General features: G+C 66.4%; 55 protein-coding genes (1 of these 55 cut by a window edge). 37 read left to right on the top strand and 18 right to left on the bottom strand.

All coding sequences use genetic code 11. The features are described from left to right. Window positions 1–306: the 5' portion of a TonB-dependent receptor gene (locus BRX37_RS10840; protein WP_486056633.1), read on the bottom strand. 1,902 nt of this gene lie to the left of the window's left edge; 306 of the gene's 2,208 nt are visible here — the first part of the coding sequence; it begins with the start codon at window positions 304–306; its stop codon lies off the left edge, out of view. A 265-nt stretch (window positions 307–571) separates the two neighbouring features. Between BRX37_RS10840 and BRX37_RS10835 the strand changes: the two genes are divergently transcribed. Together BRX37_RS10835 and BRX37_RS10830 are read left to right on the top strand one after the other, a co-directional pair. Continuing rightward, complete coding sequence (locus BRX37_RS10835; protein ID WP_125986904.1) at window positions 572–1,252, top strand: PadR family transcriptional regulator; 681 nt, start codon at window positions 572–574, stop codon at window positions 1,250–1,252. Window positions 1,253–1,256: 4 nt separating this feature from the next. Further along, entirely contained in the window at window positions 1,257–1,535 is a 279-nt protein-coding gene (locus tag BRX37_RS10830) for a DUF2218 domain-containing protein (protein WP_125986902.1), read from the top strand. Window positions 1,536–1,759: 224 nt separating this feature from the next. Here BRX37_RS10830 and BRX37_RS10825 read toward each other — a convergent pair whose 3' ends face one another. Continuing rightward, window positions 1,760–2,251: an EF-hand domain-containing protein gene (locus tag BRX37_RS10825; protein ID WP_125986900.1), complete on the bottom strand. Its 492-nt coding sequence runs from the start codon at window positions 2,249–2,251 to the stop codon at window positions 1,760–1,762. A 17-nt stretch (window positions 2,252–2,268) separates the two neighbouring features. Beyond that, a complete protein-coding gene (locus BRX37_RS10820; protein WP_125986898.1) occupies window positions 2,269–3,075 on the bottom strand; it encodes a DUF4198 domain-containing protein in 807 nt (268 codons plus the stop codon). A gap of 132 nt (window positions 3,076–3,207) precedes the next feature. Between BRX37_RS10820 and BRX37_RS10815 the strand changes: the two genes are divergently transcribed. Beyond that, a complete protein-coding gene (locus BRX37_RS10815; RefSeq protein ID WP_318276667.1) occupies window positions 3,208–5,301 on the top strand; it encodes a TonB-dependent receptor domain-containing protein in 2,094 nt (697 codons plus the stop codon). A gap of 4 nt (window positions 5,302–5,305) precedes the next feature. Next, window positions 5,306–6,073, top strand: coding sequence for an energy transducer TonB (locus tag BRX37_RS10810; protein WP_072894521.1), 768 nt, complete (start codon window positions 5,306–5,308; stop codon window positions 6,071–6,073). Between the two features lie 240 nt (window positions 6,074–6,313). On the opposite strand, the gene BRX37_RS10805 is transcribed toward BRX37_RS10810, so the two are convergent. Continuing rightward, window positions 6,314–8,152, bottom strand: a complete 1,839-nt coding sequence (locus BRX37_RS10805; protein ID WP_125986894.1) for a DUF885 domain-containing protein — start codon at window positions 8,150–8,152, stop codon at window positions 6,314–6,316. Between the two features lie 188 nt (window positions 8,153–8,340). Between BRX37_RS10805 and BRX37_RS10800 the strand changes: the two genes are divergently transcribed. From BRX37_RS10800 to qhpE, 9 genes are all read left to right on the top strand, one after another. Then, complete coding sequence (locus BRX37_RS10800; protein WP_048938979.1) at window positions 8,341–8,808, top strand: (2Fe-2S)-binding protein; 468 nt, start codon at window positions 8,341–8,343, stop codon at window positions 8,806–8,808. Beyond that, complete coding sequence (locus BRX37_RS10795) at window positions 8,805–10,988, top strand: xanthine dehydrogenase family protein molybdopterin-binding subunit (protein WP_125986892.1); 2,184 nt, start codon at window positions 8,805–8,807, stop codon at window positions 10,986–10,988. The genes BRX37_RS10800 and BRX37_RS10795 overlap by 4 nt, the downstream gene beginning before the upstream one ends. A 175-nt stretch (window positions 10,989–11,163) precedes the next feature. Continuing rightward, the gene (peaA, locus tag BRX37_RS10790) at window positions 11,164–12,888 is read left to right on the top strand and encodes a quinohemoprotein amine dehydrogenase subunit alpha (RefSeq protein ID WP_125986890.1); all 1,725 of its coding nucleotides are present in this window, start codon (window positions 11,164–11,166) and stop codon (window positions 12,886–12,888) included. Beyond that, window positions 12,885–14,333 (top strand): quinohemoprotein amine dehydrogenase maturation protein, encoded by a 1,449-nt coding sequence (gene peaB / locus BRX37_RS10785; protein ID WP_125986888.1) that lies wholly within the window; start codon window positions 12,885–12,887, stop codon window positions 14,331–14,333. Before peaA ends, peaB begins: the two co-directional genes overlap by 4 nt. Continuing rightward, on the top strand, window positions 14,330–14,710 hold the full coding sequence (gene qhpC, locus BRX37_RS10780) for a quinohemoprotein amine dehydrogenase subunit gamma (RefSeq protein WP_017501471.1): 381 nt from the start codon (window positions 14,330–14,332) through the stop codon (window positions 14,708–14,710). Before peaB ends, qhpC begins: the two co-directional genes overlap by 4 nt. Window positions 14,711–14,718: 8 nt before the next feature. Next, window positions 14,719–15,810: a YncE family protein gene (locus tag BRX37_RS10775; protein ID WP_125986886.1), complete on the top strand. Its 1,092-nt coding sequence runs from the start codon at window positions 14,719–14,721 to the stop codon at window positions 15,808–15,810. After that, window positions 15,807–16,826, top strand: a complete 1,020-nt coding sequence (locus BRX37_RS10770) for a hypothetical protein (protein WP_318276666.1) — start codon at window positions 15,807–15,809, stop codon at window positions 16,824–16,826. The genes BRX37_RS10775 and BRX37_RS10770 overlap by 4 nt, the downstream gene beginning before the upstream one ends. Next, window positions 16,823–18,517 carry an ABC transporter ATP-binding protein gene (locus tag BRX37_RS10765; protein WP_125986884.1) on the top strand — a complete coding sequence of 565 codons (1,695 nt, stop codon included), beginning with the start codon at window positions 16,823–16,825 and terminating at the stop codon, window positions 18,515–18,517. Before BRX37_RS10770 ends, BRX37_RS10765 begins: the two co-directional genes overlap by 4 nt. After that, window positions 18,510–19,184 carry a subtilisin-like serine protease QhpE gene (gene qhpE / locus BRX37_RS10760; protein ID WP_318276665.1) on the top strand — a complete coding sequence of 225 codons (675 nt, stop codon included), beginning with the start codon at window positions 18,510–18,512 and terminating at the stop codon, window positions 19,182–19,184. Before BRX37_RS10765 ends, qhpE begins: the two co-directional genes overlap by 8 nt. Here qhpE and BRX37_RS10755 read toward each other — a convergent pair whose 3' ends face one another. From BRX37_RS10755 to BRX37_RS10735, 5 genes are all read right to left on the bottom strand, one after another. Beyond that, on the bottom strand, window positions 19,185–19,937 hold the full coding sequence (locus BRX37_RS10755) for a FadR/GntR family transcriptional regulator (protein ID WP_004210963.1): 753 nt from the start codon (window positions 19,935–19,937) through the stop codon (window positions 19,185–19,187). Window positions 19,938–19,953: 16 nt separating this feature from the next. Further along, window positions 19,954–20,877, bottom strand: a complete 924-nt coding sequence (locus BRX37_RS10750; RefSeq protein ID WP_125986882.1) for a Gfo/Idh/MocA family protein — start codon at window positions 20,875–20,877, stop codon at window positions 19,954–19,956. Further along, window positions 20,874–21,854 (bottom strand): AraD1 family protein, encoded by a 981-nt coding sequence (araD1, locus tag BRX37_RS10745; protein WP_125986880.1) that lies wholly within the window; start codon window positions 21,852–21,854, stop codon window positions 20,874–20,876. The genes BRX37_RS10750 and araD1 overlap by 4 nt, the downstream gene beginning before the upstream one ends. Beyond that, on the bottom strand, window positions 21,851–23,428 hold the full coding sequence (locus BRX37_RS10740; protein ID WP_125986878.1) for an aldehyde dehydrogenase (NADP(+)): 1,578 nt from the start codon (window positions 23,426–23,428) through the stop codon (window positions 21,851–21,853). The genes araD1 and BRX37_RS10740 overlap by 4 nt, the downstream gene beginning before the upstream one ends. A gap of 154 nt (window positions 23,429–23,582) precedes the next feature. Beyond that, complete coding sequence (locus BRX37_RS10735) at window positions 23,583–25,385, bottom strand: IlvD/Edd family dehydratase (protein ID WP_125986876.1); 1,803 nt, start codon at window positions 25,383–25,385, stop codon at window positions 23,583–23,585. A gap of 135 nt (window positions 25,386–25,520) precedes the next feature. Here BRX37_RS10735 and BRX37_RS10730 point away from each other — a divergent pair, with 135 nt between their 5' ends. Beyond that, entirely contained in the window at window positions 25,521–26,423 is a 903-nt protein-coding gene (locus BRX37_RS10730; protein ID WP_125986874.1) for a 2-dehydro-3-deoxygalactonokinase, read from the top strand. Window positions 26,424–26,426: 3 nt separating this feature from the next. After that, window positions 26,427–27,059, top strand: a complete 633-nt coding sequence (locus BRX37_RS10725; protein WP_125986872.1) for a 2-dehydro-3-deoxy-6-phosphogalactonate aldolase — start codon at window positions 26,427–26,429, stop codon at window positions 27,057–27,059. Window positions 27,060–27,064: 5 nt separating this feature from the next. On the opposite strand, the gene BRX37_RS10720 is transcribed toward BRX37_RS10725, so the two are convergent. Continuing rightward, the gene (locus BRX37_RS10720; RefSeq protein ID WP_125986870.1) at window positions 27,065–29,104 is read right to left on the bottom strand and encodes a hybrid sensor histidine kinase/response regulator; all 2,040 of its coding nucleotides are present in this window, start codon (window positions 29,102–29,104) and stop codon (window positions 27,065–27,067) included. Window positions 29,105–29,238: 134 nt separating this feature from the next. Here BRX37_RS10720 and BRX37_RS10715 point away from each other — a divergent pair, with 134 nt between their 5' ends. From BRX37_RS10715 to BRX37_RS10685, 7 genes are all read left to right on the top strand, one after another. After that, window positions 29,239–30,282, top strand: a complete 1,044-nt coding sequence (locus BRX37_RS10715; protein WP_125986868.1) for a COX15/CtaA family protein — start codon at window positions 29,239–29,241, stop codon at window positions 30,280–30,282. Continuing rightward, window positions 30,279–30,608: a divalent-cation tolerance protein CutA gene (cutA, locus tag BRX37_RS10710; protein ID WP_125986866.1), complete on the top strand. Its 330-nt coding sequence runs from the start codon at window positions 30,279–30,281 to the stop codon at window positions 30,606–30,608. The genes BRX37_RS10715 and cutA overlap by 4 nt, the downstream gene beginning before the upstream one ends. Next, window positions 30,605–31,396, top strand: coding sequence for a hypothetical protein (locus tag BRX37_RS10705; RefSeq protein WP_125986864.1), 792 nt, complete (start codon window positions 30,605–30,607; stop codon window positions 31,394–31,396). The genes cutA and BRX37_RS10705 overlap by 4 nt, the downstream gene beginning before the upstream one ends. Window positions 31,397–31,526: 130 nt before the next feature. After that, on the top strand, window positions 31,527–32,006 hold the full coding sequence (gene rplM / locus BRX37_RS10700; protein ID WP_004210974.1) for a 50S ribosomal protein L13: 480 nt from the start codon (window positions 31,527–31,529) through the stop codon (window positions 32,004–32,006). Beyond that, window positions 32,006–32,542 carry a 30S ribosomal protein S9 gene (rpsI, locus tag BRX37_RS10695; protein WP_004210975.1) on the top strand — a complete coding sequence of 179 codons (537 nt, stop codon included), beginning with the start codon at window positions 32,006–32,008 and terminating at the stop codon, window positions 32,540–32,542. Before rplM ends, rpsI begins: the two co-directional genes overlap by 1 nt. A 184-nt stretch (window positions 32,543–32,726) precedes the next feature. Further along, the gene (locus BRX37_RS10690; protein WP_125986862.1) at window positions 32,727–35,492 is read left to right on the top strand and encodes a DUF3857 domain-containing protein; all 2,766 of its coding nucleotides are present in this window, start codon (window positions 32,727–32,729) and stop codon (window positions 35,490–35,492) included. Window positions 35,493–35,579: 87 nt separating this feature from the next. Next, window positions 35,580–35,762, top strand: coding sequence for a CsbD family protein (locus BRX37_RS10685; RefSeq protein WP_004210977.1), 183 nt, complete (start codon window positions 35,580–35,582; stop codon window positions 35,760–35,762). A 159-nt stretch (window positions 35,763–35,921) separates the two neighbouring features. Here BRX37_RS10685 and BRX37_RS10680 read toward each other — a convergent pair whose 3' ends face one another. Then, window positions 35,922–37,289 carry an alanine/glycine:cation symporter family protein gene (locus BRX37_RS10680; protein ID WP_004210978.1) on the bottom strand — a complete coding sequence of 456 codons (1,368 nt, stop codon included), beginning with the start codon at window positions 37,287–37,289 and terminating at the stop codon, window positions 35,922–35,924. A gap of 93 nt (window positions 37,290–37,382) precedes the next feature. Here BRX37_RS10680 and glmM point away from each other — a divergent pair, with 93 nt between their 5' ends. From glmM to BRX37_RS10655, 5 genes are all read left to right on the top strand, one after another. Further along, window positions 37,383–38,723 (top strand): phosphoglucosamine mutase, encoded by a 1,341-nt coding sequence (glmM, locus tag BRX37_RS10675; protein WP_069337719.1) that lies wholly within the window; start codon window positions 37,383–37,385, stop codon window positions 38,721–38,723. Window positions 38,724–38,849: 126 nt separating this feature from the next. Next, window positions 38,850–39,074, top strand: a complete 225-nt coding sequence (locus BRX37_RS10670; protein WP_010337632.1) for a DUF1272 domain-containing protein — start codon at window positions 38,850–38,852, stop codon at window positions 39,072–39,074. After that, a complete protein-coding gene (gene thiD, locus BRX37_RS10665; RefSeq protein WP_125986860.1) occupies window positions 39,071–39,832 on the top strand; it encodes a bifunctional hydroxymethylpyrimidine kinase/phosphomethylpyrimidine kinase in 762 nt (253 codons plus the stop codon). Before BRX37_RS10670 ends, thiD begins: the two co-directional genes overlap by 4 nt. Continuing rightward, the gene (locus BRX37_RS10660) at window positions 39,825–40,424 is read left to right on the top strand and encodes a ribonuclease HII (RefSeq protein ID WP_125986858.1); all 600 of its coding nucleotides are present in this window, start codon (window positions 39,825–39,827) and stop codon (window positions 40,422–40,424) included. Before thiD ends, BRX37_RS10660 begins: the two co-directional genes overlap by 8 nt. Before the next feature lie 79 nt (window positions 40,425–40,503). Next, entirely contained in the window at window positions 40,504–41,142 is a 639-nt protein-coding gene (locus tag BRX37_RS10655; protein WP_125986856.1) for a L,D-transpeptidase family protein, read from the top strand. Between the two features lie 4 nt (window positions 41,143–41,146). Here the strand turns inward: BRX37_RS10655 and BRX37_RS10650 are convergent, their stop codons facing one another. Beyond that, on the bottom strand, window positions 41,147–42,568 hold the full coding sequence (locus tag BRX37_RS10650) for an APC family permease (protein ID WP_125986854.1): 1,422 nt from the start codon (window positions 42,566–42,568) through the stop codon (window positions 41,147–41,149). 210 nt (window positions 42,569–42,778) lie between these two features. On the opposite strand from BRX37_RS10650, the gene BRX37_RS10645 reads away from it, so the two are divergent. Then, window positions 42,779–43,309 (top strand): hypothetical protein, encoded by a 531-nt coding sequence (locus BRX37_RS10645; RefSeq protein WP_318276664.1) that lies wholly within the window; start codon window positions 42,779–42,781, stop codon window positions 43,307–43,309. Here the strand turns inward: BRX37_RS10645 and BRX37_RS10640 are convergent. The 4 genes from BRX37_RS10640 to BRX37_RS10625 form a co-directional block, all read right to left on the bottom strand. Further along, a complete protein-coding gene (locus BRX37_RS10640) occupies window positions 43,306–44,220 on the bottom strand; it encodes an LLM class F420-dependent oxidoreductase (RefSeq protein WP_125986850.1) in 915 nt (304 codons plus the stop codon). The two genes, BRX37_RS10645 and BRX37_RS10640, sit on opposite strands and share 4 nt — an antisense overlap. Beyond that, window positions 44,217–45,083: an SDR family NAD(P)-dependent oxidoreductase gene (locus tag BRX37_RS10635; protein ID WP_125986848.1), complete on the bottom strand. Its 867-nt coding sequence runs from the start codon at window positions 45,081–45,083 to the stop codon at window positions 44,217–44,219. The genes BRX37_RS10640 and BRX37_RS10635 overlap by 4 nt, the downstream gene beginning before the upstream one ends. Before the next feature lie 95 nt (window positions 45,084–45,178). Next, the gene (locus BRX37_RS10630; RefSeq protein ID WP_125986846.1) at window positions 45,179–45,970 is read right to left on the bottom strand and encodes a 3-hydroxybutyrate dehydrogenase; all 792 of its coding nucleotides are present in this window, start codon (window positions 45,968–45,970) and stop codon (window positions 45,179–45,181) included. Beyond that, window positions 45,967–47,145, bottom strand: a complete 1,179-nt coding sequence (locus BRX37_RS10625) for a patatin-like phospholipase family protein (RefSeq protein WP_048939007.1) — start codon at window positions 47,143–47,145, stop codon at window positions 45,967–45,969. Before BRX37_RS10625 ends, BRX37_RS10630 begins: the two co-directional genes overlap by 4 nt. Window positions 47,146–47,297: 152 nt before the next feature. Here BRX37_RS10625 and ypfJ point away from each other — a divergent pair, with 152 nt between their 5' ends. Further along, window positions 47,298–48,191, top strand: coding sequence for a KPN_02809 family neutral zinc metallopeptidase (ypfJ, locus tag BRX37_RS10620; RefSeq protein WP_004210998.1), 894 nt, complete (start codon window positions 47,298–47,300; stop codon window positions 48,189–48,191). 6 nt (window positions 48,192–48,197) lie between these two features. Here ypfJ and BRX37_RS10615 read toward each other — a convergent pair whose 3' ends face one another. After that, window positions 48,198–48,509, bottom strand: coding sequence for a hypothetical protein (locus BRX37_RS10615; protein ID WP_234831841.1), 312 nt, complete (start codon window positions 48,507–48,509; stop codon window positions 48,198–48,200). Window positions 48,510–48,593: 84 nt separating this feature from the next. After that, complete coding sequence (locus BRX37_RS10610; RefSeq protein ID WP_037491094.1) at window positions 48,594–48,785, bottom strand: hypothetical protein; 192 nt, start codon at window positions 48,783–48,785, stop codon at window positions 48,594–48,596. An 86-nt stretch (window positions 48,786–48,871) separates the two neighbouring features. Here BRX37_RS10610 and BRX37_RS10605 point away from each other — a divergent pair, with 86 nt between their 5' ends. From BRX37_RS10605 to BRX37_RS10570, 8 genes are all read left to right on the top strand, one after another. After that, on the top strand, window positions 48,872–51,565 hold the full coding sequence (locus BRX37_RS10605; protein ID WP_125986844.1) for a bifunctional [glutamine synthetase] adenylyltransferase/[glutamine synthetase]-adenylyl-L-tyrosine phosphorylase: 2,694 nt from the start codon (window positions 48,872–48,874) through the stop codon (window positions 51,563–51,565). Next, window positions 51,558–52,019 carry a thioredoxin-dependent thiol peroxidase gene (gene bcp, locus BRX37_RS10600; RefSeq protein WP_125986842.1) on the top strand — a complete coding sequence of 154 codons (462 nt, stop codon included), beginning with the start codon at window positions 51,558–51,560 and terminating at the stop codon, window positions 52,017–52,019. The genes BRX37_RS10605 and bcp overlap by 8 nt, the downstream gene beginning before the upstream one ends. Then, window positions 52,016–52,825: a ferritin-like domain-containing protein gene (locus BRX37_RS10595; protein ID WP_125986840.1), complete on the top strand. Its 810-nt coding sequence runs from the start codon at window positions 52,016–52,018 to the stop codon at window positions 52,823–52,825. The genes bcp and BRX37_RS10595 overlap by 4 nt, the downstream gene beginning before the upstream one ends. Window positions 52,826–52,934: 109 nt before the next feature. Continuing rightward, entirely contained in the window at window positions 52,935–53,663 is a 729-nt protein-coding gene (locus BRX37_RS10590) for a M23 family metallopeptidase (protein WP_004211009.1), read from the top strand. An 82-nt stretch (window positions 53,664–53,745) separates the two neighbouring features. Next, window positions 53,746–54,072 (top strand): iron-sulfur cluster insertion protein ErpA, encoded by a 327-nt coding sequence (gene erpA, locus BRX37_RS10585; RefSeq protein WP_004211010.1) that lies wholly within the window; start codon window positions 53,746–53,748, stop codon window positions 54,070–54,072. 71 nt (window positions 54,073–54,143) lie between these two features. Next, on the top strand, window positions 54,144–54,920 hold the full coding sequence (gene xth, locus BRX37_RS10580; RefSeq protein WP_004211011.1) for an exodeoxyribonuclease III: 777 nt from the start codon (window positions 54,144–54,146) through the stop codon (window positions 54,918–54,920). Between the two features lie 67 nt (window positions 54,921–54,987). Next, a complete protein-coding gene (locus BRX37_RS10575; RefSeq protein ID WP_125986838.1) occupies window positions 54,988–55,503 on the top strand; it encodes a DUF2239 family protein in 516 nt (171 codons plus the stop codon). Between the two features lie 30 nt (window positions 55,504–55,533). Continuing rightward, window positions 55,534–55,845: a YdeI/OmpD-associated family protein gene (locus BRX37_RS10570; protein WP_125986836.1), complete on the top strand. Its 312-nt coding sequence runs from the start codon at window positions 55,534–55,536 to the stop codon at window positions 55,843–55,845. The last annotated feature ends 46 nt before the right edge of the window (window positions 55,846–55,891 follow it).

The following is a 55,891-nucleotide window of genomic DNA, read 5'->3' as shown; positions in this document are numbered from 1 at the left end:
CAGCTTGCCGCGAGTCGGCGAGAAGCTGGGGGTGAGGGTGGAGATGGCATCGGTGACCGAGCCGGAGATCGCGATCTGCTGGTCGAGCATCTGCTTGTCGATCAGGTCGATCGTCAGCGGCAGCGCATTGGGCGGCAGGATCGAGCGGGCCGCGGTGACGACGATCGATTCGGCGCCCTTGGTGTCAGCGTCGGCCTCGGCCTGCTGCGCCATGGCTGGCGATGCGAGGGCGATGGTCAGCGCCGCCAGCGCGATTGCAGAGTGACGAATTTCGATATGATGCAGCATCGCGATCCCCTGATCCATGTTGGGCAGGGCTGCTAACGACAATCGATCGCAAGAACAATCACATTCTGCATAATGCTTATACCCTGAGGTGATAAGCCCGATTTTCCGGCGTTTCGGGTGGGTGTCTCTATCATAAGATGCATAAAGATATATCTCATGTATTGACGTTGGTGATTTTTAAGATATATCACAATGCATCATGAAGCATTTTGAAAGAGAGAATATGCATTTTTCCCATTCCGATCGCGGCGCTGGGCGCCGGGGTTGCCGGCCGGGCCGGCACATGGATGACGCCATGGTCGATCGTGGTTTCGACCCGCGCGGCTTGGGCCATCGCGGTGAACGCGGCCATGGCCGCTTCTTCGGACCGGGCGGCTTTGGTCCCGAGGGCTTCGGGCGCGGTTTCGGCGGTGGTCGGGCCGGGGGCCGGGGCGGTCCGTTCGGTGAGGACGGCTTTGGTGACGGTCCCTTCGGCGGTGGCCGGGGCGGGCGTGGCGGCGGGCGCCGTCGGCTGTTCGGCAATGATGCGCTCAAGCTCATCCTGCTCAAGCTGATCGCCGATGCGCCGCGCCACGGCTATGACCTGATCCGCGAGATCGAGAGCCTGTCGGGGTCTGTCTATGCGCCCAGTCCGGGCGTCGTCTATCCGACCCTGACCCTGCTGGCCGACATGGACCTGATCGCCGAGCAGCCCGGCGAAGGCAGCCGCAAGCTGTTCGCCATCACCGACGCGGGCACCGCCCATTTGGCCGAGCATGAGGCCGGCGTTGCCGAGGTGATGGAGAAGCTGGCGCATCTGGCCCGCAAGGCCGAACGTAATGATGCCGCGCCGGTCCGCCGCGCGCTGCAGAATATGCGCGTGGCGATCCAGCATCGGCTTGAAAAGGAAGGCGCCGATTCCCAAACCATGTTCGATGTCGCGGCCCTGATCGACGAGGCCGCCAGCAAGATCGAAAGGCTCTGACCCCATGACGCTGACCGCCACCGTGCCGACCACCCATGGCAGCCGTTACCTGCAGCAGCTGTGCAAGCATTGGAGCCACAAGTTCGAGACCAGCTTCGACGCGGACAAGGGCGAGATCGCCTTTCCGATGGGGCCGATCCACATGAGCGCCGATGCCGAGCTGCTGACCGTGGTGCTGGAACCCAATGCCGACGCCGATGTCGAGAAGTTCAAGCAGGTCGTCGCCGACCATCTCGACCGCTTCGCCTTCCGCGAGGCGCCCTTGCCCTTCAACTGGGCCTGAAGGAGCGCTTTCCGGCTGCTCGACTATCTTCCGCCATCCTGACGAAAGTCAGAATCCCTTCGGCGCTATACCTGCAAGGAAGCGCTGAATGGATCCCGGATCAAGTCCGGGATGACGAAGGTGACTTGAGCGCGGGTGCGCATGCGAAAGGGGCCGGGTCTGCACGGCCCGGCCCCTTCCCTGGTAAGCTCCGTGAGGACCGGCAACCCCGGTCCTTCTTTGTATCAGCTATCGGTCTTGGCGCGCATGGCGGCCATGCGGGCGTTGGTCGCCTGCACGTCGGCGGCGGTGACGATACCGTCCTTGTCGGCGTCCTGCTCGGCAAAGGCACGCGCGCCCGATGCGTCATATTCGGCCTGGGCCATCTTGCCGTCCTTGTCCTTGTCGAGGACGTTGAAGCGGACATGGGCCTGGCGGATCTGGCGCTGGCGCTCCTCGGTCTTCTTCTCTTCGGTCAGGCTCGATTGGGCGAGCTGCTTTTCGAGGCGGGCGGCATATTCGCCGACATATTCCTCCTCCGACACCCAGCCATCGCCATTGGCATCGGTCGCCTTGAAACGGGTGACGCGCACGGCGTCGAATTCGGCGCGGGTGACCTGGCCGTCATGGTCGCTGTCATAGTCATGGACGAAGGCGCCGCCTTCATGCGGGGCGGCGAAGGCGGGCGTGCCGGCGGCGGCAACGACGGCGGCGATCAGGATGGAACGGGTGTTCATGGTGCGTCTCCGGAATATCAGGCGGCGTCGAACGCCAGCGTGTAGGTGTAGCTGCGATAGGGTGTTTCCGACCCGGCCGGGGCGGCGCCGCGATGGCGGACCAGGATCAGGTAGGTGCCGGCATCGTCCGGCTTCAGGCTGAAGCGGCCCTGTGCGTCGCTCTTGGTCTCGGTCGCGACCTTGCGGCCGTCATGCACGCCGGCGCTGCGGAACAGGGTGACCTGCGTCGCGGGCAGGGGCTTGCCGTCGAACAGCAGCACGAAGCTGGCATCGCTGCCCGACACGATGGCGTTGGGATGGGTGACCGGCTGGATTTCGAGGCCCGTGCCACTGGGCTTGAGCGCCGCCTGCGTCGTCTGGCCGCGGGTGACATAGGCGTCGGCCAGCGTCATGCTCTGCACCTCGACCTCCTGCGCGCCGGGCTTGGGATCGCCGCCCTCGCCGCGCATCACCCAGGCATCGCCGACGCGGAACATCTTGCCCTTGCGCCCGGCGCGCTGGCCGGTGGTGATGCGATAGGTGCCGTCGGTCTTCAGATCGGCCTCGAACACCGACAGGTCGCGAAGATAGGTGACCGGACCGGTCGTCGCCTGACTGCCGTCCGGCGCGACCAGGTGGAAGGGGGCGTCGCGCATCGCGACTTCGGGGACGAAGGCATCCTCGGCAAAGGCCGAGGTGACGGTGACATGGTCGGCCTTTCCGGCGTCGAACAGGGTCGGCAGCACATAGGGCATATGCGCCTGAGCGGCGGTGGCGCCGGCCAATAGCAGCACAGGCAAGGTGGCGGCGAACAGGGCGTTCACCGGGCGGCGATGGTTGGACAATGGGGTTCCCCTTGGTTTCGTTAGCTCTTCTATAATATATAGTGAGAATCACTTGCAATAGCATTTAATGCGATTAGAGAGCGGCCAACCCGGCGCCTGATGCGCCGCAACAATGATACGGGGGCATTTTTCATGACCAAGTCCAAGACCCTGCTGCTGCTGGGCACCGCACTGATCGCACTGCCGTTGCCGGCAATGGCCCAGGAGCAGAGCGACGACATTGCGGTGGCGAGCGATTCGCAGTTCGCGCTCGACCGGATGATCATCTCCGCCGGTGTCGAGAAGGTCGCGCTGGACACGCCGCAGGCGGTGACCGCGCTGGACCAGGAGGATATCGACCAGCTGCAGGCGACGACGATCGGCGACCTGCTGGAAGGCATGCCGGGCGTCAATGTGCAGGGCGGCGTCGGCCAGCTGGGCCAGGGCTTCAACATTCGCGGCATGGGCACGGCGATCGGCGACAGTGACAACCGCATCCTGATGACGGTCGATGGCGTCACCAAATTCTACGAACAATATCGCATGGGCGCCTTCTTCAGCGAGCCCGAACTGTACAAGCGGGTCGAGGTGCTGCGCGGGCCGGCATCCTCCACCCTCTATGGCGCGGGCGCGCTGGCGGGCGTGATCAACTTCACCACCAAGGATGCGTCGGACTTCCTGCGCGACGGCGACAAGCTGGCCGTGCGCCTGAAGGGCGCGACCGAAACCAATGCGCAGGGCCATACCCTGTCGGGCATCGTCGCGACCGAGCCGGTCGATGGCGTCGAGCTGCTGGGCAGCTATAATTATCGCCGCACCGACGATTACAAGAGCGGCAATGGCGACACCGTCGCTGCCTCCGCCACCGAATCCGACAGCTGGCTGGTCAAGGGCCGGGTCGCGATCGGCGGCAACAAGAAGCATGCGATCTGGGCGTCCTACCAGGACTGGATCAGCGACGCGCCGCAGGTCTATGACCAGATTTCGGCCGCCACCGGCAGCTCGCTGATGCGCCGCCGGGTTCACGACAAGACCGCCGTGCTGGGCTATGTGAACGATTTCGACGGCAGCAAATTCTTCAATGTCGAAGCGCAGGTCGCCTATTCGCTGTCCAAGGTCCATCAGACCGAGACGACCTTCCTGGGCGCGAACCTGGAATATTCCGATTTCTCCTATGAAAGCTGGCAGGCCAAGGTCCAGAATACCAGCGAGTTCGCCATGGGCGGCGACTGGACGACCTTCCTGATCCTGGGCGGCCAGTGGAGCACGCAGGAACGGCGCAACCCGCGCGTCAATTTCGACGGCACGGTGACGCCGGGCGCGGGCACCCATCCCGAAGGCGACATGGACCGTTATGGCCTGTTCGGTCAGCTGGAGATCGTCTGGTCCGACAAGCTGACCATCATGCCTGGCGTGCGCGTCGACTGGACCCGCCTGACGCCGGGCGACACGGTGGTCGGCGGCACCGTCCTGACCGACAAGGTAAAGGATAGCGGCGTGTCGCCCAAGCTCGCGGCGCTCTACAATATCACGCCCTGGTTCGGCCTGTTCGGGTCGGTCGCGCGCACCGTGCGCATGCCCAATATCGACGAAATCTTCACCCGCAGTGCGACCAGACCGAACAATCCGGACCTGAAGCCCGAGAAATCGGACAATTATGAAGCTGGCTTCACTCTGTCCTTCGACGATATGCTGGGCAAGAATGACCGTTTCCGCGCGAAGACCACCCTGTTCCAGAACGACGTCAAGGATCTGATCGTCAACGTCTCGGCCGCGGCGGGCACGCCCTATTTCCAGAATATCAACCGCTCGCGCTTCAAGGGCATCGAGCTGGAAGCCGAATATGGCATGGGCGGCTTCTATGCGCGCGGCAATGCCAGCTTCATCGATGGCAAGAACCGGCTGACCGGCGATTATCTCAACACCATCCCGGCGAACGACTATCGCCTGACGCTGGGTTATAATGATGTGGCGAGCGGCCTGTCGGGCGGCTGGACCGGCGAATTTGCCGAGCGGCAGGACAAGGTGACGCCGGGCAGCTTTGCCTCGGCCGGGTCGGGCCTGGCGACGCCGGGCTACAGCGTCCACAACCTGTTCTTCGCCTTCAAGCCGCAGGGTGGCGTGGCCAAGGGCTTCGAATTCCGCATCGCCATGGATAATATCTTCGACAAGCAATATCGCCGCCATCTGTCGTCGCTCGCCGCCGAGGGACAGAGCTTCCGCTTCACCGTAGCGAATACCTTCTGACGCCATGACGGGCGTGCGGCGTCCCTTTCGCGTCACGGGGCCGGCGGCGGCCTCGCTCGGGATCAACGCGCTGCTGATCGCGGCGCTGCTGAACCTGGGCATGGGCCGCGCGCCGAAGCGCGAGGAGGGGGCTGCACTGACCGTCATGTCGCTGGCGGCGCTGAAGGGCGTGGAGCAGGGGGCGGAGCAGGCCGAGGCGGCGGAGGCGACGGCGCAGCCCGAAGCCCCGGTGCCGACGCAGGCGCCGCCCCCCACGCCAGTCAGTCCGCCGCAGCCGGTGCCGCCGCCGATGGTGGCGATCCCTTCCGCATTGTCGCTGCCCGTCGCGGTGGCGCCGGCTGCTCCGTCCACGCCGGCGGCCGCAGCGGCGCCGTCGCCGCAGGCCGCGGCCAGGGCGGCGCCGGTCATGGCCGCCAGCGCCGGCGCGCCGCCGGCCCGGCGCGGCATTGCCGACGGACTGGACGCCAATGCCCCGGCCGGCAACAGCCGCGCCTATGCCGCGCGGGTCCGCTCCTGGCTCTATGCCCACAAAATTTATCCCCGCCGCGCCAAGATGCGGCATGAGGAAGGGGTGGTGAAGGTCCGCTTCGTGATCGACCGCGCCGGCATGCTGATCGAAGGGCGGGTGATCAGCAGTTCCGGCCGCGCCTCGCTCGACGAGGAGGCTGCCGCCATGCTGCACCGCGCCTCGCCCTATCCCAAGGCCCCATCCGACATATCCGGCGACCGCATCGAATTCACCGCGCCGGTGGAGTTCGTGCTGCCGGTGTAGCGGGGGATGGTCTGGGGATGGCCAGAAGCGGCTGTTTCCTACTCCCCTCCCTTCCAGGGAGGGGCCGGGGGTGGGTGCGCCGCGTAGCGGCAGTCTACGGTCGATAGGGCAGAAGCTCGCTGCGCTCGCAACCCACCCCAACCCCTCCCTAGAAGGGAGGGGCTATGCCTTGTTTCCACCCATCCAAGCCATTGAGCGCAGAGGGGCTGTGCATGCGCGCAACCGGGTGCGTAGGGCGGCTCAGCCCTTGGCCTTGGCGGCGGCGATATAGGCCTGGACCTGTTCGCCCAGCACGTCGAGCGGCAGGGCGCCATTGGCCAGCACCACTTCATGGAAGTCGCGAATGTCGAACTTCGCGCCTAGCGCCTGTTCGGCGTCCTTGCGCAACTGGGCGATACGGATCTGGCCGATCATGTAGCTGGTCGCCTGGCCCGGATTGTTGATGTAGCGATCGACTTCCTTGACGATGTCGCGTTCCGACAGGGGCGCATTGTCGCGGAAATACTGGATCGCCTGTTCGCGCGTCCAGCGCTTGGCATGCAGGCCGGTGTCGGTGACCAGGCGGATCGCGCGCCACATCTGCAGCGAGAGCATGCCGAATTCCGAATAGGGATCGCGATAGGCGCCCATTTCCTTGGCCAGGCGCTCGCTATAGAGGCCCCAGCCTTCGGTATAGGCGCCATAATAGCCGAAGCGGCGGAATTTGGGCAGGTCGGGCAGTTCCTGCGCGCGGGCGATCTGGAAATGATGGCCCGGCGCGCCTTCATGATGGGCGATCGCCGCGACCTGGGGCTTTTGCACCTGATTCATGTCGGCGAGGTTGACGTAGAAGATGCCGGGGCGCGATCCGTCCGGCGCGGGCTGGTTGTAGAAGGCGACCGAGGCGGTTTCCTGCCGCCAGGCCTCGACCGCGCGCACCTCCAGCTTCGCCTTGGGCAGGACGCGGAAGAAGCGCGGCGCGGCGTCCATGGTCTGGGCGATGGCGGCGCGGGCGTCCGCCAGATAGGCTTCGCGGCCGGCGGCATCATTGGGATATTTGAACTTGGGATCGGTGCGCAGCGCCTGGAAGAAATCGGTCAGCGATCCGGCAAAGCCGATCCGCGCCTTCACCGCCTCCATCTCCGCCCGGATCGCCTTCACCTGATCGAGGCCGATCTGGTGGATCTGGTCGGCGTTGAGGCTGGTGGTGGTGTAGAAGGCGAGGCGGGCGTTATAATAGGCCTCGCCGCCCGGCAGGCTCCAGGCGCCGTCATTGCCCTTGGCCTTGGGCTCGATCGCATCGAGCGCGGCGAACAGGGTCTGGAAGCCCTTGGCGAAGGGGCCGGTCAGCGCGGCCTGTGCGTCCGCGATCAGCTTGGCCTTCTCCGCCTCCGATGCCTTGAGCGCGCCGACCTTCTTCTTGAAATCGGCGAACAGGGTGGAGTCCGGCCCCTGATCGAAGGGGGCGCCGCTGATCACCTTCTTCGCGTCGGCGCGGGCGGGGGCGAACACCATTTTCGGCGGGACGATGCCCTGTGCCGCCTGGTCGCGCATCTTGGTCGCGACCTCGTTCATCACCCGCTCGCTGTCGCGCAGGCGGGCAATATAGGCCTGGGCATCGGCGACGCTGTCGACGCGATGTTCGTTGATCAGGAAGACCGGGATATTGCCCGCCGGGCTGCCATTGGTGGACACGGGTAAGGCATATTTGGCAAAGGGCGCCTGCTGCTTCGATGTCGCCACCTGCGCTTCGAACAGACGATAGCTGAGCCGCGCCGAGGGGCCGAGGCGTTCGGGCGAGAAGCGGCGATGCAGCTGCGCAAGCTGCTGTTCCTGCAGCGCCAGGCTGCGGGCGTCGGCCCGTTCGCTATAATCGTCCAGCTTGCCATAGTCGGTCTTGAGGCCAAGGCTGGTCATCGATTCCGGGCTGAGCGCCAGTTGCTGGTCGAACGCCTGGTCGAGGAAGGCGAGCAGTGCCTTGTCTTCCTGAGCGGTCGCCGATGCGGGCGCCGTGGTTGGGGACTTGGTTGGGGCTTGGGCCAGAATCGGGGCGGAGGCGCCGAGGGCAAGGAGCAGCGCGAGCGAGATACGGACGGTCATGGCAATTCCTGTCGCGAATGGGGATGGACAGGGAGAGACAGGCGCGCGGGCGCCAAGTCAAGCCGGGCCTTGCGAAAGCGATCGCTTTTCCGGGGCTTGGGTAGCTCTCCTCGAAGCCTCTGGACAGGCCGTGCCTTTCTGCCATCTACTTTGCACGCGACAATCAAAGGTTGAGCGGGGGTAGGGCGATGGCGATCAGTCTCAAGGTCAATGGACAGACACGATCGGTGGAGGCCGATCCGGCCAAGCCTTTGCTGTGGGCGCTGCGCGAGGATCTGGACATGGTCGGCACCAAGTTCGGTTGTGGCGCGGGGCTGTGCGGCGCCTGCACCGTGCATATCGACGGCAGCCCGGCGCGCGCCTGCCAGACGCCGATCGGCGAGGCGCAGGGCATGGCGATCACCACGATCGAGGCGGTGGCGCAGAGCGATGCGGGCAAGCGGATATCGGACGCCTGGGTCAAGCTGGACGTGCCGCAATGCGGCTATTGCCAGGCCGGGCAGATCATGAGCGCGAGCGCGCTGCTGGCGACCACGCCCGATCCCAGTGACGAGGATATTGACGCGGCGATGATGGGCAATCTTTGCCGCTGCTCCACCTATGTTCGCATCCGCGCCGCGATCAAGGATGCGGCCAGAGCGGGAGCGAAGGCATGAACGCGCCGATCCTGTCGCGCCGCCGCTTCCTGAGCGCCTCGCTGGTTGCGGGCGGTGGCTTGCTGTTCGACCTCAACATTCCGCTGGCCGGCGCGGCCGAGGGCGCGCCGCAGATATTGACCGCCTTCGTGCGCATCCTGCCCGACAATCGCGTCATCATCGGCGCGAAAAATGCCGAGATCGGGCAGGGCGCCAAGACCATGCTGCCGATGCTGATCGCCGAGGAACTGGACGTCGACTGGGCGCAGGTGACGATCGAGCAGACCCATGCCGACCAGAAGATATTCGGCGGGCAGACGGCCGGCGGCAGTCGCACGACGCCGCGCGAATGGCTGCCGACGCGCAAGGCCGGGGCGGCAGCGCGCGCGATGCTGGTCGCGGCGGCGGCGCAGCTATGGGGCGTGGCGCCCGCGACGCTGAAGACCGGCAGCGGCAAGGTGAGCGATCCGGCGTCGGGCAGGAGCATCAGCTATGCCGCGCTCGGCGCCGCTGCGGCGCAGCAGCCCGCGCCCGATCCGGCGACATTGACGCTGAAAGACCCCAAGGATTTCCGCATCATCGGCCAGTCGATCGGCGGCGTGGATACGCCCGCGATCGTGGCGGGCAAGCCATTGTTCGGGATCGATTTCAAGCTGCCCGGCATGCTCTATGCCGTGCTGGAAACCTGCCCGGCCTTTGGCGGTACGTTCAAATCGGGCAATCTGGACGAAGTGAAGGCGCTGCCCGGTGTGGCCCATGTGCTGACGATCAAGGGCGACGGCACGCCGGAATCCTTGTTCGACGGCGTTGCGATCCTGTCTACCAGCTGGTGGAGCGCCAACCAGGCGCGCGAGGCGCTGAAGATCGAATGGGATATGACCGCCGTCAGCGGCTTTTCGACTGAAGGCTATGCGACGCAGGCGGCGGAACGGCTGAAGGGCAAGGCCGATGGCGATATCGTCCGCGCGGGTGATGTGGATGCCGCCTTTGCCGGGGCGGCGAAGACGGTCAGTGCGCAATATGATTATCCCTTCCTGGCGCATGGCACGCTGGAGCCGCAGAACTGCACCGCTCTGTTCAAGGATGGCGCGATCGAGATCTGGGCGCCGACGCAGAATCCGGAAAGCGGGCGCGGGTTGGTGGCCAAGGCGCTGAACATGCCGCCGGAAAAGATCCGCATCAATTTCACCCGTATCGGCGGCGGTTTCGGCCGGCGGCTGATGAACGACTATATGGTGCAGGCGGCGGCGATCGCGGCGCAATTGCCGGGCGTGCCGGTGAAGCTGCTCTATAACCGGCAGCAGGATATGCAGCGCGACTTCTACCGCCCGGCTGGCTGGCACGGCTTCCGTGCGGCGCTGGACAAGGCGGGCAAGCTGACCGCCTTCCACGATCATTTCGTGACCTTCGGCAAGGATAGCAAGCCGGTGCGGTCGGCCGAGATGCCGGCGACCGAAATTCCCGCCGGCCTGATCGACACCGTGCTGCTGGAACAGAGTTTCCTTGCCACCAACATGCCGACCGGTTGGCTGCGCGCGCCCGGCTCCAACGCGCTGGCCTTCGTCACCCAGGCTTTCCTGGACGAAGTGGCGCAGGCGGCGGGCAAGGATCTGCCGACGCTGATGCTGGAATTGCTGGGCGAACCGCGCGAATTGCCGCGCGGTCCCAATGCGCCGCCCTTCGTCACCGGCCGCGCCAGGGGCGTGATCGAGAAGGTGGTGGCGATGAGCGGCTGGGCCGATCGCGGGAAATTGCCCAAGGGGCGGGGCAAGGGCTTCGCCTTTTACTATAGCCATATGGGCTATTTCGCCGAGGTGCTGGAGGTGGCGCTGGTCGATGGTATGCCCAAGGTCGCGACCGTGTGGGTCGCGGGCGACGTCGGCAGCCAGATCATCAACCCGATGAACGCGCTGCATCAGGCGCAGGGATCGGTGATCGAGGGGCTGGGGCAGGCGCTGGCCGGGCAGAAGATCACCCAGGTGGCCGGTGCGGTTGAACAGGCCAATTTCGACACCCATCCGTTGCAGCGCATCCCCGATACGCCGCAGATCATCGTCGAGTTCGTGAAGACCGATTATCCGCCGACCGGCATGGGCGAGCCGGCGCTGCCGCCGGTGATCCCGGCGCTGGTCAATGCGCTGCACGCGGCCACCGGCAAGCGCATCCGCACCCTGCCGATCGTGCCGGAAATGTTCGCCTAAACCCTGTTTTCCAACCCCTCTTTACTTGGCCTGAAAAATCTTGATGATCGTCAAGAATCTGATGGCGGATCGACATGGCGTCATCCGTCATGCCGGTCAGAGGGGCAAAAAAGCCCCCGCCTGAGATTGGGCCGCGTCCAGGGCAAAAGACCGGACGCCAAAGGGGGACATCAGGGTGAAGCAGCTTCCGGTGAAGTTCGGTCTGTTGGCGTTGTTCTCTGCGTCGGTCGTGCTCGCGCAGGCCGATGGCGGTCCCGACGGCGCGACGATGAAGGAGACGGAGGAGGGCATCCCCGTCACCGATCCGCTGGTCCAGGAAAAATGCGGCAGCTGTCACGCGCCCGATGCCAAGGGCAACCTGTCCCGCATCAGTTGGGTGCGCACCACGCCGGAAGGCTGGGCACAGGCAATCAAGCGGATGGTGCGGCTGAATGGCCTCCCCATTACTCCCGAGGAATCGCGCGCGGTCATCAAGTCGCTGTCCGCCTCGCACGGGCTGGCGCCGGAGGAGGCGCGGCCGGTCATGTATCTGCCCGAAAAGCGGATCGTCGACGAAGTGCTGCCGAACGAGACGATGCGCGGCGCCTGTGCCAGTTGCCATGCCTTTGCCCAGCCCTTGTCCTGGCGCCGGTCGAAGCTGGAATGGAAGACGCTGCAGGATCTGCACGTCGCCCTCTATTCGCAGGCCGACGCCCAATATCGCCGTCCGGCCGAGGATAGCGAGCAGGCCGCCGGCCGCGACCCCAAGGACAAGATGACGCGCGGCGAATATGCGCTGACTTACCTGCCCAAGGTGGCGGGGCTGCATACGCCCGAATGGGCCGCCTGGAGCTCGCGCCTGCGCGCGCCGCGGCTGGCGGGCGACTGGCTGGTTGTGGCGTCGGTGCCGGGGCAGGGCCGCTTCGTCGGCACGATGACGGTGGCGCCGGGCGCGGCGGCCGACGAGTTCAAGACCAGTGCGTCGCTCACCTCGCTCGCCAATGGCGCGACTATCAGCCGCAGCGGCACCGGTCTTGTCTATTCCGGCTATAGCTGGCGCGGCTCGTCCAGGGGCGGCGCGGCGCCGGGCAAGCCCGATGATCTGGGCAGTCCGGCGCGCGAGACGATGTGGTTCGCGCCCGATCAGCAGCGCGCCGAAGGGCGATGGTTCTGGGGCGAATATCAGGAATTCGGCTATGATGTGAAACTGGTCCGCGCGACCGCCGCGCCCGCGATTCTGGCGGTGACGCCGGGCGCGGTGAAGGCCGGGACGAAGGGCGTCGACGTCACCATCTGGGGGCATAATCTGCCGGCCTCGCTGACGGCGGCGGATGTCGATCTGGGCGCGGGCGTCACCGTCGCCAGGGTCGTGTCGGCGACGCCGGGCAAGGCGGTGCTGAGCGTCGATGTCGCGGCAAGCGCGCCCGCCGGCCAGCGCGATGTCGGCATTGGCGGCGCGGTGCTGGAAAAGGCGTTCCCGGTCTATCGCAAGGTCGATTATCTCAAGGTCACGCCGGAAACGAGCCTGGCCCGGCTTGGGGGCACCAAGTTCGCCAAGGGATACCAGCAGTTCGAGGCGATCGGTTACGACAACGGCCTGGATGGCAAGCCGAACACGAGCGACGATGTCGCCATCGGACCGGTCGACGCGACCTGGTCGATGCAGGAATTCATGTCGGTCTATTATGATGACGACATGAAATATGTGGGCGCGCTGAGCCCCACCGCCTTTTTCACGCCGGGGCTGGAAGGCCCCAATCCCGAACGCCGGTTCAGCCGCAACAATTATGGCGAGGTCTGGGTCGTCGCCACGGCAAAGGCGGAAAAGGACAAGTTCGGCAAGCCCCTGAGCGCGCGGTCCTATCTGGTCGTGACCGTGCCCATGTATCAGCGCTTCGACCAGCCGGAGGTGTCGCGATGACCGTCATGCAGGCCCCTGCCTATCGCCGCGCCGAATATCATGGCTTTGCCGCCGGCGGCAGCGACTTCGTCTATCTGGTGAGCGCCGGCGCGATCTTCGAGATCGATGCGCAGGTGCAGGCGGTGCTGGACCGGCTCGACGGCCAGGAACTGAGCCATGCCGCGCTGGTCCGCGAACTGGCGGGCGAAGACGGCGACCTGGCCGAAGCCGAGGTGCTGGTGCGCGAATTGCGCGCGGTGCAACTGATCCATCTGGGCGCGGCGCCGGTGTCGGTGCCCGAAGCGCCGCCGGCCGATTTTCCGCTCCAGGCGCTGGTGCTGAACATCACCAACCAGTGCAACCTTGCCTGCACCTATTGCTATGAGTTCGGCGCGGACAAGATCGCGACGCCGGCCGGCAAGCCCAAATATATGACGCTGGAGACGGCGAAGGCGTCGGTCGACCTGCTGATCGCGGAAGCGGCCCATCGCCCGTCGGTCCACATCACCTTCTTCGGCGGCGAAACCTTGATGAATTTCAAGCTTCTGCGCGATGTGGTGGATTATGCCAATGGCGCGACGGCGGCGGCAGGCAAGGGGATCACCTATAGCCTCACCACCAATGCGACCTTGCTGACGCCGGAAATCGTCACCTTCCTGTCGGACAACCGGGTCGGCGTCACCGTGTCGATGGACGGTCCGCCGGAGTTGCAGGACAAGCATCGCGTCTACAAGAATGGCAAGGGCAGCTATGCGGTGATCGAGCCGCGGCTGCGCACGCTGATCGCCCATCATCGCACCCGTGCCGTCACCGCGCGCGTCACCCTGACCGAAGGCGTGACCGATGTCGTGCGCATCTTCCGCCATCTGAAGGATGATCTGGGCTTTCACGAAGTCGGCTTTGCGCCCGTGACCACGGGGGAAACGCGGGCCTATTCGATCGATGCCGACGGCATGGACTACGTGCTGGCGCAGTTCAACCTGCTGGCGCGCGAATGGCTGGAATATGCGCTGCGAGGGGAAATGCATGGCTTCACCAATGTCAGCGAGACGATCAGCGAGCTGATTTCGGGCGTCAACAAATCGCATCCCTGCGGCGCGGGCATGGGGCTGATGGGGGTCAGCCCGTCGGGCGACCTGTCGCCCTGTCACCGCTTCACCGACGCGGACACCCATGTGATGGGCCATGTGTCGAGCGGCATCGACCGGGCCAAGCAGGGCGATTTCCTGAGCCGGGGCCATGTCGGCGCCAAATATGATTGCCAGAGCTGCTGGTCGCGGCCGCTCTGCGCCGGCGGCTGCCACCATGAAGCGTTCGTCCGCTATGGCGACACCGGTCACGCCAATCTCCATTATTGCGACTGGATCCGGCAATGGACCGACACCTGCCTGCATATCTATGGCGAGTTGGCGGTGAAGAACCCCGGCTTCCTCGGGCATTTCGCTGAACGAAAGGGGCTGTCATGAAGCATCTTCGTGCCATCAACAAAAAGGCGCGGCGGATCGACGACGCCGTGACGCAGATGGAGGCGGCGATCGAGGCCGCCGCTGCGTCGGGCGCCACGCCATCCGACATGGAGGAGGATGTCGTCGCCCTGCAACAGGCGCCGCGTCCGCATGTGCCGATGGGCTGTACCCTGTCCTTCTCGCCCGGCTGGGAAGTGGATGCGGGCGGCGGCACGGCGGGCCTGTGCCAGCCGGTCGAGCGCGACATCTATGATTGCTACGTCACCTGCTTCTGGCCGGTGCAGGTGCCCGACCATGTGAATTATTCGCCCGACTGGGCCAGCAACTGCGCCACCGCGACCAAGGACTGGCGCAATCTCGACCTGGTATTCCCATGAGGCGCGCGATGCAGAAAATCCGCTTTGTCCTGGCGGCGGGCCTCGCCGCGCTGGCGACCATCCCCACCCATGCCGCGACCCTGTTCATGGGCGCCTATCCCGATGTTCTGCTGGTCTTTGACGAAGGCAAGGGCGCGGTCACGCAGAAGATCAAGCTGGACACCGGCCTGCCGACCGCCATGAGCCTGTCGGACGATGGCAAGCGCATCTATGTGTCGACCATCACCACCAGCGGGATCGAGGTGATCGACGCCGCCAGCCGGCAGGTGGTGAGCAAGTTCAGCCTGAACGACGGCCCCAATCGCGTGCGCTTCTATGGCGGCGTGGCGGACCCGGCGGGCCGCTATTTCTACACGATCATCACCAGGATCGACAAGGAAATGGACCGCTACAAGGTCAGCAAGCCGCTCTACGGCGTCATTGACCTGAAGCTCGGCAAGCTGGTGCGCACCGCCGAGATCGAGAAGGATGATGAAAAGGCGATCGGCGGCTTTCGCGTCGCCTTCAAGGTGTCGGGCGACGGCAAATATCTCTATGCCTTTGGCGAGAAGGTGATCGTCATCGACACCGCGACGCTGAAGGCCACCGACCGCATCGACCTGGCCCGGCCCGAAGGGACGGGGCTGGAGAATGTCGGCTTTGGCGGATCGCTCGAAACGCTGCGCACGCCCGGCCAATATGTCTCGCTGTTCAACGCGGCCGATCCCTATATCCACAGCAAGATGTTCGGCCTGGCCCGGTTCGACCTCAATAGCCGCCAGTTCGACTTCACCCCGATCGGCCCGGCGCCGGCTGCCATGGCGGGCCTGGAAATCACGCCTGACGGCAAGCAGGCCTATACCGTCGTGACCAACGGCACGCTGGGATCGAAGCGGTGCGAATTCTGGCACATGGACCTTTCCACCAACGCGGTAGTGGACAAGGCGGAATTTCCCTGCCGCTCGCGCTTCCGCTTCGGCATGTCGATGGATGGGGCGAAGCTCTATATCTATGGCGCCAGCTTCGACATCGAGGTCTATGACGCGAAGACGCTGAAGCTGGAAGCGACCTGGGATCTTGGCAATGACGCGACTGGCGCCGGCATGGTGGCGGTGCCGTGACCCGTTCCGGCCGTCCCGACACTCCGATGGCCGTGGCCATCCGGGGCAGCGGGATGGCCGCCAATGCCTGCGCGCATCTGCTGAAAGGGGCGGGGCTCCGCGTCGGACAGGAGCCCGCCCATCGCCCGCCGGTGCCCAGCCTGTTGTTGAGCGAGGCGGCGCTGGCGTTGATGCGGGAGCTGTTCGCGCGGCCGGACCTGCTCGCGGACGCGCCGCGCGTGCGGCGCCGGCTGGTCGCCTGGGGCGGGGCGCCGGTGATGGTGCCGCATGAGGCGGTGCTGGCGTCGGAAGAACGGGTGCAGGCCGCGTTCGCGGTGGCGGAGACAGCGCCGATCGCCGCGCCCGATTTCACCATCCATGCCGCGCCGCCGCTGCCGATCGGCGAACTGCATGTCTTTGGCGAGCGCCATGCCGTCGCCGCCCGTGTGCGGCTGCGCGATCCGGTCTGCCGCGAGGAAGGGCGGGTCGAGGCGGTCGAGAGCGGCTGGTTGTTCCTGGTGCCGGCGGACGGGGACGAGGGCTGGCTGCTGGGCGTCGGTGGCGAAATCGACGCGCTGCTGGCGCAGAGCCGGTTGATCGCGCCGGTGGTCGATCCGATCGGTGGATCGTCGCGCCCCTTTCTCGCCGCGCCGCGCCTGCATCTGCCGCTGGTCGGCGACGACTGGCTGGCCTGTGGCACGGCGGCGATCGGCTTCGATCCGATCTGCGGCGATGGCACCGCCCAGTCGGTGCGTGAGGCGGTACTGGCGAGCGCGGTGCTGACGGGAATCATGGAAGGCGGCGACCGGGCCGCGCTGCTCGGTCATTATCAGGCGATGCTGATCGCGGCGATGCGGCGGCATCTGCTGCTCTGCGCCCAATTTTATGCCGGTGGCGGCTGGGGCGACTGGTGGCGCGCCCAGCATGAGGCGCTGATGCAGGGGCATCGCTGGTGTACCGGGCTGCTGGCGAAACTGCCCGAGCCGCAATTTGCGCTGCACGGCCTGCGACTGGTGCCACGGCGGGAGGCGGCATGAGCGCGCCTGTCGCTGAATGGCGCAGCTATCGCCGGCTGCTTCCCTATATCCGGCCCTATCGGCGCGGGCTGTTGCTGGTGCTGGCGATCAGCATCCTGTCGACCGCGCTCGGCCTCGCCCAACCCTATCTGTCCAAGCTGATGATAGATCAGGCGCTGCTGCGGCGGGACATGGGCGCGCTGTGGCGGATCGCGGGGATCATGATTACGGTCACGGTGCTGGGTTTCGGCGTCAACATCCTGGCAAGCTATCGCTATGTCCGCCTGTCGGCGGCGATGCTCTATGACATGCGCGCCGCGCTGCTGCGCCATCTCCAGACGCTCTCGCCACGCTTCTATGCCAGCTTCCGGCTGGGCGACCTCGTCTCACGCATGAACAGCGATGTGAGCGATGTGCAGCGGATCGCGTCCGACACCTTGCTCTCGGTGGTCAGCAACCTGCTCTTCTTCATCGGCTGCGTCGCGATGATGCTCTGGCTCGACTGGCGGCTGTTCCTGGTCGGCGTGCTGCTGGTGCCGGCCAGCCTTGCCGCCTTCACTCATTATCAGCGGCGGCTGACCGCGCTGACCCGCGACATGCGCGAGCGCGGCGCGGATCTCGGCAGCCTGCTGGTCGATACGGTGATGGGCATGCGCGTCGTCACCGCGCTGCGCGCGGGCGAGCATGAGGTCGGGCGCTTCAAGGCGAAGAATGACGCCTTTGTCGGCGCGATGCTGCGGATGCAGGTCGCCTCCTACATGACCGGGGCGCTGCCCGGCACGCTGATGACCGGGGCGACCTCCGCCGTGATCCTTTATGGCGGCTGGCGGATCATCGAGGGCGACATGAGCATCGGCACGCTCGTCGCCTTCATGACCTATCATATGCGACTACTGTCGCCGATCCAGACGCTGATGGGGCTGACGTCCGGTCTGGCATCGGCGCGGGTGTCGCTGGGGCGGATCTTCGAGCTTTTCGACACCCGGCCCGATGTCGAGGAGCGGGCCGATGCCGCGCCGATCGGCCGGGTGCGCGGCGAAGTGCGTTTCGAACAGGTGGCGATGCGCTATGATCGCGATCCGGTGCTGCGTGACATGGACCTGACCATATCCGCCGGCAGCATCTGCGCGATCCTGGGGCCGAGCGGCGTCGGCAAGTCGACCATGGCCGACCTGATGGTGCGGCATGCCGATCCGACCGGCGGGCGCCTGTTGCTCGACGGGCATGATCTGCGCGACTTGCGGCTCGACGACCTGCGGCGCGAGGTGATGCTGGTCGACCAATCGCCCTGGCTGTTCAATGACAGTATCGCCGCCAATATCGGCTTTGCCCTGCCGGACGTGCGCATCGAGGATATCGAGGCCGCCGCCCATGCCGCCGGGCTCGACGCGTTCCTGGCGCGCCTGCCCGAGGGGCTGGACACCCGCACCGGCGAGCGGGGACTGGCGCTGTCGGCGGGCGAGCGGCAGCGCATCGTCATCGCCCGCGCGCTGTTGCGCCGGCCATCGGTGCTGATCCTGGACGAACCGACATCTGCGCTGGATGGCGAGACCGAGGCGCTGGTGGCGCAGCGCCTGCGCGGCGCTCTCCCCGATGCGACCATCATCCTCATCACCCACAAGCCGGCCCTGGCGCGGATCGCCGACCGGAGCGTGACGATCACCGATGGGCAGGCGCAGGTGGCGCAACAGCCCGAGCCGGCCCATGCCTGATCTGCTGCCTGAACCGCTGCGCATCGCCGTGATCGACAGCGGCGTCCATCCCGATCATCCCCATATCGATGCCGCCCGGCTGCTGCCCGGCTATGCTATCGCGAAGGATGGGGGTGACAGCGAAGCTGACACAGGCGACCGGCTTGGCCATGGCACCGCCGTGACCGCCGCGATCCAGGATCAGGCGCCCGATGCGCTCTGCCTGCCGATCCGGGTATTTCATGATGCGCTCAGCACCACGGCGCGGGCGCTGGTCGCGGCGATCGACCGGGCGGTGGCGGCACGGGTGGACCTGATCAACCTCAGCCTCGGCACCGTCAATCCGGCCCATGGCGAGGCATTCGCGGCAGCGGCCGAAAGGGCGCTGGAGGCCGGCATCCTGATCGTCGCAGCGCGCGATAATGACGGCACGCCCTGCTATCCCGGCAGTCTGGATATGGTCTTGGGAGTCGGCCTCGACTGGGATTGTCCGCGCGACGATTTTCGGCTGCGGGCGGGGCTGGCTTTCGCCTCGGGGCATCCCCGGCCGATCCCCGGCGTGCCCCAGCGCCGCAACCTTCATGGTGTCAGTTTCGCTGTCGCCAACATGACCGGTCTGATCGCGCGGCAGGGGCGGGCGGGGTTGGCCCGGTGGATGCCGGCCGGCGCCCGCGCACAGGCAGGTTGATCAGGCGCCCGGTTCGCTGAGCGCAATATCCATGTCGGCAAAGGCCAGGCGCAGCAGCTCGGCCATGGCGTTGCGCGCGGCCGCCGTATCGCGCGCGGCGATGGCGCGATGCACCGCCTGATGATCGGGCAGGGGGTCGCGCGGCAACAGCTTCTTGCGATGCTTGAAGGTGGTGGTCCAGCTCACCGCCGCGCCGACCGAACTGGCCAGTGCCTCCAGCGCGTCATTATGGGTCGCGGCCAGAATGGCATTGTGGAAACGCTGGTCGGCGGCGCGTCCTTCCGGCGTGGACAGGCCATAGCGTTCCATCTCGGCCAGCGCCGCGTCCATGATCGCCAGCTGATCGTCGGTGCGGCGGCGCGCGGCAAATTCGGCCGCCGCCGGCTCGATCACGCCGCGCAGCTCGAACAGGTCGCGGATGAAGGCGCGGTCGGGTTCGCCGGCGAACATCCAGGCGAGCATTTCGGGGTCGAGCACGTTCCAGCGTGCGCGCGGCAGCACGCGGGTGCCCGCCTTCGGGCGGCTTTCCAGCATGCCCTTGGCAATCAGGATGCGGATCGCTTCCCGATAGGCGGTGCGCGATACGCCAAGGCGTTCCGACGCCTCGATCTCGCCCTCGAACAGGTCGCCGGGCTTGTGCCTGCCGGTCAGGATGGCGGTGCCCATGTCGCGGGCGATCGCCTGGTGAATGCGGAGCGAGCCTTCGTCCGACGCGAACTTGCGTTCCGGTCCGTCCTTGCGCTCGCTCCCCATTCTACCTCCGTTGAATTTAGTCCTCAAAATCAGCCGTAGGGCAATGCCGGCCACAAAGGAAGGCATCGGCCACCAGGCGCAGCGGCGCGGTGTCGGCGTCGATCGCCTTGTTCGCCACCAGCCCGACGAAGCGCCGATACATGGTCGGATATTCCTCGTCCGGCGCCTTCAACTGGACTTCGCCGTCCAGGGTCAGCGTGTTGCCGCCTTCGGACAGGAGCAGCTTGCCATTGCTGGTTTCGACCGCGATGTCCCAGGTCTGGGGACCGGTCTGGCGCCAGTCGAACACGGTGTCGATCGGGGCGCCCGAAGCGGTCGCCATCGCCAGCGTTGCGCCGATCGGCGCCTGCTTGTTGGACGGCACTTCCAGTTCGGCCGACAGCAGGGTGATCGGCTCGGCGACGATTTCGGTCAGGATCGACAGGGCGTTGATGCCCGGATCGAACACGCCGAAACCGCCCGCTTCCCAGATCCAGGGCTGGCCCGGATGCCAGTGACGGACATCCTCGCGCCACTGGATCGAGATGCGCTCGATCGTGCGCGACGCCATCCAGTCCTTGGCTTGGGCCACGGCGGCGGCATAGCGGCTGTGCCAGCTGGCATAGAGGGTGACGCCATTGGCCTTGGCCAGTGCGATCAGCGCGTCGACTTCCGACACGGTAGCGCCCGGCGGCTTTTCCAGGAAGACATGCTTGCCGGCCAGGATCGCCTGACGGGCCGCCTGATAGCGGACCTGAGGCGGCTGGCACAGGATGACGGCATCCATGTCGGGCTCGCCCGCCAGCATTGCGCCGAGATCGGGATAATTGTTCACCCCTTCGCCCTGCGCGTTGCGGCTGGCGACGGCGACCAGATCGATGCCGTCGATCTTGGCGATCGCGGGCAGATGCTGGTCGCGGGCAATCTTGCCCAGGCCTACGAGGCCGGCCTTGATGCTCATAGCGCCTTTACCTTGGTCTTGCCCTCGTCCGCTGCGCGCGTGAGGCCATTGCGGACCGGCAGGGTGAAGGGCTTGGCCTCGACCTCGAACACATCGCCTTCCTGGGTGGCGAAGCCATCGGAGAAGGAGAGGGTGGCGGTGCCGAAGAAATGGACATGAATGTCGCCGGGGCGGCGGAACAGACCATATTTGAAATGATGATGTTCCAGGTTCGCGATCGTGTGCGACATGTTGGTCTCACCCGACAGGAACGGCTTTTCCCAGACCGTCTCGCCGTTGCGGACGATGCGGCTGGTGCCGCGCAGATCCTGCGGCAGGTCACCCAGCAGCAGTTCCGGGCCGAGCGAGGCCTGGCGCAGCTTGGAGTGGGCGAGCCACAGATAATTGCCGCGTTCGGTGATGTGATCGGAAAATTCATTGCCGATCGCAAAGCCCAGACGCACCGGCGTGCCGTCGGCGTCGATCAGGTAGATGCCGGCGACTTCGGGTTCCTCGCCACCATCCTCGGCAAAGGCCGGCATGGTGAAGTCCTGGCCCGGATCGACCAGGATCTGGCCGTCGCCCTTGTAGAACCATTCGGGCTGCGCACCGATGCCGTCGTCGGCGGGCTTGCCGCCCTCGACGCCCATCAGGAACATGCGCATGGAGTCGGTGAGGTCGCCCGAGGTGGCGGCCTTGTGCATCTTGTCGCGGCCTTCGGCCGAGCCAAGATGGGTGAGCCCGGTGCCGGCGACCAGCAGATGCGCCGCATCCTCATGGTCGATCGGCGACAGCAGGGTGACGGCGGACAGGTCCACCGCGTCGCCTAGCTTGCCTTCCGCAAAGGCGGCCAGGCCCTGGCCCGCCGCGATCGCGTCCAGCGCCAGCTGGCGGGTGGAGCTTGCGCCCGTAACCCGCTTCGCCGCGCCGGTCTGGTCGAGGGCGGCGACGCCGCGCGCGCCACCCTCGTTGAACTGAACCAGCGAAATGACGGTCACTGCGCCAGCTCCAGCTTGCCTTCCATGCGGCGGTTGAGCTTCCAGGGGTTGGCCGCCTGCAGCGCCGGCGGCAGCACGGCGTCGACGACATCCTGATAGCAGACCGGACGCAGGAAGCGCATCATGGCCAGCGTGCCGACCGAGGTGGTGCGGCCGTCCGAGGTCGACGGGAAGGGACCGCCATGGACCATGGCATGGGTCACTTCGACGCCGGTCGGCCAGCCATTGGCGAGCACACGGCCGACCTTGCGCGACAGCGTGGGCAGCAGCTTGGCGGCATTGTCATTGTCGCTTTCGTCCATCTGCAGCGTGGCGGTCAGCTGACCTTCCATCTGGGCGATAGTGGCGATCACTTCCTCGATCGTGGCGCACTTCACCAGGATCGACGAGGAACCGAACACTTCATGCGACAGCGCCGGGTTGGTGCGGAACTGCTCGCCGCTGGTGGCGAACAGGGCCGACTGGGCTAGGTTCACGCCCTCGGCCTCGGCGCCGCGCGCCACGGTGGTGACGCCTTCCGCGCCGACCAGCGCCTCGACGCCCTTTTCATAGGCGGCGTGGATGCCCGGCGTCAGCATGACATGGGGCTGATTGGCCGACAGGGCTTCAGCGGCCGAGGCGACGAAGCGGTCGAGATCGGGGCTGTCGAGCGCAATCACCATGCCGGGGTTGGTGCAGAACTGGCCAGCGAACAGGCTGAGCGAACCGACGAAGGCGGTGCCCAGCGCTTCGGCGCGGGCCGCGAGCGCGCCCGGCAGCAGCACGACCGGGTTGATCGACGACATTTCCGAATAGACCGGGATCGGCTCTTCGCGGTTGGCGGCGATCTTCATCAGCGCAATGCCGCCGCCGCGCGAACCGGTGAAGCCGACCGCCTTGATGCGGGGATCGGCGACCAGCGCGCCGCCCAGATCATTGGTGGTGCCGGGCAGGTAGGAGAAGACGCCTTCATGCAGGCCGCTGGCCTTGACCGCGGCGGCGATGGCGCGGGCGACCAGTTCGCCGGTGCCGGGGTGGGCCGGGTGGCCCTTCACGACGACCGGGCAGCCGGCGGCGAAGGCCGATGCGGTGTCACCGCCCGCGACCGAGAAGGCGAGCGGGAAGTTGGACGCGCCGAACACGGCGACCGGACCGACGGCCTGGTTGACGCGGCGCAGGTCGCTGCGCGGCAGCGGGGTGCGTTCCGGCAGCGCCTTGTCGATGGTGACGTCGAGCCAGTCGCCCTGACGGACATAGGAAGCGAACAGGCGCAGCTGGCCGACGGTGCGGCCACGCTCGCCCTCCAGGCGGCCACGCGGCAGGCCGGTTTCGCTCATGGCGGTGGTGATCAGCAGGTCGCCGATTTCCATGATCTGGTCGGCCACGGCTTCCAGGAAGGAAGCGCGGGTTTCGGGAGACAGGGTCGAGAAGCCTTCGAACGCGGCGTCGGCCAGCGCGCAGGCGTCGGCGACATCGGCGGTCGAGGCGTTGTGGAAGGCGACGTCGCCCTTGGCGCCGGTCGACGGATCGACCGCGAAGAAGGGCTCACCACCGGTGCGCTCGGCAGCACCGACCAGAATGGCTCCGTTGAACATGGATATCTCCCGAAATGTCGTGGAAAGGGGGTAATATTTGCCGGAATGGCGCGCCCATCAGATGGGGACGAGGGGACGCAATTTCGAGCATCGCTGCACGGAAATTACGTCCTGTTGCCTCCTTTGAATGACGCGCCGTTGACGGCTCTGATGATTAATGGTTGTCGCGCGGCAGGCCCTTGGTCTGGGCGATGCGCTGATATTTCTCTGCGCCTTCCAGGATCGCGCCGGTGTTCATCTGGCCGACGACCGAGCGCTGGATTTCCTGCCAGGGGGTCTGCGACGCGGGATATTTGTAACCGCCTTCGGCGACCAGCTTGGCGCGGCGGGCTTCCAGTTCCTCGTCGGAAATCAGAACGTTCACCACGCCGGCCTTCAGGTCCATGCGGACGCGGTCGCCGGTTTCCAGCAGGGCGAGGCCACCCATCGCCGCCGCTTCGGGCGAGGCGTTGAGGATCGATGGGCTGCCCGAGGTGCCCGACTGACGGCCATCGCCGATGCAGGGCAGGGCCGACACGCCTTCGGTGATCAGATAGGCCGGCGGACGCATGTTCACGACCTCGGCCGCGCCCGGATAGCCGATCGGGCCGGCGCCGCGCATGAACAGCAGCGTGTCGGCGGTGATGCCGACCGACGGATCGTCGATGCGGTGGTGATAATCTTCCGGACCGTCGAACACGACCGCCGGGCCTTCAAAGGCTTCCGGATCGTCGGGGTTCGACAGGTAGCGCATGCGGAATTCTTCGCTGATGACGCTGGTCTTCATGACCGCTTCGTCGAACAGGTTGCCGGTCAGCACCAGGAAGCCGGCTTCCTGCTTGAGCGGCTGGCCGAAGGGACGGATGACCTTTTCATCCTCGATCTCCACGCCCTTGCAATTTTCGCCCATGGTCTTGCCATTGACGGTCATCGCGCCTTCCTTGATCAGGCCCTGGTCGATCAGCTGGCTGATGACGGCGGGCAGGCCGCCGGCGCGGTAATAATCCTCGCCCAGATATTCGCCGGCCGGCTGCATGTTGACCAGCAGCGGCACCTTGTGACCGACGGTTTCCCAATCCTTGAGCGGCAGGTCGACGCCCATGTGGCGGGCGATGGCGGCCAGGTGGATCGGCGCGTTGGTCGAACCGCCGATCGCCGAGTTGGCGACGATGGCGTTGTGGAAGGCGTCGAGCGTCATGATGTCGGAGGGCTTCAGGTCCTCATGCACCATTTCGACAATGCGCTTGCCGGTGCGATAGGCAGCTTCCTGGCGGTCGCGATAGGGGGCGGGGATCGCCGCGCTGCCCGGCAGCATCATGCCCAGCGCTTCGGCGAGCGCGTTCATGGTGCTGGCGGTGCCCATGGTGTTGCAGAAGCCGGTCGAGGGAGCCGACGAGGCGACCAGCTTGATGAAGCCTTCATCGTCGATCTTGCCGGCGGCCAGCAGCTGACGGCCATGCCACACGATCGTGCCCGAACCGGTGCGCTCGCCCTTGTGCCAGCCATTGAGCATCGGGCCGACCGACAAAGCGATCGCCGGGATGTTGACGGTGGCGGCGGCCATCAGCAGCGCCGGGGTGGTCTTGTCGCAGCCGCTGGTCAGGATAACGCCGTCGAGCGGATAGCCATACATGGCTTCGACCAGGCCCAGATAGGCGAGGTTGCGGTCAAGGCCGGCGGTCGGGCGCTTGCCGGTTTCCTGGATCGGGTGGACCGGGAATTCGAGCGCGATGCCGCCCATTTCGCGGATGCCTTCGCGCATGCGTTCGGCCAGCACGAGGTGGTGGCGGTTGCAGGGCGACAGGTCGCTGCCGGTCTGGGCGATGCCGATGATCGGCTTGCCGCTGCGGAGTTCCTCAAGGCTGAGGCCGAAGTTCAGGTAGCGCTCCAGATAGAGCGAGGTCATGTCGATATTGTCTGGGTTGTCGAACCAGGCGCGGCTACGCAGCTTGGGAGTAGGCTTGGACGAATCGCTCATGTGGGCATCCTGACACTTTGAAAAGGCTTGGCACGTTGACGCGCTTGCCTCTCCGATATACTCAGACAAATAACTTTTCAAGGATACAAAGAGAGGGAAAGTGCGGTTGAACGCGAAAAATCGGGCAGATCATCGATGAGCGACTATGCAGTGATCGGCGACTGGGGCACCAGCAATCTGCGGCTGTTCCGGGTGGAAGCGGGGCGGATCGTGGCGCGCCGCGACGGGCCGGGCATCGGCGTGGTCGGCCGCGAGGCGGAAGCCGCCTTTGCCGAGACGATCGCCCCCTGGCTGGAGGACGGCCTGCCGACATCGATCCGCCTGTGCGGCATGGTCGGCGCGCGCGACGGCTGGGTCGAGGCACCCTATGCCGATTGTCCCGCCGATGCCGATAGCTGGACGGCGGTTGCCGTGCGCTTCGACTGGCGCGGCGCACCGCTAGCGATCATGGCGGGCCTGGCCTGCACCGACGCCGACGGCATTGCCGATGTGATGCGCGGCGAGGAGGCGCAGATTTTCGGCGCGATGGCGCTCGATCCCCGGCTCGCCACCGGCCGTCACCTGATCGTGCTGCCCGGCACCCACAGCAAATGGACGCTGGTGGAGGATGGCCGGGTGATCCGCTTCCGCACCGTGCCGACCGGCGAACTGTTTGCGCTGCTGCGCGATCGTTCGACGCTCAGCCCCAATATCGCCGCCGCCGATGCCGATCCGGCAGAGGAAGCGGCCGGTTTTGCCGAGGGGCTGGAACGGGCCGGCGCGGGGCGGCTGCTTGCTTCCCTGTTTGCGGCGCGGGCGATGCGGCTGCGTGCGGGGCGCTCGGCCGATTGGGCGCTGGGCTATCTGTCGGGCCTCGTCATCGGCTGCGAGATTGCCGAAGCGCGGGCCGCGCTGGCGGGCGACACCGGCGTCGTCTTGATTGGTGACGCGCGGCTTTCGGATCGCTATGCCCGTGCCCTCGATGCGCAGGGCATCGCTTCGCAATCGCTGGACGGCGACGCCTGTGCGCGGGCTGGCCTTGGCTTTCTGGAGAACTGACCGATGATCCTCGACGACCTGCTGGCCGACGGCGCGCCGCCGATTGCCGCCATTCTGCGTGGCGTGAAGCCTGAAGAGGCGCTCGATATCGCCGCCGCCCTGGTGGAAGCCGGCATCCGCGTGATCGAGGTGCCGTTCAATTCGCCCGAGCCGCTGGTCAGCATCGCGGCAATGCAGCAGGCCTTTGGCGATCGCGCGCTGATCGGCGGCGGCACGGTGCTGACGGTCGAGGCGGTCGAGGCGCTGGCGGGCGCGGGCGGCCGCATCATGGTGACGCCCAATACCGTCCCCGAAGTGATCGCACGCGGCGCCGAACTCGGCCTTGAACTGCTGCCCGGCTTCATGACGCCGAGCGAGGCGTTCCGCGCGGTCGAGGCCGGCGCGCGCCGGGTGAAGCTGTTTCCCGCCGCCCAGCTTGGCCCGGCCTATGTCAAGGCGGTCAAGGATGTGCTGCCCAAGCATGTTGGCGTCTGGGCCGTGGGCGGCACCGGCGCGGACACGATCGGCGACTGGCTCGCCGGTGGCTGTGAAGGGATCGGCGTGGGCGGCGCGCTCTATCGTCCGGGCGACGATGCGCTGACCGTGCGCGCACGCGCGGTCGATCTGGTCGCCGCCTGGCAGCGCGCCAAGGGCTGACCTTTTTACTGGGCCGGGCTTTCCACCCGGTCCAGCATGTCGCGGATCTTCTCGCCCAGTGCCCTGTAGGTGAAGGGCTTGGTCAGCAGCTCGACACCCGGATCGAGCCGGCCATGATGGATGATCGCGTTGCGGGCATAGCCGGTGGTGAACAGCACGCGCAGCCCCGGCTGCTTCGCCTTGGCGGCGCGGGCAATGTCCGCCCCGGTCATGCCACCGGGCAGCACCACGTCGGTGAACAGCAGGTCGATCGGCTCGGCTGCCGCGTCCAGCGCCGCGAGGGCGGTCGGGCCATCGCCCGCCTCGATCACGCGATAGCCCAGGTCGCGCAGCACCTCGACCGAATAGGCGCGGACATTCTCGTCATCCTCGCACACCAGTATCACCTCCTGCCCGGCCTGCGGACAGGGCGGGGGCGGCGCCTGCACGATCTCCTCGGCCACCGACAGCAGGCCGTGATAGCGCGGCAGGTAGATTTTTACCGTCGTGCCATGGCCGGCCTCCGAATAGACCCGGACATGGCCGCCCGACTGCTTGACGAAGCCATAGACCATCGACAGGCCAAGGCCGGTGCCGCGTCCGACATCCTTGGTGGTGAAGAAGGGTTCGATCGCGTGGGACAGCGTGTCGGCGTCCATGCCCATGCCGGTGTCCGACACGCAGATCAGCACATATTGGCCGGGCGTGATTTCCTGCTCGGTCGCGGCATAATGGCTGTCGAGATGGGTGTTGGCGACCTCGATCGTCAGCTTGCCGCCCTGCGGCATCGCGTCGCGCGCATGGACCGCCAGGTTGAGCAGCGCATTTTCCATCTGGTTGACGTCGATCTCGACCGGCCAGACCCGCGGGCTCTGCACCGTTTCCACCTCGATCATCTCGCCCAGCGTCCGGTGTAGCAGGTCCGACATGCCGGCGATCAGCCGGTTGGGATCGACCCGGTCGGGAGCCAGGGGCTGGCGACGAGAAAAGGCGAGCAGCCGCTGGGTCAGTATCGCCGCCCGTTCGGCCCCGGCCATGGCATTGTCGGCGGCGCGGCGCAGGCGCGGCTGGTCGTCGGGCAGGGCGCGTTGCAGCAGGTCCAGATTGCCGGTGACGATCTGCAGCAGATTGTTGAAGTCATGCGCGACGCCGCCGGTGAGCTGGCCCAGCGTCTCCATTTTCTGCGCCTGGCGCAGCGCGGCTTCGGTTTCGGCCAGGGCCTGGGCGTCGGCGCGGTGCCGGGTCACGTCGCGGGCGACACAATAGATGAGGTCGCCCTCGGGCACGGCGGTCCAGCTGAAGATACGATAATCGCCCCGCTTGGTGCGGAACCGGTTTTCGAACCGGATGGTCGGATGACCATCGGCCAGATCCTGCACCTCGCCGCGCGTCCGCTTCACATCGTCGGGATGCTCCATCCATTCCGATGTGCGGCCAATCAGTTCCTCCTGCGACCAGCCCAATATGTCGGTCCAGGCGGGGCTGGCGGACAGCCAGATCCCCTCGCTGTCGGCGATCAGGAAGGGGTCGCGCGCCAGCGCCCAGAGGCGATTGCGGTCGGCGCGTGCCTCGCGCTCGGCCAGCACGCGCACCGTGGTTTCGCTGACGATGCACAGCACGCCGCCGATTGACCCATCCAGTTCGAACACCGGCGAATAGGAAATGTCGAAGAAGACCTCCTCGCCCCGGCCGCCGTCGCGCTCGATATAGAAGGGACGGTCCTTGGCATGGAAGGTTTCGCCCGTGTCCCGCACCGATTGCAGCAGCGGGCCAAGATCATCCCACAGCTCGGCCCAGCCTTCGCGGGCCGGGCGGCCAAGCACGCGCGGATGCTTGTCGCCGATCGTGGGGGCATAGGCTTCATTATAGAGGGCGCAATAATCCGGCCCCCAGAACAGCACGATCTCCGCGCGCGACGACAGCATCAGCCGCACCGTCGAGACGAGCGATGGCGACCAGTCCGACGCTGGCCCCAGAGGCGACGACCCGTCGATCGTCGCGGTCAGGGCGCCCATCGGCCCCTGTTCGGCGATCATGTCGGCAATGTCCCTCTGCTGGCTCATCATAACCCTGTCGTTGCAATGCGTTGGTGGGAGACGCCCGTGCGCCGATTTGTATCCCCCGGCGATGGCAACCCCATGACCTTTTGTCCCAGTCCGTGCCTCTTGAATAGGGGGCGGCATGGGCGCATGGACCGGGCATGACACGTTCTTCCCCGACCGCGTTCAGCGCGGCTCCGCGTCCCGTTGCCATTGCCCGCTGGCTGCTCATCGTGGCGGCGCTGGTCTTCTGCATGGTGGTGGTAGGCGGCATCACGCGCCTTACCGAATCCGGCCTGTCGATCACCCAGTGGAAGCCGATCACCGGCGCGATCCCGCCCTTGACCCATGACCAGTGGATGGACGCGTTTCGCGACTATCAGCAGATCCCCGAATATAAGGAGATCAACAAGGGCATGAGCCTGGCCGCCTTCCAGTTCATCTTCTTCTGGGAATGGCTGCACCGGCTGCTCGGCCGCCTGATCGGCGTCGCCTTTGCCCTGCCGTTGATCTGGTTCGCGGCGCGGCGGGCGATCCCGGCCGGCTATGGCTGGCGGCTGGTCGCGCTGCTGGCGCTGGGCGGGCTGCAGGGCGCGATCGGCTGGTGGATGGTGAAGTCGGGCCTGTCGGTGCGCACCGATGTCAGCCATTATCGGCTGGCGGTGCATCTGCTGACCGCGCTGTTCATCATCGGCGGGCTGATCTGGACCGCGCTCGACCTGCTGGCGCTGGCGCGCAATCCCTTTGCCCGGCCCGCCGCGTTGCAGCCCTTTGCGCTGGCGACCCTGCTGGTTCTGCTGGTCCAGCTGATGTTCGGCGCCTTCACCGCCGGCCTCGATGCGGGCTATGTCTCCAGTACCTGGCCGCTGATGAACGACCATCTGGTGCCCGAAGGCATCCAATGGCTCGGTTCGCTCTGGGCGACCGTCTCCAGCGATCCCTATCTGGTCCATTTCATCCACCGCTGGTGGGCCTGGGTTGCGGCGGCGATGCTGATCCTGCTGGCGCGCAAGGCCAAGGCGGCGGGCCATCGCGGCGCGTCGATCGCGATCAATGCGGCGGTCGGCACGCAGGTGCTGCTGGGGATCGCCACCGTCATGAGTGGCATCGCGCTGCCGCTGGCCGTGCTGCACCAGGCGGTCGGCGCGCTGGTGGTGGCCTCGGCCGCCTGGGGCGCCCATGCCGTGGGATCGCGCCGGGCATGAGCCCTGAGCGGAACGAGTTGGTGCTGGTCTACAGCCTGTTCGGATCGGCCGAGCAGGCGCGCGCCGTCGCCCGCACGCTGGTCGCGGAGAGGCTGGCCGCCTGCGCCAATATCCTTGGTCCCTGCACCTCCATCTATGAATGGCAGGGCAAGGTGGAAGAAGGCGCCGAAGTCCCGATCCTGTTCAAGACCAGCGCCGACCGGCGCGACGCGCTGATGGCGCGGATCGCGCAGTTGCACGATTATGATGTGCCGGCGATCCTGGCGCTGCCGATCGATGCTGCCCATCCGCCCTTCGCCGCCTGGGTCGCGGAGCAACTGGCATGAAGCGGGTGATCGCCTTCCTGTCGCTGGTGCTCGCCTCACCAGCGCTGGCCACCCCGGTCGCGATCGGCTTCGCGCCGCCGACCGGGCAGGATCTGCTCTATCGCATCGAACAGCATCGGCCGGTCGACGGGCGCGACAGCCTGTTCCGGGCCGACCGGATATTGCGCTTCGAAAAGGCAGGGGACGGTTACATCCTGCATGTCACGCTGCGCAGCCTGGACAGCGATGCGCCCGGTGCGGGTGCCGATGCCTATCGCGCTGCCCTGTCGCCGCTGATCGGGGTGGAGCATCGCTTCCGCCTTGATAGCCATGGCAAGATCGTCGGCCTCGACAATGTCGACGATGTCCGGGCGACGATGGAAAAGGCGCTCAACGCCATGGTGGCAAAGGCGCCGGAGGGCAGTGCGGGGCAACGCACGGCGAAGAATGTCCTGACCCTGCTCGATGGTCTCACGCCCGAGGGGCGGCTGGCGCTGCTGTCGGGCGAGGTGCAGCCGTTGCTGCTGTTCGTTGACAGCGAAGTTGACGATGCCAGGCCGCGTGGCGTGCGCACCATGGCCGGCCCGCCGCTGGGCCGGGCCGTTGCGGTGGAAGGCGAGTCCACCGTTGCCGCCCATGACGGCAACCGCCTGACCTTGCAGGAGGATCTGCAGGGGGAGGGCGCCCATGTCGCGATGCGCTATATCGTGTCGGCACAGACGGGACTGGTCGATGCGCAGGAGCGTAGGCTGACCCTGGGCGCCCAGACGCTGACCGAAAAGCGGAGCCTGACCGCTGCCGGCAAGTGAGTGGTATTATTTTACCCGTCGTGAAAGCCGCCGAATCTCTTGACTTGTCGGCCCCCAAACGTCATTAGCGCCCATCTTCCGGCGACCCCTGGGTAGCTGGTTCACTGTTCATTCTTGGAGAATTGGCACCATGAAGGCGCTGATGAAGACCACCAAGCCGGCAACCCCGGCAACGGTCGAAAAGAAGTGGATCCTGATCGACGCCGAAGGGCTGGTCGTGGGTCGTCTCGCTTCGACTGTGGCGAATATCCTGCGCGGCAAGCACAAGCCGAGCTTCACCCCCCATGTCGATTGCGGTGACAATGTCATCATCATCAACGCGGGCAAGGTCAAGTTCACCGGCCGCAAGCTGACCGACAAGGTTTACTACAAGCACACCGGTTATGCCGGCGGCATCAAGGAAACCACCCCCCAGAAGATCCTGGAAGGTCGTTTCCCCGAGCGCGTCCTGGAAAAGGCCGTCGAGCGTATGATCCCCCGTGGTCCGCTGGGCCGCCAGCAGATGCGCAACCTGCGCATCTTCGCCGGCACCGAGCATCCGCATGAAGCCCAGAACCCCGAAGTGCTCGACTTCGCGTCGCGCAACCGCAAGAACAAGGTGGGTGCATAATGTCCGATAACCGTCAGTCCCTGTCCGACCTCGCGTCGCTGGCCACTGCCGCTCCTGCCGCTGCCCCGGCTGCCGTCGAAGGCGAAGCGCCCGTCGCTGCCGCGCCGGTCCAGCCCTCGGCTCCGCTGCGCGCCCAGGAAATCGACGGCCTCGGCCGCGCCTATGCCACCGGCCGCCGCAAGGACGCCGTGGCTCGCGTGTGGGTGAAGCCCGGCACCGGCAAGATCACGGTCAACGGCCGTGACCAGGAAGTCTATTTCGCTCGCCCGACCCTGCGTCTGGTCATCAACCAGCCCTTCGGCGTTACCGACCGTGAAGGTCAGTATGACGTGATCGCCACCGTCAAGGGCGGCGGTCTGTCGGGCCAGGCCGGTGCGGTCAAGCACGGCATCGCCCAGGCTCTGTCGAAGTATGAGCCGGCGCTGCGCAGCGCGGTCAAGGCCGAAGGCTTCCTGACCCGCGACAGCCGCGTCGTCGAGCGTAAGAAGTACGGCAAGGCCAAGGCCCGCCGCAGCTTCCAGTTCTCGAAGCGCTAATCCGCTTCGCGACTGCCGCGAATTTCGAGAAGGGGCCGGTTTTCCGGCCCCTTTTTCTTTGCGCGTGATGCTTCCCCTTGAGCGCTTCGCGGCGATGCCATAGCCTTCGGTCAAACGGGGTTTAGTGCAAAAGGAAGTTCGGGGGGAAATGAGACATTTTGGGTGGTTGGCGGCTTCGGCGGCCATGACGGTTGTGGCGCCTGCCTTTGCCGGAGAGGTGCCGCTGTATCAGCCGGCCCCCGGCTGGATCGACAAGGCGGCGATGCCCAAGCTCGCGGCCGATGGCGATCCGCCCTCGATGATGATCCTCGACAGCCAGCAGCGGGTCGAGAAGGGTCAGTTGTGGAATTATGCCGACATCGCCACCCGCGCCGGTTCGGCCGAGGCGCTGACCCAATTGTCGTCGCTGACGCTGCCCTGGGCGCCGGACAAGGGCGACCTCATCATCCATGAACTGTCGATCCTGCGCGGCGATCAGGTGATCGATGCGCTGGCCAGCGGCAAGAAATTTACCGTGCTGCGCCGCGAGCAGGGGCTGGAAGCGTTGCAGATCAGCGGCATCCTGACCGCGACCATGGCGGTCGAGGGGGTGCAGGTGGGCGATGTGGTGCGGCTGCGCTATTCGACCACCAGCAAGGATGATGCGCTGGGCGGCCATGTCCAGAATGTCTCGGCCCTGCCGGCCGCGCCGCTGCGGCTGGGCTATGGCCGGGTCCGCCTGCTGTGGGATGATGCGGATGCGCCGCGCTGGAAGCTGCTGGCGAGCGGCGTCGATGCCAAGCCGGTCAAGAAGGGTGGCCTCACCGAGCTGAGCTTTGCCGTGCCGCTGGCCAAGCAGCCGGAAATGCCGGCCGACGCGCCGACCCGCTTCACCCATCCGCCGCTGTTCGAACTGTCGACCTTCGCCAGTTGGGCCGATGTGTCGAAGACGATGGCGCTGCTCTATGCGCCCGATGGGCTGATCGCCGATGGATCGCCGCTGGCGGGTGAACTGGCCAAGCTCAAGGCGCTGCCGGGATCGCCGAAGGAAAAGGCGGCGGCGGCGCTGCAACTGGTGCAGGACCATGTCCGCTATCTGATGGTCGGCATGAATGGCGGCAATTATGTCCCGCAGAAGCCGGCCGAGACCTGGACGCTGCGCTATGGCGACTGCAAGGCGAAGACGCTGCTGCTGCTGTCGCTGCTGCGCGGGCTGGGGATCGAGGCGGAGCCGGTGCTGGCCAGTTCGACCCTGGGTGATTCCGTGCCGGAACGGTTGCCGACGGCCGCGGCCTTCGACCATGTGCTGGTGCGTGCGATGATCGATGGCCAATCCTACTGGCTCGACGGCACCGGGCTGGGATCGCGGCTGGAGGATATCGGCGATACGCCGCGCTTCGGATCGGTGCTGCCGGTGCGCACCGCCGGCGCTGAACTGATGCCGATCCAGACCCATGCCAATGCCCGGCCGACGATCGACGTCAGTGTCGAGGCTGACGAAAGCGGGCATGAGAAGCTGCCGACCGTGTTCGATGCCAGGGCGGTGCTGCGTGGGCAGATCGCGACGATGATCAGCACTGGGCTCGGGCAGATGGATGCCAAGCGGCGCGACGAGATGGTGCAGGGCTTTTTCAGCGAGCAGGTCGGCACCGCCCAATATAGCCAGGTTGGCGTCACCACCGATGCGGCGTCGGCCACCGTCACCTTCACCGCCCATGGCGTCACCAGCTCGCCCTGGAAGCTCAGCGACCGGCGCTATCGCCGCGACGCCAGCAAGCTGATCGACGAGATCAGCTTCGCGCCGGACCGGGCACGCCCCGCCTGGCTGGCGATCCCGGTGGCGACGGGTGCGCCGATCGGCATCCGCTATCATCTGCGCCTGCGCCTGCCCCAGGGTGGCAAGGGCTATGCGATCGAAGGCGAGCAGGGCCTCAGCAAGACGGTGGCCGGCTATGACCTGCGCCGGACCGTGCAGCTGAAGGACGGGGTGCTGGATGTCGAGGAGCGGACCGACGCCACCGGCATCGAGATCGCGGCCGATCGCCTGCCCGACGAGCGCGATGCGCTGGCCACGGTGCAGGCGATGTCGCCGCATGTGATCGGCCCGGCCAAGCCCACCTATTTGTGGGATTACAGCCCGGCGACCATCGCCGCCTGGCCGCAGTCCAAGGCGGTCGAGGCGACCTTTGCCAAGGCGATCGCCGCCGATGCGGAGGATGCGACCGGCTATTCCAGCCGCAGCAATTTCCGCTGGGGCATTGGCGATTACAAGAATGCGCTGGTCGACCTGGACAAGGCCATCGGGATCAAGCCCGATGTCGACCTCTATCTGCAGCGCGCCTATCGCCGGTTCCAGACTGGTGACGTGACCGGCGCGCTGGCTGATGGCCGGATGGCGCGTCAGCTCGACCCGGCATCGGGCGCGGCGGTCGGCACGGTCGCGACCTATCTGGCGGAAAGCGGCAAGCTGGACGATGCACTGGGCATGGTCGACGCAAAGATCGCGATCGGTGGCGAGGCGCGCGACGGCTATCGCAGCTTCAAGGCGACGCTGCTCGGCACCTATGGCGATCCGGCCAAGGCGATCGAGATCATCGATGCGCAACTGGCGGAAAAGCCGGGCATGACCGGGCTGTTCAACGAGCGTTGCTGGGTCAAGGGATCGCGCAATGTCGAGCTGGAGAGTGCGATGCAGGATTGCACCAAGGCGGTGGAGCTGAGTTCGGGCAGCATGGCCGCGCTCGACAGTCGGGCGATGCTGTGGTTCCGCATGGGCCGGTTCGACGATGCGCTGCGCGACCTGGATGTTGTCGTCGCGCAGGAGCCGGGCAAGGAGCCAAGCCGCTACATGCGCGGCATCGTGCTGCACCGGCTGGGCCGGGCGAGCGAGGGGGACGCGGAAATCGCGGTCGCCCGCCGCATCGATCCGCGCATCGATGCCGTCTATGCCCGCTACGGGATCAAGCCCTGATTTTGTCGTGACGCCCGCGTTTCGATGGAAACCTTTCCCCCTGTCCGATGGTTGACAGGGGGAAAGCCACTTCCAAGGAGAAACCATATGGGTGAACTGACCGACAAGGTGAAGGCTGCGGGCAACAAGGCCGCCGGTGCCACGAAGGAAGCGATCGGCAAGGCCACGGATAATGAACGCCTGGAAGCCGAAGGCAAGCTGCAGAAGGCGAAGGGAACGGCCCAGGATGTGGCCGGCTCGGTCAAGGGTGCGCTCGGCGACAAGATCTGACGCCCCACCGTCTGCACGAACGAAGAGGCTCCACCGACAGGCGGGGCCTTTTTCGTTTCTGTCCTATCTGGTTAAGCTCATGCTATAAGAACGGGGCTGCTTTCCGATAGGATCGCGGCTCCGCAATATTATGTCAGAATGTGCGGGAAATGTGCGAAGTTAAGCCTGTTCCGCCAGATAGGCCTTCACGTCGCGGCGCAGTTCGCCGGCGCACAGATAGAGGGCGATGACATTGGGGATCGCCATCAGGAAGAAGCTGCTGTCGACGATGCCGACCACCCGGCCGAGGTCGATCGCGGCGGCCGGGGGCAGGGCGACGACATAGAGGATCTTGTAGACCCATTGGGCGCGTGGGCCATTGCCGAACAGATAGCCCCAGGCCTGAAGACCATAGAAGCCCCAGGCGACCAGCGTCGAATAGGCGAAGAGGAAGACGACGACGGCGAGCAGCCAGGGGAACCAGGGCGACACCTTGGCAAAGGCGGCGGAGGTGATGGCGATGCCCTCCAGCCCGTTGTTCCAGGTGCCTGCGACGACCAGTGCCAGCCCGCCCAGCGCGCAGACGATCATCGTGCCGAGCAGCGGCTCCAGCAGCGCGACAAGCCCTTCAGATACCGGATGGCGGGCGCGGGCCAGGCTGTGCGCCATGACGGCGGAGCCGACGCCGGCCTCGCTGGCGAAAACCGCGCGGCGCATGCCCGCGACAAAGGCGCCGATCGCCCCGCCGGTGGCCGCATCGCTGGAAAAGGCGCCGTGCCAGATCAGCGCCAGCGCGCCGGGAATGGCGTCGGCATGGAGGATCAGGATCGCCGCGACGCCGCCCAGATAGACGGTGACCTTGAGCGGGGTCAGGCGCTTCGACACTTCGCCCAGCCAGGCCGCGCCGCCCATCGTCACCAGCGCGACGGCGGCCGCGATGAACACGCCATAGGCCCAGCCATTGGTCATGCCGGTGACCACCTTCACCTGGGCGAAGCTCTGGTTGACCTGCACCATCGGGATCGCGCCGAACAGGGCGAAGAAGGCATAGGCGCCGCCGAGCACCAGGCCGACTTTGGGCCAGCCGCGCGCAGCGCCGACGGCTTTGAGCACATACATCGGCCCGCCATGGACATGGCCGCGTTCGTCGAAGACGCGATATTTGAGGCCCAGCGTGACCTCCGCCATCTTCACCGTCATCGCGAACCAGCCGATGATGAACATCCACAAGATCGCGCCCGGCCCGCCCATGGTAAGCGCCACCGCGACCCCGGCGATATTGCCAAGGCCAATGGTGCCGGACAGGGCGGTGGAGAGCGCGCCCCACTGGCTGACATCGCCCTTCGCCTCGCCCTCATGCGGCTGGCTGCGCAGGATGCGGATCGCCCGGCCGACCTGGGTGACATTGGGGAAGCCCAGCCAGATGGTGAAGAACAGCATGGGGAGCGCGAGATAGAGCACGATCAGTTCGATCTGCGCGCCGAACAGGGGAACCTTGAAGAAGACTGCGCTGGACAGCGCGTCGACGGCGGCGTTGAAATTTTCCATGCGGCGGCGATGCCGGGACAGCGGTGGAAAGTCGATCAAAGATTGCTATGGGGGAGGTGAGTTTTACCCATAGCCGCCTTGGGGCAGGATCGCATGAGCAGACAATATTTCGGCACTGACGGTATTCGTGGTCGCACCAACCAGTGGCCGATGACGCCGCAACTGGCGATGAAGGTCGGCATGGCGGCCGGCACCCATTTCCAGCGCGGCAGCCATCGCCACCGGGTGGTGATCGGCAAGGATACCCGCCTGTCGGGCTATATGGTCGAAAATGCGCTGGTCGCGGGCTTCACCGCGGTCGGCATGGATGTGGTCCAGTTCGGCCCGATCCCGACGCCGGCCGTCGCCATGCTGGCCCATTCGATGCGCGCCGACCTGGGCGTCATGATTTCGGCCAGCCACAATCCCTATTATGACAATGGCATCAAGCTGTTCGGTCCGGATGGCTACAAGCTGTCGGACGAGGATGAGCTGAAGATCGAGGCGCTGCTCAACCAGGATGTGCCGCTGGCCGCGTCCAAGGATATCGGCCGCGCCCGCCGGGTCGAGGACGCGCGTGGCCGCTATATCCATGCGGTCAAGTCCAGCTTCCCCGCCGACCTGCGCCTCGACGGACTCAAGATCGTGGTCGATTGCGCCAATGGCGCCGCCTATCAGGTCGCGCCGTCGGCCTTCTGGGAATTGGGGGCGGAAGTGGTCGCGGTCGGCGTCACGCCCAACGGCACCAATATCAATGACGGCTGCGGATCGACCTCGCCCTTGCTGTGCCAGGAAACCGTCGTGTCGTCCGGCGCCGACATCGGCATTGCGCTGGACGGTGACGCCGACCGGCTGATCGTGGTCGATGAAAAGGGCCAGATCGTCGACGGCGACCAGATCATGGCGCTGATCGCATCCAATTTCGCCCGCGCCGGCACGCTGCGCGGTGGCGGGCTGGTGGCGACGATCATGTCGAACCTGGGCCTCGAACGCTTCCTGACCGGGCAGGGCATCGGCCTGGAGCGCACCAAGGTGGGCGATCGCTATGTGCTGGAGCGGATGCGCGAAGGCGGCTTCAATGTCGGCGGCGAACAGTCCGGCCACATGATCCTGTCGGACTATGCGACGACCGGCGACGGCACGGTGGCGGCGCTGCAGGTGCTGGCCGCCTTGGTCCGCTCGGGCAAGCCGGCGAGCGAGACGCTGCACCAGTTCGATCCGGTGCCCCAACTGCTCAAGAATGTCCGCTTCGCCGGCGGCAAGCCGCTGGAGGATGAGGCGGTGCAACGCGTGATCGCCCAGGCCGAGGCTGAACTGAACGGATCGGGCCGGCTGGTCATCCGCCCGTCCGGCACCGAGCCGGTGATCCGCGTCATGGCGGAAGGCGACCGCGAGGATCAGGTCAAGGATGTGGTCGAGCGTATCTGCGCCGCGGTCGAGAAGGCGGCGGCGTGATGCTTGCCGCTATTATCCCGTTCGCCCTGAGCGAAGTCGAAGGGCAGCGCCGACCGCAGGGAGGTGTCTTCGCCTCCGCTCAGACAAGGGCTTCGACTTCGCTCAGTCCGAACGGAGTTATGAACCATGCTTGAAATGCGGCCCGATTGCGAACGCTGCGGCACCGACCTGCCGGCCGATGAGCCCGGCGCGTTCATCTGTTCGTTCGAATGCACTTATTGCGCGCCCTGTGCCGAGGCGCTGGACGATCGCTGCCCCAATTGCGGCGGCGAACTGATGGACCGGCCGACCCGGATGGGCAAGGCGCTGGCGAACAACCCCGCCTCCACGGAGCGCAAGTTCAAGGGATGACGCTGCCCCGTATCCTCATCATCGCCGGGTCGGACAGCGGCGGCGGCGCCGGTATCCAGGCGGATATCAAGACGGTCACGCTGCTGGGCGGCCATGCCATGACCGCGATCACCGCGATCACCGCGCAGAACACGCTGGGCGTGCAGGGCGTCCATCCGGTGCCGACCGAGATGGTGCTGGCGCAGATGGACAGCGTGATCAGCGACATCGGCGTCGACGCGGTCAAGATCGGCATGATCGGTTCGGCGCAGACGGCGGCAGCGGTGGCCGAGCGGCTGGCGCTGCTGGCGCATGTGCCGATCGTCTTCGACCCCGTCATGGTCGCGACCAGCGGATCGCTATTGGCCGACGACGCGACCATCGCGGCGTTCGAGCGACTGATGGCGATCGCCACGCTGGTGACGCCCAATATCCCCGAACTGGCGGCGCTGGGCGGCGAGGAAATCGCGATCCGTTTCGCCACCCATGTGCTGGCCAAGGGCGGTCATGGCGAGGGGCCGATGCTGACCGACCGGCTGATCGGGCCGCAGGGCGTGCGCAAGGCGTGGAGCAATGCGCGGATTGACACGCGGCACAGCCATGGCACTGGCTGCACCCTGGCGAGCGCGATCGCGACCGGCCTGGGGCAGGGGCTGGACCTGATCGAGGCGGTCGAGCGTGGCCGCAAATATGTGCGCGAGGCACTGGCGCTGGCGCCGGGGCTTGGCGCGGGTCATGGCCCGATGGGCAATCCCTTCGGCTTCCACGCCTATGCCTGATTTTGCGCATGAACTGATCCATCATCCCGGCCTGGTGGCGGGGGTGGACGAAGCCGGGCGCGGGCCACTGGCGGGGCCGGTGGTCGCGGCCGCCGTCATCCTGCGGCAGGAGGATTGCCCCGAGGGCCTCAATGATTCCAAGAAGCTGACCGCCAAGCGCCGTGCCGCGCTGGAGGGCGAGATCAAGGCCCGCGCGCTGTGCTGGGGGCTGGGCATCGCCAGCGTAGCCGAGATCGACGAACTCAACATATTATGGGCGACGATGCTGGCCATGACCCGCGCGGTCGAGGCGCTGGGGCAGGAGTGCGCCCATATACTGGTCGATGGCAATCGTTGTCCCAACTGGCGCTGGTCCTCGACCGCGGTGGTGGAGGGCGACGCCAAATGCTTGTCGATCGCCGCCGCATCGATCCTGGCCAAGGAAGAGCGCGACCGGATCATGATCGCGGCGGCCGCCGAGCATCCGCATTATGGGTGGGAGAGCAACAAGGGCTATGGCAGCGCCAAACATATGGCGGCGCTGCGTGAGCATGGGCCGACGCCGCTGCACCGGCGCAGTTTTTCGCCGGTGGCGCAACTGCTGCTGATCTGACGATGCTGTCCCGTCGCGGGGCGGGATGGGCATGATTTGAGGACTGGCGCGGGTGTAGCGCATGCTTAAGAAGGGATTCATGTCCTTCGCCCGTTCCGGCCTTTCCAGCCTGTTCCTGCTTGTCGGCGCGCTATCGCTGCCGGTGCAGGCGGCTGCGCCGGTCAAGCGCGCGCGGCCGGCGGCCAAGGCCGGCGCACTGGCACCGGGCGGCTATCGCTGGCTGGAGGAAGGGCCGCTCGACGGGCCGATCCATCTGGTCATCAGCATCGATCGGCAGATGGCCCATGTCTATAGCGGCGACCGGCTGGTCGGCATGGCGAGCGTGTCGACCGGCATGGCCGGGCACAGCACGCCGACCGGCGACTATCCGATCCTGCAGAAGAACCAGTGGCACCGCTCCAATCTCTACAGCAATGCGCCCATGCCCTTCATGCAGCGGCTGACCTGGGACGGCATTGCGCTGCATGCCGGGCATAATCCGGGCTATCCGGCCAGCCATGGCTGCATCCGCCTGCCCTATGCCTTTGCCCAGAAGCTGTTCGGCATGACCAGCCTGGGAGGGCTGGTGACGGTGACCAGGGATCGGCTGCATCCCTCGCTGACGATCGAGCAGATGGCGGCGGCGGATTCCATGGCCAAGGTCGCTGCGCCGGCGCCGGCAAAGCCGGTGCTGGATATCGACCCGATCATCTTCATGCCGAGGGTGTCTCGCCGCTGACCGATCAGCGCTGGGCCAGTGCCGAGCGCCGCATCGAATAGCCGAAATAGAGCAGCGCGGCCGCGCCAACCCAGACCGCGAACAGCGCATAGGTGTCGGCCGGCAGGCCGAAGATGAGATAGGCGCAGAAGAGCGTGCTGGCGATCGGCAGGACCGGATAGAAGGGCACCTTGTAGCCGCGCGGCAGGTCCGGCCGGGTGCGGCGCAGGATGATGACGCCGATCGACACAGTGGCAAAGGCGATCAGCGTGCCCATGCTGGTGAGGTTGACCAGCACGTCCAGCGGCACGAAGGCAGCGAGCAGGGCGACGCCGATCGCGACGATCCACGTATTCTGGCGCGGCACATGGCGCACCGGATCGACCCGGCAGAAGAAGGCGGGCAGCAGCCCGTCGCGGCCCATGGCATAGAGGATGCGGGTCTGGCCGTAGATCACGACCAAAGTGACGCTGAAGATCGAGGCGATGGCGCCCAGCGACAGGATCACCGCCGGCCAGCCCGCGCCGGTGAGGTTGTGGAGGATGACGGCCAGGCCCGCTTCCTGCCCGGCAAAGTCGGTCCAGGGCTGGGCGCCGATCGCCGCGACCGCGACCAATATATAGGCGGCGGTGACGATCAGCAGCGACAGGATGATGGCGAGCGGCAGGTCGCGGCGCGGATTGCGTACTTCCTCGCCGGCGGTCGAGACCGCGTCGATGCCGATATAGGAAAAGAAGATGGAGGAGGCCGCAGCGCCGATGCCGACCATGCCCTTGGGCGCGAAGGGGTGGAAGTTGGTCGGCTGGAAATGGGCGAGCGCGACCGCCACGAACAGCGCCAGCACGGCCAGCTTGGCGATCACCAATATGGCGTTGGCGGTGGTCGATTCCCGTGTGCCGCGCAGCAGCAGGATGAGGCACAGGCCCACCAGCAGCACGGCGGGCAGGTTGACGATGCCGCCTGCGCCGGGCGGCCGGGCGATGATGACGGGCAGGCGCCAGCCGGTGCTGATCGAGAGAAGTTCATTGAGATATTGCCCCCATCCCACGGCGATGGCGGAGGCGGAGACGCCATATTCCAGCAGCAGGCAACTGCCGATCAGGAAGGCGGCGAGTTCGCCCATGGTCGCATAGGCATAGGAATAGGAGGAGCCCGACGCCGGCACAGCCGAGGCCATTTCGGCATAGCAGAGCGCGGTCAGCGCGGCGGTGATGCCGGCGATGACGAAGGACAAAGTGACCGCCGGCCCCGCTTCGGGCACGGCGGTGGTCAGCGCGACGAAGATGCCGGTGCCGATGGTCGCACCGACGCCCAGCATGGTCAGCTGGAACAGGCCGATATTGCGGGCGAGCGGTTTCGCGTCGGGATCGTCGCCGATGAAGTCGAGCACCGGCTTGCAGCGCAGCAGCGCGATCAGGAGCGGATGGCGGGGCGATCGGTTCGTCATGCTCCGCCGCTGTCATGCCGCGCGCGGGAAGGCAAATGAATATCGTGTGAGAATGGCGCGGCGGGACCGGTGAGGGCGCGCGATTGTCGGCGGGTCGCCGCTGGGCTAGGCATGGGGGGTGTTGGCCGCCGACCTGTTCGGCTTGGGATGGATGATCGAGCCTTGATGGATCAGAAGCGATTGCCTGGCGCGCGGAAATGGGCGCGATCCATGCTGATGGTTGCAGCGGCGATGCTGCTGCCGGCGATGGCATCGGCAGCGGATGTGCCGAGCGGCGGCACCATATCGGTCTCCATGCAGGAGGATGCGAGCGGGCAGGCGGGCGCGGCCGACGCCTTTGTCGATGCGGCCACCCTGGCCCTGTCGGACAAGGGCTTCACCTTGCTGGACGATGGCCATGCCGCGCTGGTCATGGAACTGGTGATCCGGGCGTCCGAGGTCGGGACCGGGACCGGCAAGGTCGAGAAGAGCAATTCCGACCTGATGCCTGGCGGCGTATCCGGCGCGGTGGGATCGAGCCTCTCGCTGGCGGTGCCGTCCGGCAAGACGCGCCATGTGGCGCTGGAACGCACCGAGCTGGAGATGCGCCTGCATCGGCGCGGCGACGCGGCCGTGATCTGGAGCGGCAGCGCGGTGACGGTGCGCCCGGCCGACAAGCGGGCTAGTGCTGCCACGGCGCTGTGCAACGCGCTGCTGCGCGCCTATCCCGAGCAGCCCGAAACGGTGATCGGCGTCCCCTAGATTTTCGCGATCACCTCTTCGCCGATGCGGGCGGCATTGTCGCACCATTCGGAACGGCTGCGGCCCTTGACCGTGACGCCGCAGGCGGTGACGCCCAGTTGAGCATAGGTGCCGATGCGGTCGACGATCTGCTGGTTGGAGAGATCCTCGCCCGGCTTGTTGACTCCGCCCAGGATCACATCGGGCAGGTCGGTGCGGCCGACCTGCGCCGCATAGTCGCGCATATAGGCGATGCCGGCCTGAAGATCGGCCTCATTCTCCATCGCGGCGGTGCGGGTGGTGGCGCTGTTGACCCCGCCGCCGGCGGTGAAGAAGGGGTTCCAGCCGTCGGCGAGATCGACCACGCGGCGGATCGCGCGCTTGGCATTGCCGCCGACATAGAGGGGCAGGCCGGGCTTTTGCGGCGATCCGGGGATGATGCGGTTGCCGAAGGCCCGATAGCCCGTGCCCTCGAAGACGAATTCTTCGCCGCTGGTGGCAGCACGGATGGCGCGCAGATATTCGTCCATCAGTTCGTTGCGCTGGTCGAAATCGACGCCCAGCGCGCGATATTCGCCCTTGAGATAGCCCGCGCCGACGCTGAGCGTGACCCGGCCGCCGGCAAAGGCGTCGAGCGTGGTGATGTCGCGCGCGACGATGAAGGGATTGCGATAGGGCAGGACGAGGATGCCGGTCTGGAGCCGCAGGGTCGTGGTGTGGGCGGCGAGCAGGGCCAGCATGACGAAGGGTGATTGGGCATGATGGCCGCCAGCGTCGAGCCAGCGGCCGGTCGGCACCGGATGGTCGGTGACGAGGCCGGCGTGGAAGCCGGCCTGTTCCACCGTGCGGCCGATTTCGGCGACCGCCGCCATCGTACCGAACTCGTCGGGCAGGTCGGCATGGTCGAAGGGCAGGGGGACGTTGATCTTCATGCGTCGGACACTCCATGCGGTTCGACCAGCACCCATTGGCGGGCGGCGTTGCGGACCCAGCCGGACGAGGCCCAACTGCCGCCGTCGACCGGCAATATGGTCCCGGTGATGTAGCTGCTCATGGGCGAGGCGAGGAACAGGGCGGCCTGGCCGCATTCGCGGTCGATGCCGGGCCGTTGCAGCGGGATGCGGCGCGCCGTGGCATCGGCCATGGCGGGCGACACGGGGAACCATGTCGCTTCGTCCACCGGGCCGGGGGGATTGCCGCGTGTGCCCGGCGTCGTCGTGAAATCGGGCGCGATCGCGTTCACGCGGATGCCATGATCTGCCAGTTCGAGCGCCATGGTCCGGGTGAAATTGTTCATCCCCGCTTTGCACGCGGCATAGACGGCATAGCCGGGTGCGGCGCGCGATCCTTCGATGCTGGAGACGTTGATGATGTTGCCGCCGCGCCCGCCCGCGATGATGTGCGGCACCGCGGCCGAGGTGGCGGCGAGCATCGAGACGAGGTTGAGGTCGATATGGCGGCGCCAGCTATTCTGGCTCTGGTCGAGGAAGCTCTTGCGACCGACGCCGCCGGCATTGTTGACGAGGATGTCGATCCGGCCGAAGCGGGCCTGGGCAGCAGCGACCATCGCCGCGACCTGATCGGGCTGGGCCATGTCGGTCGGGATGGCGATGCAGGCGCGGCCCAGTTCCGCGACCCGTGCCGCGACTTCGGTTCCTCGTTCAGGGATGATGTCGGCAATGACGATGTCGGCGCCAGCTTCTGCCAGGGCCAGCGCAATGGCGCGGCCTAAGCCTGCGCCGCCGCCGGTGACGATGGCGACCTGATCGGTGATGCGGCACTGGTCTGGCGCCATGGCGCGATCCTCCTCCCCCTTTTGGCCGTCAGTTCGCGGCCAAGGGGGAAGGTGAGTCAATCGCATGCCCGGTCATATCGACCGGGCGATGGTGCTTATTGGGCGGTCCAGCCGCCGTCGATCGAGAGATTGGCGCCGGTGATCTGGGCGGCGGCTTCGCTGCAGAGATAGAGAGCGGTGGCGGCGACCTGTTCGGCGGTGACGAACTGCTTGGTCGGCTGGCCGGCGAGCAGCACGTCGTTCATCACCTGCTCGCGGGTCATGTTCCGCGCCTTCATCGTGTCGGGAATCTGGTTTTCCACGAGCGGGGTCCAGACATAGCCGGGCGAGATGCAGTTGGCGGTGATGCCGAAGGTGGCGACTTCCAGCGCGACCGTCTTGGTGAAGCCGTTGAGGCCATGCTTGGCGGTCACATAGGCGCTCTTGAAGGGCGAGGCGACCAGCGAGTGGGCCGAGGCGGTCTGGATGATCCGGCCCCACTTCTTGTCCTTCATGTACGGGATGGCAAGGCGCGTGGTGTGGAAGGCGGCATTGAGGTTGAGCGCGATGATGAGATCCCATTTGTCGAGCGGGAATTCCTCGACCGGGGCGACATGCTGCATGCCGGCATTGTTGATGAGGATGTCGATGCCGCCGAAGGCATCGGCCGCTTCCTTCATCATCGCCTCGATCTGATCGACCTTGGTCAGGTCATGGCCGCTGTAGAGCGCCTTGGCGCCCGAGAGCGCTTCAAGGCCGAGCCGTTCCTTCTCGATTCCGTCCGCATCGCCGAAGCCGTTGATCACGACATTGGCGCCTTCGCCGGCCAGCGCCTTGGCATAGGCAAGCCCGATGCCCGAGGTGGAACCGGTGATCAGGGCGGTCTTGCCAGCGAGGGACTTGCTCATGCCATTTTCTCCTTGAGATGATCCGGCGCGTCGAGATCGAAGGTCGCGCTCTTTCCGTCGAGAATGTTGCGGGCGATGAGGTCGCCCTTGTGCATCACTTCTTCCACCGCCTCGCGACCCTGGCTCCAATGGTCGAGCATGGTCGCGCGGGAAAATTCGAAATCCTTGGCGCCGCTTTCCCAGGCGCGGGTGCGGTAGATGAGGTGGACGATGTTGACCGATCCGCCATCGAGCATGTCGCGCAGCTTCTGCGCCTCCGGCCCGTCCTGCAATTCGGGCGGCAGCTTGTCGAGCAGCGCCTTGATCGCGCCATGCTCGCGGCGCAGGCGCAGATACTGGTCGGTCACCTGCCGGGTGCGGCTGCTATACTGGATGTCCTTCATGCGCGAATAGACATCGGTCATCTGCCGCGGCATCGGCCCTTCGGCCGGGAAGAGATCGACCTGGAACACCAGCATGTCGTCGGTCTGGTGGTTGAGGACATGGGCGAGCGGGGTGTTGGAGACGATGCCGCCATCCCAATACCAGCGCCCATCGATCTCGACCGGGGGCAGGCCCGGCGGCAGCGCGCCCGAGGCCATGATATGGCGCGCGTCGATGCGGGTGTTGCCGCCCGGTCCGCGCGTGTCCCAATAAGCGAAATTGCCGGTCTCGACATCGACCGCGCCGACCGACAGCCGGACCGGCCCGTCATTGAGCAGATCCCAGTCGACGCAGGCGTCGAGCGTCTCCTTCAAGGGCGCGCTGTCATAGAAGCTGATCGCGCCGGCCGATCCTTCCGGCATCAGCGGCGCGGGCCACAGGCGCGGGCGGAACATGCCCGGCACGCCCAGCGTCGCGACCGTGCCGGCGGCCATCAGATGGGCGGCTTCGCGGATATGGTCGATTTCCGGCAGGATCATGTTGGGCATGCCGCCCGAGACGGTCAGCCAGAATTTCTTGAGCTGGCTCAGGCGCCGGTGCGGCGGGTTGCCAGCGATGATCGCGGCATTGACCGCGCCGATCGAAATGCCCGCGACCCAGCTGACATCGACCCCCAGTTCATCGAGCCGCTGATAGACGCCAGCCTGGAAGGAGCCGAGCGCGCCACCCCCCTGCAACAGCAATGCGACTTCGCGGGGGAGGGGGAGGGGCGTGGTGGCGCGGCGGCGCGGTCGGGATTCGGTGTCGGCCATGTCGCACTGCAATATAGGTTTTGGTCCGGCCATTCCAACTTAATGTCTCGTAACAAAGTCCTTCCCGTCGATGGAACGTGCATCGTCAGCCGATGGTTTGCAGCCAGCCGGTTATGCAGTAGGCACGGGAACAGGATGCGAGGGAGGCCAGGGTGCGGCTCGACGACGAACAGGAAAGCAGCAATTTCGAGGTGCAGGACGGGCGCGGCGGCGGTTTCGGCGGCGGCGGCGGGATGGGCGGCCTGGGATTGCTGCTGCCGCTGATCGGCAGTCGCTTTGGCTGTGGCGGCATCGTCGTGGTGCTGATCATCCTGGCGGTGATGGGCGTCAATCCGCTCAGCCTGCTGGGCGGCGGTGGCGGCGTGCAGCAGCAGGCGCCGCAGAGTGCGCCGGCGGGCAGCCAGGATGCGAGCAAGCTGACCGAGATCCAGCATTGGTCATTGAAGGTGCTGGGATCGACCGAGCGGGTCTGGGGCCAGATCTTCAAGGAAGCCGGCCAGACCTATCAGCCGACCATCCTGTCCTTCTATGCGCAGAGCGGCACGTCGGGCTGTGGCGCGGCGCAGAGCGCGATGGGGCCATTTTACTGCCCGAACGACCAGAAGGTCTATCTCGACACCGATTTCTTCACCGAATTGCGCGATCGCTTCGGCGCGCCGGGCGATTTCGCCCAGGCCTATGTGATCGCGCATGAGGTGGGCCATCATGTCCAGGATCTGGAAGGCACGCTGGGCCAGGTGAACCAGCAGCAGCGCCGCGTTAGCGAGGCACAGGGCAATGCGTTGCAGGTGAAGGTGGAGCTGCAGGCCGATTGTTATGCCGGTGTCTGGGCCAAGCGCACGGGCCTGATGGAGCCGGGCGACCTGGAAGAGGGCATGAAGGCGGCGCAGTCGATCGGCGACGATACGCTGCAGAAGTCGGCCGGGCGGCGGCCCGTGCCCGAAAGCTTCACCCATGGCACCAGCGAGCAGCGCATGAGCTGGCTGCGCAAGGGGCTGGACAGTGGCGATCCGGCCCAGTGCGATACGTTCAAGGGGGCGCTGTAGGCGCGATCAATGTTCGGCGTTGGGGGAACCTGGCGGCGGCAAATCTGATGACCCCGGACTGACGGACGCGGTCGCGTCCAGCGGCGGCATGATGCTGGGCTGGCCGGCGTCGGCCATGGGCTCACCCGAAGCCGGGACGGCAAAGTCCTGCGGTGCACTGGGGGCGACGGGCGGAGGCGGCGGCGCAACCGGCGTGGCGACCGGCTGAGCTTCGCTAGGCTGAGGAACCGGCTGGTGATGCGGCGCGAAATTCTGCAGCGCCAGGACGATCATCGGTGCGACCACCAGCGTGCCGCCGGCAAAGACCTTGTACATCATCGATTGACCCGCATTCCCGCCTGAAAATGGAAAGAGATTCGGGCCTTAGCGGCAAGACATGAAAAAATGTCTGCGCTTTATTGGTTAATGCTGATCAAGCTTCGCCAGCAGCGCCAGCATGTCATCCGGCAGAGTGTCGCGCTGCGCGGAGAAGCTGGACCGCAGCGCCTTGCCCACGCCTTCATAGGGCAGGGGCAGGGCGACATTGACGACGCGGGCGCCGCCGCTGTCCCGTCCCGGTGCCGATCGGCCAAGAGGTTTGCGCTGCATTTCCATGAGACACAGAACGGCCATGTAAGCCAAAAGTTTCTGGATTTCGTCGCATTCGGGCGCGATATCGCCGTCAACGAGGAGACGGAAGCGTGACGGACTGGATCGACCTGGAAGCGCGGATACGCGCGCATTCGCCATTTCTGGCGCGGCAGATGGACCGCTATCCGGCCGTCGTCGCGCTGCTGGCGACGGGCGATTTCGACGCGGCGATGGCAGCGGCACAGGCGCAGGGCGTGCCAGAGGATGGCGTGGCCAAATCGCTGCGGCGGCGGCGCGGCGCGATCGCGCTGGTGACGGCGGCGGCAGACCTGGCCGGGGCCTGGGACATGGACCGGGTGACGCGCACCCTGTCCGACTTTGCCGATCAGGCGCTGGCGGAGGCGCTGGCGGCGACCTTTGCCGAACGTTACCCCGATGCCGTGCCGCAGGGCTTCATCGTGCTGGCGCTGGGCAAGCATGGCAGCCGCGAACTCAACTACTCGTCCGATATCGACCCGATCCTGCTTTATGACCCCACCACCCTGCCGCATGGCGAGCGGGAGGATGTGGCCGACGCGGCGGTGCGGATCGGCCGGCGGGTCAGCGAGGTACTGAACGCGCGCGATGGCGACGGCTATGTCTTCCGTGTCGACCTGCGGCTGCGGCCATCCCCGGAAGCCACGCCGATCGCGTTGCCGGTGGAGGCGGCGATCGGCTATTATGAGTCGACCGCGATGGGCTGGGAACAGGCGGCCTTCATCCGCGCCCGGCCGGCGGCGGGCGACATGGCGCTGGGCGACTATTTCCTGCGCCAGATCCGCCCCTTCGTGTGGCGGCGCAGCCTGGACTTCGGCGCGATCGATGCGATCACCGACATCAGCCGGCGCATCCGCGACCATTATGCGCAGGGGCAGGCGTTCGGGCCGGGCTATGACCTCAAGCGCGGGCGCGGCGGCATTCGCGAGGTGGAGTTTTTCGCCCAGGTCCATCAGCTGATCCATGGCGGGCGTGACCCGTCATTGCGGTCGGGCCATACGCGCACGGCGCTGCGGGCGCTGGCGGCGGCGGGGGTGATCGAGGCGGAGGTGGCCGCGCGGCTGGACGAGGCCTATGTCTTGTTCCGCACGATCGAGCATCGCCTGCAGATGGTCGAGGATCGCCAGACCCATGAATTGCCCAAGAACCCGGATTCGCTCGACAATGTCGCGCGCTTGCACGGCCTGACGGACCGGGCGGCGCTGCTCGACCTGCTGCGGCCCCATGTCGAATGGGTCGGCGCCAATTATGACCGGCTGACTGCCGCGCCCGACGATGGCAGCCTGTCGCATGACGAGGACAGGTTGAAGGCGCAGCTTAAGGAGATGGGTTTTGCCGATGCCGACTGGGCGGCGGCGCGGGTCGCCCATTGGCGCGACGGCACGATCCGGTCGCTGCGCAGCGGCGCGTCGCGCGAGGCGCTGGAGCGGCTGTTGCCGGTGCTGATGCCCGCGATCGCCACCGCGCCCGATCCGGGGCGGGCGCTCAACCGGCTGGACGACATGATCGGCCGGCTGCCGAGCGCGATCAATTTCTTCAAGCTGCTGGGCGCGCGACCTGGGCTGGTCGAACTGCTGGCGCAGATATTGAGCCATGCGCCCGCGCTCGCCGATGTGCTGAGCCGCCGGGTCGAGCTGCTCGAAGGGCTGATCGATGCGTCGGCCTTCGATCCCGTGCCGCCGGTCGATGTCCTGGCGCAGCAATTTTCCGCGCTGGAGGCGGGCGAGGATTATCAGGCGCTGCTCGACCGGGTGCGGCAGCGGGTGAATGATCGCCGCTTTGCGCTGGGCGTGCAGATCGTGCGCGGCGGCGATCCGCTGGAGGCCGGGCGCGGCTATGGCCGGGTGGCGGAGGCCGCGATCGAGGCGCTGGCGGGCGCCACCGTAACCGAATTCGAGAGCGCCCATGGCAAGGTGCCGGGCGGCGAGATGGTGATCCTGGCGCTGGGGCGGATGGGCGGCGGGGTGCTGACCCACGCATCGGACCTGGACCTGGTTTACCTCTTCACCGGCGATTTCCTGGCGGAATCGGATGGGGCGCGGCCACTGGGCGCGACCCAATATTTCAACCGCCTCGGCCAGCGGATCACCAATGCGCTGTCGGTGTCGACGGCGGCGGGGCCGCTTTATGAGGTGGATACGCGGCTGCGGCCGTCGGGCGCGCAGGGGCTGCTGGCGGTCAGCCTCGACAGCTTCGCCAAATATCAGCGCGAGGAAGCCTGGACCTGGGAGCATCTGGCGCTGACGCGGGCGCGGCCGGTGTTCGGATCGGCGCAGGCGCGTAGCGCGCTGGAGGCGATCCTGACCGAGACGCTGCAGCGTCCGCGCGATTTCGACGAACTGGCACGGCAGGCGGTGAAGATGCGCGGCGACATTGCCCGGCACAAGCCGCCGGCAAGCGAGCTGGACGTCAAGCTGGTGCCCGGCGGGCTGGTCGACATCGAGTTCCTGATCCACATCAGCCAGTTCCATTATCGCCTGGGGTTCGACCCGGATCTGGGCGAGGCGCTGGCCGAACTGGTGGCGGCCGGCCATCTGCCCGCCACGCTGATCCCGGCGCAGGAATTGATCACCCGCTTCCTGATCGTGTCGCGGCTGGTGTCGCCCAAGTCGACCGAGCCGCCGGAGGCGACCCGGCCGCTGGTGGCGCGGGCCTGTGGCGCGGCCGATTGGGACGCGCTGCTTGAAAGCTATGCCAAGGCCCGGCAAAGCGTCGGCGACGCATGGCGCGCGCTGGCCGCGCCCTATCAGGAGAATCAAGATGCTTGAACAGGGAGCGATGCTGCCCGACGTGGCGCTGAAGGATGCGGATGGCGCGGATTTCAGCCTGGCGCGCTATCGCGGCAAGCCGGTGGTGGTCTATTTCTATCCCAAGGCGGATACGCCCGGCTGCACCAGCGAGGCGAAGGATTTCACCGAACTGGCGAGCGACTTCGCGGCGCTGGGCGTCGCGGTGATTGGCGTGTCGAAGGACAAGCCGGCCAAGCTGCAGAAGTTCGGTGACAAATATGGGCTGGCGGTGACGCTGGCGTCGGACGAGCCGGGCACGGCCTGCGAGGCGTTCGGCACCTGGGTCGAAAAGTCGCTTTATGGTCGCCAATATATGGGGATCGCGCGGGCGACTTTCCTGGCGGACGGCGACGGCAAGGTCGTGCGGGTCTGGCCCAAGGTGAAGGTCAAGGGGCATGCCGCCGAGGTGCTGGAGGCGGCGAAGGCGCTTTGACCCTGCCACCTGCGATTGATTCCGTGGGCGCGGGGTGCGCCCATGTGCTCCATATCGCCGACCCGACCGCCAAGCTGATGGCGGCGCGGGCGGTGGCGCGTAGCTGGCGACTGGGCCGGCTGGCGCATCGGTTCGACATGGCGATGCCCGATCGGCCGGCCCGGCCCGATGCGCCCGAACTGCTGCCGCCGGGGCAAATGCCCAAGCGCAGCAAGATGGGCACGGATCGCGGGCGGATCGCGATGCTGCACGCGCTGGCGCATATCGAGTTTGTCGCGATCGACCTGGCGTTCGACCTGATCGGGCGCTTTGGCGGCGAATTTCCGGCAGGCTTCACCGATGAATGGATGCGGGTTGGCGCGGACGAGGCGATGCATTTCGCGCTGCTCGACCGGCGGCTGCGGCAATTGGGCAGCCATTATGGCGCGCTGCCCGCGCATGACGGGCTGTGGCAGGCGGCGAGCGAGACGGCGGGCGATGCGCTGGCGCGGCTGGCCGTGGTGCCGATGGTGCTGGAGGCGCGGGCGCTGGATATCACGCCGGCCACGATCGCGCGGTTCGAGGGGGTGGGCGACCATATATCCGCAAGGATGTTGCAGCGGATTATGACGGATGAGATTCGCCATGTTTCGGCCGGGACGACATGGTTCAGCCAGGCGACGAACCGATTGGGCCTAGACCCCGTCAAACATTACCAAATCCTTGTGAAACGCCATTTTCGGGGGAGCGTTAAGCCACCGTTCAACGACTCGGCGCGTCGGCAGGCCGGTTTGACGCGGGATTTCTACGACGCGCTTGCAAGCTGAGCGGCGATTTGCAGTCTGCATCCAGCGGGGGCGATCTAGGTCGCCATTTTATTGAACATGGGGAACCCACGAGAGGCAAAAGCCTTCGCGGGCATAAGTCGGGGTCGGCATGTTGATTCTTCGTACTGTGAATGCGCTGGGTGCGCGTTGGTTCCAATCGGCCAGCAAGACGGCCAAGATTTTCGGGATGGTCGGCATGGTAGGCGTGATGTGCGCCGCTGCTCCGGCCAACGCCAAGGATGAAGATGATCCCTATGGCGACGCCTCGGAAATCAATACCAGTGCGCTCGGCCCGGCCGATGTCGGCTTCTCCAACATCTTCTCCAGCCTGCAGCGCATGGACGGCAACGCCAAGACCGCAGCCTATATCCCCTCGGGCCGCCCGGTCGAGAAGCTGTCGCTGACCTCGAACTTCGGCGTGCGTTCCGACCCGTTCAACCGCAGCGCCCGCATGCACAAGGGCATCGATATTCCAGGGCCCATCGGCACCCCGATCCACGCGACCGCCGACGGCATCATCAGCCGCGCCGGCTGGGCCAGCGGTTATGGCAACCTGGTCCAGATTTCGCACGGCAATGGCATGGAAACCCGCTACGGCCATATGTCGAAGCTGCTGGTTGCGCCCAACTCCTATGTCCATCGCGGCCAGGTGATCGGCCTGATGGGGTCGACCGGCCGTTCGACCGGCAGCCACCTCCATTATGAAGTCCGCGTCGATGGCGCGGCGATCAACCCGATCCCGTTCGTCGCCGGTCCCGATTATCTGATCGCGATGAACACCAAGCCGCCGGTCGCCATGGGCGGCCCGACCAAGGCGGACGAAAAGGCCGTCGACTGATCGACCGCTTTTGATCCCGACTTTTCCAAAGCCCCGGCGCCCATGGGTTGCCGGGGCTTTTGCTTGATCCTATCTAGGCGTCATGGCCGATATTGACCTCACCCCCTCCGCTGCCGCGCGCGTCGCGGCGATCGCCGCCAAGCAGGGCAAGCCCGCCATATTGCGGCTGGCCGTGGAAGGCGGCGGCTGTTCGGGCTTTCAATATCGCTTTGGCTTGGCCGAGCAGGTGGAGGCCGAGGATCTGGCGGTGGAGCGCGATGGCGTGACGCTGGTGGTGGACGATGTCAGCCTGGACCTGGTGCGCGGCTCTGCGGTCGATTTCGTGTCGGACCTGGGCGGCGCGGCGTTCAAGGTGACCAATCCCAACGCGACCGCGGGTTGCGGCTGCGGCACCAGCTTCTCGGTCTGATCGGCGCATTGGCTTGTAGACGCAGCCCACTTCTCTAAAGGGAAGTGGACAGCGAAAGAGACAGGTCCATTATGCGTATCGCCACCTTCAACATCAACGGCATCAAGGCGCGGTTGCCGCGCCTGCTGGAATGGCTGGACGAGACCCGGCCCGACATTGCCTGCCTGCAGGAAATCAAGACGTCCGACGAGACCTTCCCGGTCAAGGATATCGAGGATGCGGGCTATGGCGTGATCTGGCACGGGCAGAAGGGCTTCAACGGCGTGGCCATCCTGGCGCGCGGCGACCAGCCGGTGGAAGTGCGCCGCGGCCTGGAGGGCGAGCCCGAGGACGAGCAGAGCCGTTATCTGGAAGCCGATGTGAAGGGGGTGCGGGTGGCCAGCATCTACCTGCCCAACGGCAATCCCCAGCCGGGGCCGAAATTCGATTACAAGCTGCGCTGGATGAAGCGGCTGCGGGAACGGGCGGCGGAAATCTGGGCGGAGGAAGTGCCCGCCATCCTGGCCGGCGACTATAATGTCATCCCGCGCGACGTGGATATCTATTCGCCCAAGGCAATGGCGGACGATGCGCTGATGCAGCCCGAAAGCCGGGAGGCCTATCGCCGGCTGCTGGGCGATGGCTGGACCGATTCGATCCTGACCCGCCATCCGGCCGGGGGCGTGTGGACCTATTGGGACTATCAGGCCGGTGCCTGGCCGCGCGACGCGGGCTTCCGCATCGACCATCTGCTGCTGAGCCCGGCGGCGGCCGACCGGCTGGTCGACGCCCAGGTCGATAAGGCGTTTCGTGGCCGGGAAAAGGCGAGCGATCATGCGCCGACCTGGGTCGAACTGCGCGATATCTGAATTTAATCCGGATATTATTGACTCTATTATATCCGGGTAATAAATCCCGTGTCGAAGGAGATTCGGCATGGACCGCACATTGACGGCCTTTTCGGGCGACTATTGGATCGCGACCGGCGACGAGGATGAGGTGCGCGCGGCGCTGCGTGCCATGGGGGACGACGCGCAGAATATCCTGCTGTTCGACGATCGCACCGGACGGCAGGTGGATATCGACCTGCAGGTCGATGCGGCGCCGCGGGGGCGGGGGCGACCCAAGATGGGGGTGCAGGCGCGCGAGATCACCCTGCTGCCGCGCCATTGGGACTGGTTGGCGGCGCAGCCGCGCGGCGCCTCCGCCACGTTGCGGCAGCTGGTGGAGGATGCGGTGAAGGCGAGCGCGGACAAGCCATCGCCCCGCGCGGCGATGGACGCGGCCTATCATTTCCTGACCGCGATGGCGGGCGACCGGGCCGGCTATGAAGCGGCGATCCGCGCGCTCTATGCCAGGGACAGGGCGGCGTTCGAGGCGGCGGCGGAAGGCTGGCCCGGCGCGATCCGGGCGCATGGTCTGGCGCTGGCGGAGCCGGCCTTTTCCGCCTAGCCTGCGCATCGCAATGATCGGAGAGGCTGGATGACGGACGATTTCCTCCAGGGCATAGTGCATGAGGCGGCCGATGACATGCAGGCGGCGATCCGGGCCGACGCCGGCATCTTCGCCCTGTGGCAGGGGCTGACGCCGCTTGGCCGCAACGAGTTCATCTGCTGGGTCGAGGATGCCAAGCAGGCCGCAACCCGCGCGCGGCGCATTGCGCGCACTGTCGAGGAATTGCAGGAGGGCAAGAAGCGGCCCTGCTGCTGGGCCGGCTGCATCCACCGCACCGACAAGGCGCCAAGCCGCTGGCAGCAGGCGGTGCTGATCGAGGGGAGGGGGAAGCGGCGCTAGGCCGGCGTGGACAGATTCAACGCTCGTCGAAGGGCCGGGATGGGTG

The organism is Sphingomonas sp. S-NIH.Pt3_0716 (assembly GCF_003950715.1).
Lineage (GTDB): Bacteria > Pseudomonadota > Alphaproteobacteria > Sphingomonadales > Sphingomonadaceae > Sphingobium > Sphingobium yanoikuyae_A.
The sequence above is the reverse complement of the archived record's forward strand: the minus strand, read 5'-3'. Positions and strand labels throughout refer to the sequence as shown.

Coding starts and splice junctions, on each gene's coding strand:
- rpsI (WP_004210975.1), top strand. CDS start 32,006: ATGTCCGATAACCGTCAGTCCCTGTCCGACCTCGCGTCGCTGGCCACT.
- BRX37_RS10680 (WP_004210978.1), bottom strand. CDS start 37,289: ATGGAAAATTTCAACGCCGCCGTCGACGCGCTGTCCAGCGCAGTCTTC.
- cutA (WP_125986866.1), top strand. CDS start 30,279: ATGAGCCCTGAGCGGAACGAGTTGGTGCTGGTCTACAGCCTGTTCGGA.
- glmM (WP_069337719.1), top strand. CDS start 37,383: ATGAGCAGACAATATTTCGGCACTGACGGTATTCGTGGTCGCACCAAC.
- BRX37_RS10825 (WP_125986900.1), bottom strand. CDS start 2,251: ATGAACACCCGTTCCATCCTGATCGCCGCCGTCGTTGCCGCCGCCGGC.
- BRX37_RS10685 (WP_004210977.1), top strand. CDS start 35,580: ATGGGTGAACTGACCGACAAGGTGAAGGCTGCGGGCAACAAGGCCGCC.
- BRX37_RS10590 (WP_004211009.1), top strand. CDS start 52,935: ATGTTGATTCTTCGTACTGTGAATGCGCTGGGTGCGCGTTGGTTCCAA.
- BRX37_RS10735 (WP_125986876.1), bottom strand. CDS start 25,385: ATGAGCGATTCGTCCAAGCCTACTCCCAAGCTGCGTAGCCGCGCCTGG.
- BRX37_RS10660 (WP_125986858.1), top strand. CDS start 39,825: ATGCCTGATTTTGCGCATGAACTGATCCATCATCCCGGCCTGGTGGCG.
- BRX37_RS10705 (WP_125986864.1), top strand. CDS start 30,605: ATGAAGCGGGTGATCGCCTTCCTGTCGCTGGTGCTCGCCTCACCAGCG.
- BRX37_RS10655 (WP_125986856.1), top strand. CDS start 40,504: ATGTCCTTCGCCCGTTCCGGCCTTTCCAGCCTGTTCCTGCTTGTCGGC.
- peaB (WP_125986888.1), top strand. CDS start 12,885: ATGACCGTCATGCAGGCCCCTGCCTATCGCCGCGCCGAATATCATGGC.
- thiD (WP_125986860.1), top strand. CDS start 39,071: ATGACGCTGCCCCGTATCCTCATCATCGCCGGGTCGGACAGCGGCGGC.
- BRX37_RS10640 (WP_125986850.1), bottom strand. CDS start 44,220: ATGAAGATCAACGTCCCCCTGCCCTTCGACCATGCCGACCTGCCCGAC.
- BRX37_RS10795 (WP_125986892.1), top strand. CDS start 8,805: ATGAACGCGCCGATCCTGTCGCGCCGCCGCTTCCTGAGCGCCTCGCTG.
- rplM (WP_004210974.1), top strand. CDS start 31,527: ATGAAGGCGCTGATGAAGACCACCAAGCCGGCAACCCCGGCAACGGTC.
- BRX37_RS10725 (WP_125986872.1), top strand. CDS start 26,427: ATGATCCTCGACGACCTGCTGGCCGACGGCGCGCCGCCGATTGCCGCC.
- BRX37_RS10810 (WP_072894521.1), top strand. CDS start 5,306: ATGACGGGCGTGCGGCGTCCCTTTCGCGTCACGGGGCCGGCGGCGGCC.
- BRX37_RS10635 (WP_125986848.1), bottom strand. CDS start 45,083: ATGGCGCCAGACCAGTGCCGCATCACCGATCAGGTCGCCATCGTCACC.
- BRX37_RS10805 (WP_125986894.1), bottom strand. CDS start 8,152: ATGACCGTCCGTATCTCGCTCGCGCTGCTCCTTGCCCTCGGCGCCTCC.
- BRX37_RS10720 (WP_125986870.1), bottom strand. CDS start 29,104: ATGATGAGCCAGCAGAGGGACATTGCCGACATGATCGCCGAACAGGGG.
- BRX37_RS10575 (WP_125986838.1), top strand. CDS start 54,988: ATGGACCGCACATTGACGGCCTTTTCGGGCGACTATTGGATCGCGACC.
- BRX37_RS10610 (WP_037491094.1), bottom strand. CDS start 48,785: ATGGAAATGCAGCGCAAACCTCTTGGCCGATCGGCACCGGGACGGGAC.
- BRX37_RS10815 (WP_318276667.1), top strand. CDS start 3,208: ATGACCAAGTCCAAGACCCTGCTGCTGCTGGGCACCGCACTGATCGCA.
- BRX37_RS10650 (WP_125986854.1), bottom strand. CDS start 42,568: ATGACGAACCGATCGCCCCGCCATCCGCTCCTGATCGCGCTGCTGCGC.
- BRX37_RS10775 (WP_125986886.1), top strand. CDS start 14,719: ATGCAGAAAATCCGCTTTGTCCTGGCGGCGGGCCTCGCCGCGCTGGCG.
- bcp (WP_125986842.1), top strand. CDS start 51,558: ATGCTTGAACAGGGAGCGATGCTGCCCGACGTGGCGCTGAAGGATGCG.
- BRX37_RS10630 (WP_125986846.1), bottom strand. CDS start 45,970: ATGAGCAAGTCCCTCGCTGGCAAGACCGCCCTGATCACCGGTTCCACC.
- BRX37_RS10830 (WP_125986902.1), top strand. CDS start 1,257: ATGACGCTGACCGCCACCGTGCCGACCACCCATGGCAGCCGTTACCTG.
- BRX37_RS10750 (WP_125986882.1), bottom strand. CDS start 20,877: ATGAGCATCAAGGCCGGCCTCGTAGGCCTGGGCAAGATTGCCCGCGAC.
- erpA (WP_004211010.1), top strand. CDS start 53,746: ATGGCCGATATTGACCTCACCCCCTCCGCTGCCGCGCGCGTCGCGGCG.
- BRX37_RS10740 (WP_125986878.1), bottom strand. CDS start 23,428: ATGTTCAACGGAGCCATTCTGGTCGGTGCTGCCGAGCGCACCGGTGGT.
- BRX37_RS10645 (WP_318276664.1), top strand. CDS start 42,779: ATGCTGATGGTTGCAGCGGCGATGCTGCTGCCGGCGATGGCATCGGCA.
- BRX37_RS10690 (WP_125986862.1), top strand. CDS start 32,727: ATGACGGTTGTGGCGCCTGCCTTTGCCGGAGAGGTGCCGCTGTATCAG.
- BRX37_RS10730 (WP_125986874.1), top strand. CDS start 25,521: ATGAGCGACTATGCAGTGATCGGCGACTGGGGCACCAGCAATCTGCGG.
- BRX37_RS10765 (WP_125986884.1), top strand. CDS start 16,823: ATGAGCGCGCCTGTCGCTGAATGGCGCAGCTATCGCCGGCTGCTTCCC.
- BRX37_RS10715 (WP_125986868.1), top strand. CDS start 29,239: ATGACACGTTCTTCCCCGACCGCGTTCAGCGCGGCTCCGCGTCCCGTT.
- BRX37_RS10570 (WP_125986836.1), top strand. CDS start 55,534: ATGACGGACGATTTCCTCCAGGGCATAGTGCATGAGGCGGCCGATGAC.
- xth (WP_004211011.1), top strand. CDS start 54,144: ATGCGTATCGCCACCTTCAACATCAACGGCATCAAGGCGCGGTTGCCG.
- BRX37_RS10835 (WP_125986904.1), top strand. CDS start 572: ATGGATGACGCCATGGTCGATCGTGGTTTCGACCCGCGCGGCTTGGGC.
- BRX37_RS10615 (WP_234831841.1), bottom strand. CDS start 48,509: ATGATGTACAAGGTCTTTGCCGGCGGCACGCTGGTGGTCGCACCGATG.
- BRX37_RS10625 (WP_048939007.1), bottom strand. CDS start 47,145: ATGGCCGACACCGAATCCCGACCGCGCCGCCGCGCCACCACGCCCCTC.
- qhpE (WP_318276665.1), top strand. CDS start 18,510: ATGCCTGATCTGCTGCCTGAACCGCTGCGCATCGCCGTGATCGACAGC.
- BRX37_RS10800 (WP_048938979.1), top strand. CDS start 8,341: ATGGCGATCAGTCTCAAGGTCAATGGACAGACACGATCGGTGGAGGCC.
- qhpC (WP_017501471.1), top strand. CDS start 14,330: ATGAAGCATCTTCGTGCCATCAACAAAAAGGCGCGGCGGATCGACGAC.
- BRX37_RS10670 (WP_010337632.1), top strand. CDS start 38,850: ATGCTTGAAATGCGGCCCGATTGCGAACGCTGCGGCACCGACCTGCCG.
- BRX37_RS10755 (WP_004210963.1), bottom strand. CDS start 19,937: ATGGGGAGCGAGCGCAAGGACGGACCGGAACGCAAGTTCGCGTCGGAC.